53 protein-coding genes are annotated in these 44531 nt (G+C 63.7%); 28 read left to right on the top strand and 25 right to left on the bottom strand.

All coding sequences use genetic code 11. From position 1 onward, the window contains the following. Nucleotides 1–311 (bottom strand): flagellar biosynthetic protein FliO (locus tag Q0687_RS28165; RefSeq protein ID WP_298884411.1); only part of this gene is annotated, 311 nt, incomplete at its 3' end. A 348-nt stretch (nt 312–659) separates the two neighbouring features. On the opposite strand from Q0687_RS28165, the gene flgB reads away from it, so the two are divergent. From flgB to atzF, 9 genes are all read left to right on the top strand, one after another. Further along, the gene (gene flgB / locus Q0687_RS28170) at nt 660–1064 is read left to right on the top strand and encodes a flagellar basal body rod protein FlgB (RefSeq protein WP_237865615.1); all 405 of its coding nucleotides are present in this window, start codon (nt 660–662) and stop codon (nt 1062–1064) included. Between the two features lie 18 nt (nt 1065–1082). After that, nucleotides 1083–1508, top strand: a complete 426-nt coding sequence (gene flgC / locus Q0687_RS28175) for a flagellar basal body rod protein FlgC (protein WP_298884416.1) — start codon at nt 1083–1085, stop codon at nt 1506–1508. Between the two features lie 14 nt (nt 1509–1522). Beyond that, entirely contained in the window at nt 1523–1831 is a 309-nt protein-coding gene (fliE, locus tag Q0687_RS28180; protein WP_298884418.1) for a flagellar hook-basal body complex protein FliE, read from the top strand. A 161-nt stretch (nt 1832–1992) separates the two neighbouring features. After that, the gene (gene fliQ, locus Q0687_RS28185) at nt 1993–2256 is read left to right on the top strand and encodes a flagellar biosynthesis protein FliQ (RefSeq protein WP_027534765.1); all 264 of its coding nucleotides are present in this window, start codon (nt 1993–1995) and stop codon (nt 2254–2256) included. A gap of 17 nt (nt 2257–2273) precedes the next feature. Then, complete coding sequence (fliR, locus tag Q0687_RS28190) at nt 2274–3044, top strand: flagellar biosynthetic protein FliR (RefSeq protein ID WP_298884426.1); 771 nt, start codon at nt 2274–2276, stop codon at nt 3042–3044. Nucleotides 3045–3220: 176 nt separating this feature from the next. Beyond that, nucleotides 3221–4300 (top strand): flagellar biosynthesis protein FlhB, encoded by a 1080-nt coding sequence (gene flhB, locus Q0687_RS28195; protein ID WP_298884429.1) that lies wholly within the window; start codon nt 3221–3223, stop codon nt 4298–4300. A 154-nt stretch (nt 4301–4454) separates the two neighbouring features. Then, nucleotides 4455–7040 carry a cell cycle histidine kinase CckA gene (cckA, locus tag Q0687_RS28200; RefSeq protein WP_298884432.1) on the top strand — a complete coding sequence of 862 codons (2586 nt, stop codon included), beginning with the start codon at nt 4455–4457 and terminating at the stop codon, nt 7038–7040. 261 nt (nt 7041–7301) lie between these two features. Then, nucleotides 7302–8306, top strand: coding sequence for a Tim44 domain-containing protein (locus Q0687_RS28205; RefSeq protein WP_298884434.1), 1005 nt, complete (start codon nt 7302–7304; stop codon nt 8304–8306). Between the two features lie 170 nt (nt 8307–8476). After that, complete coding sequence (gene atzF, locus Q0687_RS28210) at nt 8477–9832, top strand: allophanate hydrolase (RefSeq protein ID WP_298884436.1); 1356 nt, start codon at nt 8477–8479, stop codon at nt 9830–9832. A 39-nt stretch (nt 9833–9871) separates the two neighbouring features. On the opposite strand, the gene Q0687_RS28215 is transcribed toward atzF, so the two are convergent. From Q0687_RS28215 to Q0687_RS28230, 4 genes are all read right to left on the bottom strand, one after another. After that, nucleotides 9872–10597 (bottom strand): Crp/Fnr family transcriptional regulator, encoded by a 726-nt coding sequence (locus Q0687_RS28215; RefSeq protein ID WP_298884438.1) that lies wholly within the window; start codon nt 10595–10597, stop codon nt 9872–9874. 90 nt (nt 10598–10687) lie between these two features. Then, entirely contained in the window at nt 10688–11527 is an 840-nt protein-coding gene (locus Q0687_RS28220; RefSeq protein WP_298884439.1) for an ABC transporter ATP-binding protein, read from the bottom strand. 20 nt (nt 11528–11547) lie between these two features. Beyond that, nucleotides 11548–12396 carry an ABC transporter permease gene (locus Q0687_RS28225; protein ID WP_298884441.1) on the bottom strand — a complete coding sequence of 283 codons (849 nt, stop codon included), beginning with the start codon at nt 12394–12396 and terminating at the stop codon, nt 11548–11550. After that, on the bottom strand, nt 12387–13388 hold the full coding sequence (locus tag Q0687_RS28230; RefSeq protein WP_298884443.1) for an NrtA/SsuA/CpmA family ABC transporter substrate-binding protein: 1002 nt from the start codon (nt 13386–13388) through the stop codon (nt 12387–12389). The genes Q0687_RS28225 and Q0687_RS28230 overlap by 10 nt, the downstream gene beginning before the upstream one ends. A gap of 287 nt (nt 13389–13675) precedes the next feature. Between Q0687_RS28230 and Q0687_RS28235 the strand changes: the two genes are divergently transcribed. After that, nucleotides 13676–14383, top strand: a complete 708-nt coding sequence (locus tag Q0687_RS28235) for a glutathione S-transferase (RefSeq protein ID WP_298884447.1) — start codon at nt 13676–13678, stop codon at nt 14381–14383. Between the two features lies 1 nt (nt 14384). On the opposite strand, the gene Q0687_RS28240 is transcribed toward Q0687_RS28235, so the two are convergent. The 3 genes from Q0687_RS28240 to Q0687_RS28250 all read right to left on the bottom strand — a co-directional run bounded on the left by Q0687_RS28240 (nt 14385) and on the right by Q0687_RS28250 (nt 15951). After that, entirely contained in the window at nt 14385–15059 is a 675-nt protein-coding gene (locus Q0687_RS28240; protein ID WP_298884450.1) for an isoprenylcysteine carboxylmethyltransferase family protein, read from the bottom strand. Between the two features lie 117 nt (nt 15060–15176). Beyond that, nucleotides 15177–15350: a hypothetical protein gene (locus Q0687_RS28245; RefSeq protein WP_237865641.1), complete on the bottom strand. Its 174-nt coding sequence runs from the start codon at nt 15348–15350 to the stop codon at nt 15177–15179. A gap of 121 nt (nt 15351–15471) precedes the next feature. Beyond that, a complete protein-coding gene (locus Q0687_RS28250) occupies nt 15472–15951 on the bottom strand; it encodes a hypothetical protein (protein ID WP_298884453.1) in 480 nt (159 codons plus the stop codon). Nucleotides 15952–16198: 247 nt separating this feature from the next. Here Q0687_RS28250 and Q0687_RS28255 point away from each other — a divergent pair, with 247 nt between their 5' ends. Continuing rightward, nucleotides 16199–17854 carry a fumarate hydratase gene (locus tag Q0687_RS28255; RefSeq protein WP_298884456.1) on the top strand — a complete coding sequence of 552 codons (1656 nt, stop codon included), beginning with the start codon at nt 16199–16201 and terminating at the stop codon, nt 17852–17854. A gap of 140 nt (nt 17855–17994) precedes the next feature. On the opposite strand, the gene Q0687_RS28260 is transcribed toward Q0687_RS28255, so the two are convergent. The 5 genes from Q0687_RS28260 to Q0687_RS28280 all read right to left on the bottom strand — a co-directional run bounded on the left by Q0687_RS28260 (nt 17995) and on the right by Q0687_RS28280 (nt 21551). Further along, nucleotides 17995–18291, bottom strand: coding sequence for a hypothetical protein (locus Q0687_RS28260; RefSeq protein ID WP_298884458.1), 297 nt, complete (start codon nt 18289–18291; stop codon nt 17995–17997). Nucleotides 18292–18398: 107 nt separating this feature from the next. Next, on the bottom strand, nt 18399–18953 hold the full coding sequence (locus Q0687_RS28265) for a septation protein IspZ (RefSeq protein WP_298884461.1): 555 nt from the start codon (nt 18951–18953) through the stop codon (nt 18399–18401). Nucleotides 18954–18966: 13 nt separating this feature from the next. Then, on the bottom strand, nt 18967–19539 hold the full coding sequence (locus Q0687_RS28270) for a hypothetical protein (protein ID WP_298884464.1): 573 nt from the start codon (nt 19537–19539) through the stop codon (nt 18967–18969). A gap of 65 nt (nt 19540–19604) precedes the next feature. After that, a complete protein-coding gene (locus tag Q0687_RS28275) occupies nt 19605–20087 on the bottom strand; it encodes an MAPEG family protein (RefSeq protein ID WP_298884466.1) in 483 nt (160 codons plus the stop codon). Nucleotides 20088–20153: 66 nt separating this feature from the next. After that, complete coding sequence (locus tag Q0687_RS28280; RefSeq protein WP_298884469.1) at nt 20154–21551, bottom strand: carotenoid oxygenase family protein; 1398 nt, start codon at nt 21549–21551, stop codon at nt 20154–20156. A 106-nt stretch (nt 21552–21657) separates the two neighbouring features. Here Q0687_RS28280 and Q0687_RS28285 point away from each other — a divergent pair, with 106 nt between their 5' ends. From Q0687_RS28285 to Q0687_RS28295, 3 genes are all read left to right on the top strand, one after another. Then, the gene (locus tag Q0687_RS28285; protein WP_298884472.1) at nt 21658–22398 is read left to right on the top strand and encodes a TetR/AcrR family transcriptional regulator; all 741 of its coding nucleotides are present in this window, start codon (nt 21658–21660) and stop codon (nt 22396–22398) included. Nucleotides 22399–22447: 49 nt separating this feature from the next. Beyond that, a complete protein-coding gene (locus Q0687_RS28290) occupies nt 22448–23062 on the top strand; it encodes a DUF6321 domain-containing protein (protein WP_298884475.1) in 615 nt (204 codons plus the stop codon). 159 nt (nt 23063–23221) lie between these two features. Next, nucleotides 23222–23788 (top strand): SET domain-containing protein, encoded by a 567-nt coding sequence (locus Q0687_RS28295; RefSeq protein WP_298884478.1) that lies wholly within the window; start codon nt 23222–23224, stop codon nt 23786–23788. 242 nt (nt 23789–24030) lie between these two features. On the opposite strand, the gene Q0687_RS28300 is transcribed toward Q0687_RS28295, so the two are convergent. Further along, nucleotides 24031–24429, bottom strand: a complete 399-nt coding sequence (locus Q0687_RS28300; protein ID WP_298884481.1) for a hypothetical protein — start codon at nt 24427–24429, stop codon at nt 24031–24033. 41 nt (nt 24430–24470) lie between these two features. Continuing rightward, nucleotides 24471–24692, bottom strand: coding sequence for a hypothetical protein (locus Q0687_RS28305; RefSeq protein ID WP_298884484.1), 222 nt, complete (start codon nt 24690–24692; stop codon nt 24471–24473). Between the two features lie 301 nt (nt 24693–24993). Between Q0687_RS28305 and Q0687_RS28310 the strand changes: the two genes are divergently transcribed. The 5 genes from Q0687_RS28310 (at nt 24994) to Q0687_RS28330 (ending at nt 28423) form a co-directional block, all read left to right on the top strand. Then, nucleotides 24994–25446: an Hsp20 family protein gene (locus Q0687_RS28310; protein ID WP_298884487.1), complete on the top strand. Its 453-nt coding sequence runs from the start codon at nt 24994–24996 to the stop codon at nt 25444–25446. A 100-nt stretch (nt 25447–25546) separates the two neighbouring features. Then, nucleotides 25547–25867, top strand: coding sequence for a hypothetical protein (locus Q0687_RS28315; RefSeq protein WP_298884490.1), 321 nt, complete (start codon nt 25547–25549; stop codon nt 25865–25867). 201 nt (nt 25868–26068) lie between these two features. Beyond that, nucleotides 26069–26617 (top strand): cell envelope biogenesis protein TolA, encoded by a 549-nt coding sequence (locus tag Q0687_RS28320; RefSeq protein WP_363324007.1) that lies wholly within the window; start codon nt 26069–26071, stop codon nt 26615–26617. Between the two features lie 239 nt (nt 26618–26856). Then, complete coding sequence (locus Q0687_RS28325) at nt 26857–27678, top strand: helix-turn-helix transcriptional regulator (protein ID WP_298884493.1); 822 nt, start codon at nt 26857–26859, stop codon at nt 27676–27678. A gap of 79 nt (nt 27679–27757) precedes the next feature. Continuing rightward, nucleotides 27758–28423 (top strand): DsbA family oxidoreductase, encoded by a 666-nt coding sequence (locus Q0687_RS28330; protein ID WP_298884495.1) that lies wholly within the window; start codon nt 27758–27760, stop codon nt 28421–28423. Here Q0687_RS28330 and Q0687_RS28335 read toward each other — a convergent pair. From Q0687_RS28335 to Q0687_RS28360, 6 genes are all read right to left on the bottom strand, one after another. Beyond that, on the bottom strand, nt 28401–29594 hold the full coding sequence (locus Q0687_RS28335) for a GNAT family N-acetyltransferase (RefSeq protein WP_298884497.1): 1194 nt from the start codon (nt 29592–29594) through the stop codon (nt 28401–28403). The two genes, Q0687_RS28330 and Q0687_RS28335, sit on opposite strands and share 23 nt — an antisense overlap. Nucleotides 29595–29701: 107 nt before the next feature. Then, nucleotides 29702–30271 (bottom strand): DUF6789 family protein, encoded by a 570-nt coding sequence (locus tag Q0687_RS28340; protein WP_363324009.1) that lies wholly within the window; start codon nt 30269–30271, stop codon nt 29702–29704. Beyond that, entirely contained in the window at nt 30213–31652 is a 1440-nt protein-coding gene (ccoG, locus tag Q0687_RS28345; protein ID WP_298884500.1) for a cytochrome c oxidase accessory protein CcoG, read from the bottom strand. Before ccoG ends, Q0687_RS28340 begins: the two co-directional genes overlap by 59 nt. 37 nt (nt 31653–31689) lie before the next feature. After that, complete coding sequence (locus tag Q0687_RS28350; protein ID WP_194467339.1) at nt 31690–31893, bottom strand: DUF2892 domain-containing protein; 204 nt, start codon at nt 31891–31893, stop codon at nt 31690–31692. 28 nt (nt 31894–31921) lie between these two features. Beyond that, nucleotides 31922–32365: a thioredoxin TrxC gene (gene trxC / locus Q0687_RS28355; RefSeq protein ID WP_298884508.1), complete on the bottom strand. Its 444-nt coding sequence runs from the start codon at nt 32363–32365 to the stop codon at nt 31922–31924. Then, on the bottom strand, nt 32362–33648 hold the full coding sequence (locus Q0687_RS28360; protein ID WP_298884511.1) for an FAD/NAD(P)-binding oxidoreductase: 1287 nt from the start codon (nt 33646–33648) through the stop codon (nt 32362–32364). Before Q0687_RS28360 ends, trxC begins: the two co-directional genes overlap by 4 nt. Nucleotides 33649–33763: 115 nt before the next feature. Here Q0687_RS28360 and Q0687_RS28365 point away from each other — a divergent pair, with 115 nt between their 5' ends. The 4 genes from Q0687_RS28365 (at nt 33764) to Q0687_RS28380 (ending at nt 38792) form a co-directional block, all read left to right on the top strand. Further along, nucleotides 33764–34063 carry a metalloregulator ArsR/SmtB family transcription factor gene (locus tag Q0687_RS28365; protein ID WP_298884552.1) on the top strand — a complete coding sequence of 100 codons (300 nt, stop codon included), beginning with the start codon at nt 33764–33766 and terminating at the stop codon, nt 34061–34063. Nucleotides 34064–34178: 115 nt separating this feature from the next. Further along, nucleotides 34179–35204, top strand: coding sequence for an efflux RND transporter periplasmic adaptor subunit (locus Q0687_RS28370; protein WP_298884514.1), 1026 nt, complete (start codon nt 34179–34181; stop codon nt 35202–35204). Beyond that, nucleotides 35201–38425: an efflux RND transporter permease subunit gene (locus tag Q0687_RS28375; RefSeq protein WP_298884517.1), complete on the top strand. Its 3225-nt coding sequence runs from the start codon at nt 35201–35203 to the stop codon at nt 38423–38425. Before Q0687_RS28370 ends, Q0687_RS28375 begins: the two co-directional genes overlap by 4 nt. Before the next feature lie 10 nt (nt 38426–38435). Then, complete coding sequence (locus tag Q0687_RS28380; protein ID WP_298884520.1) at nt 38436–38792, top strand: carboxymuconolactone decarboxylase family protein; 357 nt, start codon at nt 38436–38438, stop codon at nt 38790–38792. Nucleotides 38793–38865: 73 nt separating this feature from the next. On the opposite strand, the gene Q0687_RS28385 is transcribed toward Q0687_RS28380, so the two are convergent. After that, entirely contained in the window at nt 38866–39195 is a 330-nt protein-coding gene (locus Q0687_RS28385; RefSeq protein ID WP_298884522.1) for a hypothetical protein, read from the bottom strand. A 101-nt stretch (nt 39196–39296) separates the two neighbouring features. Next, a complete protein-coding gene (locus Q0687_RS28390; protein ID WP_298884525.1) occupies nt 39297–39701 on the bottom strand; it encodes a hypothetical protein in 405 nt (134 codons plus the stop codon). A 153-nt stretch (nt 39702–39854) separates the two neighbouring features. Between Q0687_RS28390 and Q0687_RS28395 the strand changes: the two genes are divergently transcribed. Both Q0687_RS28395 and Q0687_RS28400 read left to right on the top strand, forming a co-directional pair. Beyond that, nucleotides 39855–40088 carry a hypothetical protein gene (locus Q0687_RS28395; protein WP_298884528.1) on the top strand — a complete coding sequence of 78 codons (234 nt, stop codon included), beginning with the start codon at nt 39855–39857 and terminating at the stop codon, nt 40086–40088. An 11-nt stretch (nt 40089–40099) separates the two neighbouring features. Continuing rightward, complete coding sequence (locus Q0687_RS28400; protein WP_298884529.1) at nt 40100–42130, top strand: pyrroloquinoline quinone-dependent dehydrogenase; 2031 nt, start codon at nt 40100–40102, stop codon at nt 42128–42130. Nucleotides 42131–42174: 44 nt separating this feature from the next. Here Q0687_RS28400 and Q0687_RS28405 read toward each other — a convergent pair whose 3' ends face one another. Next, the gene (locus Q0687_RS28405) at nt 42175–42417 is read right to left on the bottom strand and encodes a PilZ domain-containing protein (RefSeq protein ID WP_298884531.1); all 243 of its coding nucleotides are present in this window, start codon (nt 42415–42417) and stop codon (nt 42175–42177) included. A 183-nt stretch (nt 42418–42600) separates the two neighbouring features. Between Q0687_RS28405 and Q0687_RS28410 the strand changes: the two genes are divergently transcribed. Next, on the top strand, nt 42601–42894 hold the full coding sequence (locus Q0687_RS28410) for an HdeA family protein (protein ID WP_220012795.1): 294 nt from the start codon (nt 42601–42603) through the stop codon (nt 42892–42894). Between the two features lie 124 nt (nt 42895–43018). On the opposite strand, the gene Q0687_RS28415 is transcribed toward Q0687_RS28410, so the two are convergent. Continuing rightward, the gene (locus Q0687_RS28415) at nt 43019–43483 is read right to left on the bottom strand and encodes a PaaI family thioesterase (protein WP_298884542.1); all 465 of its coding nucleotides are present in this window, start codon (nt 43481–43483) and stop codon (nt 43019–43021) included. A gap of 347 nt (nt 43484–43830) precedes the next feature. Between Q0687_RS28415 and Q0687_RS28420 the strand changes: the two genes are divergently transcribed. Together Q0687_RS28420 and Q0687_RS28425 are read left to right on the top strand one after the other, a co-directional pair. Then, a complete protein-coding gene (locus Q0687_RS28420) occupies nt 43831–44130 on the top strand; it encodes a hypothetical protein (RefSeq protein ID WP_298884545.1) in 300 nt (99 codons plus the stop codon). 98 nt (nt 44131–44228) lie between these two features. Beyond that, nucleotides 44229–44483: a hypothetical protein gene (locus Q0687_RS28425; RefSeq protein WP_298884548.1), complete on the top strand. Its 255-nt coding sequence runs from the start codon at nt 44229–44231 to the stop codon at nt 44481–44483. Nucleotides 44484–44531: the final 48 nt, after the last annotated feature.

Below are 44531 nucleotides of genomic sequence, written 5' to 3' on the forward strand. Positions count from 1 at the left end.
TCGGCGGCGCTGGGACGCTGCGGAATCTGGTCGCGGCCAGCGGCGGCGCGCACGATATTCGGTTCGACGACGATGTCGGTCGGGCCGCCGATCATCAGGAGATGTTCGACATTGTCACGGCGGACCAGTACCAGGCGACGGCGGCCATCGACCGCGGCCGCGTCGATCACGGCGAGTCGGGGCATCCTGCCGCGCTGGGTGTTGGCACCGAGCCGGGTGGTCGCGAATCGGCGGACCAGCCACGCCGCGACGCCGATCAACGCCAGAACGACGATGAACGCGACGATGAAGGTGATAGGGCTACCGTTCATACCTGTCCCCGGTAAATGGCGCTTCTGTCGTGCCTATGATCGATGCCGACCACAGGCGTGCGATGCCCCAAAACTGCGATGTCTTAACGTCCCGCGGCAAGTTTTGCCGTCCCCAACTCTTAATAACCTATGAATCGCCCGATCCAAAACGACTTCTTGGCCTGTGCATGCGCCGCCAAGCGGTTGGGTTAATACGGCTTTTGGAATGCGGCGAATCACGGGGGAGGATTGCATGTCTCAATCGGAAACACGCATTCGCCGCGTCTTAACCACCTGTTAACCATACACGCGGCAAATTCTGCCTAGCTTCGGACCCAAGGTCCGGACGAGGCGGAAGGAGCCGCAACGATGTCCATCAACGATCTTCCGGTGCTGTCGGCGCTTCGCACCAAGATGCAGTGGCACCAGGAACGCCAGCGCGTCCTGTCCGAGAACGTCTCCAATTCCGACACCCCCAATTTCCGGCCACGCGACCTGGTCGAGCCGAAGTTCGACAAGACCGGAGCCACCACTGGCTCGATGGGGACCTTGGCCATGACCGTCACCAGCGCCTCCCACATGACGCCATCGGGCGCGGCCTCCAGCTTCGACCAGAACAAGAATGCGGGTTTCGAGACCCGCCCCGCGGGCAATGCCGTCAATCTGGAAGAGGAGATGATGAAGTCCGCCAACAACCAGATGGATTACGCGGCCGTGACCTCGCTCTACTCGAAGAGCCTGCATCTTCTGAAGACCGCGATCGGTAAAGGCTAGAGCTAACGGAGCCGAATGATGGCGAATGACAGCAGCGACTTTGCCCGCTCAATGGCGATCGCGACCTCGGGCCTGCGGGCCCAGGCCGGGCGTATGCGGGTAATCTCCGAGAACATCGCGAATGCGGACTCGACCTCGGCGACTGCAGGGGGCGATCCCTATCGGCGCAAGGTGCCGACATTCTCCTCCGCGCTCGACCGCACGCTCGACGCGCAGGTCGTCACGCTCGGCAGGGTAAAGCCCGATCAGTCCGACTTTCGCGTCAAATACGAGCCGAGCAATCCGGCGGCGGACGCCAGCGGCAACGTCAAATATCCCAACGTGAATTCGGTGGTCGAGATGACCGACATGCGCGATGCGCAGCGGTCCTACGAGGCCAACGTCAACATCATCAGTGCAACGCGCCGGATGATCCAGCGCACGCTCGACATCCTCAAGGCCTGAACAGGAATTAAGCCATGGCAACACCGACAATCGCGGCCAATGCCTACGCAAATCTTGCGCGCGTGCTGGAAAACACCGGCGCGGGCAAGGGCAGCGAGCCGAACGGACAGTCCTTTGCGTCGCTTCTGAAAGACGCCGTCGGCAGCGTCATGGAGTCCGGCCGCAAGTCGGACGCGCAGACCGTGGCGATGGCCAACGGCAAGGCCAACGTCATGGACGTGGTGACGGCAGTCGCTGATACCGATGTCGCGGTGTCGACGCTGGTGTCCGTCCGCGACCGCGTGATCGCGGCGTATGAAGACATCATGAAGATGCCGATCTGAGTTTGTCTCCTTCGTCATTGCGAGCGAAGCGAAGCAATCCAGAATTTTTCCGCAGGCACCAGCCTGGATTGCTTCGCTTCGCTCGCAATGACGAGGGGATAGGTCTTCGCATCGCCCGGAATGGCGGTGGGGAGGCGGGAAATGAACAAAGGAATTCTAAAATGACCGGACCCGAGACCCTCGACGTCGCCCGCGATGCGATCTGGACCATCGTGATCGTGTCCTCGCCACTGATGGTGGTCGGGCTCGTGGTCGGTGTGATCGTGTCGCTGTTCCAGGCGCTGACGCAGATCCAGGAGCAGACGCTGGTCTATGTGCCGAAGATCCTCGCCATCTTTGCCACAATGCTGCTGGCGCTGCCGTTCATGGCCGACGCCCTCCATTCCCACATGCTGCGGATCTCGTCGCGAATCATCGGCGGCTGAGGCACAATGCGCGGACCATGCGCATCGACGTCTCGCTGCTGCCGGCACTTGCGGCGGCTTTCATGCTCGCCTTCGCCCGGGTCGGCGCGATGGTGATGCTGCTGCCGGGGCTCGGCGAGACCAACATCCCGACGCGGGTGAAGCTGTCGATTGCGCTTCTGCTCACGCTGATCATCCTGCCACTGCATCGCAACGCCTATCACGTCGATATGGGCTCGCTCGCGCCGATGCTGGTGCTGATGCTGCACGAGATCGTGATCGGCATCGTGCTCGGTGCCACCGCGCGCGTGACGCTCGCGGCCCTGCAGGTCGCAGGCGCCGTCATCGCGCAGCAGATGGGACTCGGCTTCGTCACCTCGGTCGATCCGACCCAGGGGCAGCAAGGCGTCCTCGTCGGCAACTTCCTGACCATGCTGGGCGTGACGCTGCTGTTCGCCACCGACAGCCATCACCTGGTGATCGCTGCGCTGAACGACAGCTATGCGATCTTTGCCCCGGGCGAGACCGTCTCGAGCGGCGACGTTGCCGCGCTGGCGACGCGCGCCTTCTCCGCCGCATTCCTGCTCGGCCTGCAGCTGTCGGGGCCGTTCCTGGTGTTCGGCCTCGTCTTCAACATCGGCCTCGGAGTGCTGGCGCGCCTGATGCCGCAGATGCAGGTCTATTTCGTCGGCGTGCCGCTGTCGATCTTCGCGGGCTTCATGGTGCTGGCCGTGGTGCTCACGGCGATGATGGGCACCTATCTCGACTACTTCATCGGCGTCATGCACCAGATGTTGCCGCTCAGATAAGAGGGAGGCTAGTGCCGCCGATTTGAAGTTCCTGCAGCGCGAGCCGCGAGTCCAGCCAGGAACTTCAAATCGATCAGCGGCACTAGCAAAATTTAGAGTCTTGTAGCGCCCTTGTGCTTTCCGAAGTTCGTGCACAGGGGCCGCGAAGGTGACGAACTTCGGAAAGCGGGCGCTACGTGGCGGAAGACAACGATCCAGAGAGTCAAACAGAAGATCCGACACAAAAGCGCCTCGACCAGGCGCTCGAACGCGGCGACGTCGCCAAGAGCCAGGAGATCAACACCTGGTTCATGATCGCGGGTGGCACGCTGGTGGTCTCGACCTTCTCCGGCTCCGTGGGCAGCGGACTGCTGACGCCGATGCGCAATCTGCTCGCCAATTCCTGGATGATCAAAACCGATCCCGGCAATCTGCTCGTGCTGATGCGGCAGATCGAAGCGGCGGTGCTGGCTGCGGTCGGCGTGCCGCTCTTGATGCTGGTGATCGCGGCCATTGCGGGCAACATGCTCCAGCACCGGCTGGTGTGGTCGACCGAATCGCTCACCCCCAAATTCAGCAAGCTCTCACCGGCCGCCGGCTTCAAGCGCATCTTCGGCAAGCAGGCAGGGGTGAATTTCCTCAAGGGCATCGGCAAGCTCGTCGTGCTCGGTGTGGTCATGACCACGATCCTGTGGCCGGAGCGGCACCGCATGGAGGGGATGGTCAAGCTCGATCCGATGGCCATGTTGGGCGCTTCTACCGGCATGACCGTCCATCTGCTCGGCGCCGTGGTCGCAGCCCTCGCGATCATCGCCATCGGGGATTATTTCTTCCAGTATCGCAGCTGGTTCCAGCGGCAGAAGATGTCGCTGCAGGAGATCAAGGAAGAGTTCAAGCAGTCGGAAGGCGACCCACATATCAAGGGAAAGCTCCGGCAGTTGCGGCAGCAGCGCTCCAAGAAGCGCATGATGGCGGCGGTTCCCAAGGCGTCGGTGATCATCACCAACCCGACCCACTATTCGGTGGCGCTGTCCTACGAACGCGGCATGTCGGCGCCGATCTGCGTCGCCAAGGGTGTCGACAACCTGGCTTTCAAGATCCGGGAGATCGCGCGCGAGCACGACATCCCGATCGTCGAGAACGTGCCGCTGGCCCGCGCGCTCTACGCGTCCGCCGAAATCGACAAGGAAATCCCGGTCGAGCACTACCATGCGGTCGCCGAAGTCATCGGCTACGTCATCCGGCTGAAGCGCGGTTTCAGTGCTGCGCGGCAATAAAACCCCCGAAAAGTACCGGAAATGGCCGTAAACTGGGAATCAGCGTACCTTTCGCCCCTGTCGCCCTTGCGTCTGCGGGTCCGATTCAGGCAGGGAGGACCCCACGTGCCTCATGGCGCGTTGATTCTCTGCCGACAGGCCAAACCTGCGTGAAATGACAGCCGAGACCGACCACGACCTGTCACGCGAGCCCGTTGCGGCGCATGAGCCGTCGCCGCGCTCGGGCAGCATTGCGCTGGTGCTGCTGGTGGCCACCGGCCTTGTCGCGGTCGCCATCGGGCTGATGACGCTCGGCCGCGCGCAGGCGCAGCCCTATATCCTCGGCATCCTCGCCGTGCTGGCGATGATCGGCCTGTTCAATCTGTTCGCATTCGCCGCCGGCATCATCCGCTTCGTCGATCGCAATCTCGATGATCCCGTTATGGGCCGCATCGCCGATCACGCCTTCGACGGTCTCGCGGTGACCGATTCGCGTGGCCATGTGGTCTATTCCAATGCGGCCTATCTGACCCTGACCGGCGCCGCCGGCCCGCAGGACGTGCGCCCCGTGGAACGCGTCTTCATCGGCAACCCGGACGTTTCGGAAGCCGTGTTCCGCCTGCTGAAAGCCGCGCGCGAGGGCAAGCGGCAGCAGGAAGAGGTGCGCATTTCCGGCAAGGACGGCAGCCACGGGCGATGGCTGCGCATGCGCGTTCGTCCGCTCGGCACCGGCAAGCGCGAGGCCAAATATGCGGTGTGGTCGATTGCCGACATCACCCGCGACCGCGAGCGCCAGGAAGACGTATTCCAGGAGCTCCAGCACGCCATCGAATATCTCGACCACGCGCCGTGCGGCTTCTTCTCGGTCAATCCCGTCGGTGAGCTCGCTTATGTCAACGCGACGCTGGCGAACTGGCTCGACTACGACCTCGCCGAGATCGGCTCGGGCGGTTTGAAGCTCGCCGACATCGTCTCGGGCGATGGCGCTTCGCTGCTCTCTTCGATCGTGGCGGTGCCGGGCGAGGTGAAGACCGAGGTCTTCGACATCGACCTGCGCATGCGCACCGGCAAGACCATGCCTGTCCGGCTCTATCACAAGCTCGCATTCGGCGCCGACGGCGCGCCGGGGCCGTCGCGCACGCTGGTCATCAGCCGCGCCCGCGACGAGCGCAGCGATCCCGATCGCGCGGCGGAAGTGCGCTTCATGCGCTTCTTCGACCACACGCCGATGGCGATCGCCACCGTCGATCGCGGCGGCAACGTGGTGCGGGCGAATGCGCGCTACGCCAAGCTCGCGCAGGGCCTCGGGCTTGACAGCGCCTCCAAGTCGATCTTCCGCGCGGTGAACGCGCGCGATCGCCATTTACTGATCGCAGCCATCAATCAAGCCGCGGAAAACCAGGCCGACATCGCGCCGGTTGAAGTCGCGCTGGAAGGCACCAAGGAGCGCTGGGGCCAGTTCTTCGTCACGCCGGTCGATGCGGCCGAGAACGATGCGGAAGCCGCCATCGTGCACATGCTCGAGACCACCGAGCGGCGCGCGCTGGAGAACCAGATCAACCAGTCGCAGAAGATGGAAACGGTCGGCCAGCTCGCCGGCGGCATCGCTCACGACTTCAACAACGTGCTGTCCGCCATCATGATGGCGAACGACTTCCTGCTGAACGCGCACAAGCCGACTGATCCGTCGTTCCAAGACATCATGCAGATCAAGCAGAACGCCACGCGTGCCGCGACGCTGGTGCGGCAGCTGCTGGCCTTCTCGCGGCGGCAGACGCTGCGGCCGCAGGTGCTCGATCTCGGCGATGCGCTTTCCGATCTCACCATGCTGCTGCGCCGGCTGATCGGCGAGAAGGTCAAGCTCGACCTGATCCACGGCCGCGACCTCTGGCCGGTCAAGGTCGACGTCTCCCAGTTCGAGCAGGTCATCGTCAATCTCGCGGTGAATGCGCGCGACGCCATGCCCGACGGTGGCAAGCTGATCATCCGCACCGCCAATGTTGCGACCGACGAGGCGGGCAAGCTCGCCTACAAGGGCATGCCGGCGGCGGATTATGTGCGGATCGAGGTCGCCGACACCGGCACCGGCATTCCCGCCGATATCAGGGACAAGATCTTCGAGCCGTTCTTCTCGACCAAGGAAGTCGGCAAGGGCACAGGCCTTGGCCTTTCGACCGTCTACGGCATCGTCAAGCAGACCGGCGGCTTCATCTACGTTGATTCCGAGCGAGGACAAGGTACCTCATTCCACATCTTCCTGCCGCGTCACCATGCCGAGCCGGAGGTGCAGGTCGAGCAGCCTGCGGCCGTGGCCGCCGCGACGAACGGCGCCGCCAAGGACGCTGTGCCCGCCGCGGTGGAGGCCAAGCCTCGCACCGATCTCACCGGGCAGGGCACCATCCTGCTGGTCGAGGACGAAGAAGGCCTGCGTGCGCTGAACGCCCGGGGCCTGCGTTCGCGCGGTTATACCGTCGTTGAGGCCGAGAACGGCGTCGAGGCGATGGAAGTGCTGGACGAGCAGAGCGGCGCGATCGATCTCGTCGTTTCCGACGTGGTGATGCCTGAAATGGACGGTCCGACGCTGCTCAAGGCGATGCGGGAGAAGAACCCCGATATCCGCTTCATCTTCGTCTCCGGCTACGCCGAAGACGCCTTCGAGAAGAGCTTGCCCGAGGGCCAGCAGTTCGACTTCCTGCCAAAGCCGTTCACGCTCAGCCAACTCGTGGCGGCGGTGAAGGAGACGATGACGAAACAGGGGTGAGTCGGGGGTGGCTGGCCTCATCCACCGGTGTCGTCCTGGCTTTCGCCAGGACGACGGTTGGGCTCAATGACAACGACAAGCGTCGTTCATCGTGAATCGAGATTTGCCGGTAACCTGCGACCGCAATTCTCGTCGGTAATCCAGCCAACCCCCCGGCAAATATGGGTTTTTGCCATATCCCCGCGACTGAGGGCCGCAGTCGCGGGTTCCGAAACCGGCTTCCATTTTGGTGAAGGCTGCCCATCTTACTGGCACGTCCCCATGCCGGGGATTTGGGAAACGAACATGAATTTCTCGCAATGGTCCCGCAGTCTCGTGAAGACGATTGCCGTCGTCCTGGCGCTCGCGCTGCCGACGGCGCTTGCGATCTCGTCTGCTGACGCCCGCGTCGGCGGCGGCTTCTCGTCGGGTTCGCGCGGTTCGCGGACCTTCTCGGCCCCGCCGTCGACCACGACTGCGCCGGGCTCGGCCTCGCAATTCAACCGCACCTACAGCCAGCCTGGCGCCGGCATGAACAATGCTGCGCCTTCGCGCGGCGGCTTTTTCAATCGCGGTGGTGGCTTCCTGGGCGGTCTTGCCGCCGGCTTCCTCGGTGCGGGCCTGCTCGGCATGCTGTTCGGTGGCGGCCTGTTTGGTGGTCTCGGCGGCCTGTCGTCGATCCTGGGCCTGATCATCCAGATCGTGCTCGTCGTGTTCGTGGTGCGGCTGGCAATGTCCTGGTGGCAGCGCCGCAATTCGCCGCAGGCGGCTTATGCCGGCGCTGATGCACCTTCGGGACCGCAGACGAACTACCGCAGCGGCCTTGGCGGTGGTCTCGGCTCGGGCCTGGGTGGCGGCTTCGGCTTCGGCGCCAACAACGCGCCGCTCGAGATCAAACCTGTCGACTACGAGGCGTTCGAGCGCTTGCTCGGCGACATCCAGTCGGCTTGGTCGAACGAGGACGTCGCAAAACTGCACACGCTCGCGACGCCGGAAATGGTCTCCTATTTCGAGCAGGACCTTGCCCAGAACCGCGCGCGTAATGCGGTCAACAAGGTGACGAACGTCAAGCTGCTGCAGGGTGATCTCGCGGAAGCCTGGCGTGAAGGCGAGACTGATTACGCGACGGTGGCGATGCGCTTCGCGCTCACCGACAAGACAGTCGACCGCAACACCGGCGCGATCGTTGCCGGCAGCGAGCAGCCAGGCGAGGTCACCGAAGTCTGGACCTTCGCCCGTCGCCAGGGCAGCCCCTGGGAATTGTCGGCGATCCAGCAGACCAACTGATCGCACGCAAAACAACAAGCGAGGGCGTCGTGCTCAGGCACGGCGCCTTTTTTCTTTGAGCCGCTCAGATCCTGATACGGCCGACCGTTTTGCGGGAAGCACTTAATTGCTTGTTGCCCGCACCGAGCTCCCGCAATTTCGCGCCACCCGGCTGAAGAAGGAGATATTCGGTGAGCCAGTCTGTCGCGCGCTGCAGAATAAGTCACGACACCACCGCGAGGGATTCGTCCCAGCCGCTTAAGGCGATCGAAGCCGCGTATGACCGGATCGAGGCCGAGCGCGACCGCAATTGCTGGATCTATGTCCGCCCGCGGGAGGAGGCGCTGGAAATCTGTCGCAAGCTCGTGGCCCGCGCACGGACCGGCGAAAATCTTCCGCTGCTCGGCGTTCCCTTTGGTGTGAAGGACAATATTGACGTCGAGGGAATGCCGACCACCGCCGCATGCCCGGCGTTCAGCTACACGCCCTGGCATTCCGCGCACAGCGTCGAACGTCTCACCGCGGCGGGCGCAATTTGCCTCGGCAAGACCAATCTCGATCAGTTCGCCACAGGCCTGTCCGGCGCGCGCTCGCCCTATGGCCCTTGCGCGTCGGTTGCCGATGCGCGCTATGTTTCGGGCGGCTCGAGTTCAGGATCTGCAGTCGCCGTGGCGGCAGGGCACGTGGCGTTCGCGCTCGGCACCGACACCGGCGGGTCCGGCCGCATACCTGCCGGCTTCAACAACATCGTCGGAATCAAGCCGACCGTTGGGCTGGTGTCGTCACGTGGGCTGGTGCCGAATTGCCCGACGATCGATTGTGTGTCGGTGTTCTGCAAGACCGTCAGCGATGGCGAGGCGATCCTCGATATCATTGAAGGCTTCGACTTCGAAGATCCCTATAGCCGCCAGCCCAGAGCGTTTTCTTTCGCCGACGGAGCGGCGGCGTCGTTCCGCTTCGGCCGCATCGCGTCAGCCGATCTCGAATGCTTCGGCATGCCGGAATGCGGCGATCTCTACGAGCGCGCCTGCGAGCGTTTCACTGACATCGGCGGAACGGCAATTGAGGTGGACTTTGCCCCGTTTCGCCAAGCCGGAGAGTTGATGTTCAGCGGACCCTGGGTGGCGGAGCGGCACTCGGCCATCGCTTCGCTCCTGGACATCGAGTCCGGCTCCCTGCTTGATGTCACCAGGACCGTTCTGGGCTCAGCCGCTGGCTATTCGGCGACCGACACGTTTGGCGCCATTCACCGGCTGCACCGGCTTCGTCGCGACGCCGAGGCGATCTTTGCTGACATCGATGCGTTGGTGGTCCCGACCGCACCGCGGCCGTTTACGCTGGAGGAGATGTTTCGCGATCCGATCACCCTGAACAATCGCCTCGGCTACTACTCGTACTTTGCCAATCTGCTCGATCTCTGCGGCGTGGCGATCCCAAACGCGACGTTGCCGAACGGAATGCCGATGGGCGTGACTCTGCTGGCGCCGGCCTGGCACGATCGCGCGCTAATCGAACTGGCGCGGCGGTTCGAGGCCGATGCAGACTAGCGGCAATCGAATTGAAGCCCGGCGTCTGAAAGGCTCAGACTATTCCATCTCCTGCCCGAGCATCGAAAGATCCAGGATCGAGATCACGGATCTGTCGTACCGGATCACGCCTTCCTCCTGGAGCCGCGCGAGTTGCACGGTGACCCATTGGCGGGTCGACCCGATGAGATTGGCAAGATCGCCGTGGGTAAAGGGCATGCCGACGATGATCTCGTTGTCGCGCCTCACGCCGTAGACGTGCGACAGGAAGATCAGCAGGCTATGCAGCCGTTCTGTCACCGAGCGCGTTCCGAGCATCTGAGCCATCGCCGAATAACATCGCGCCTTGAACGCCAGGGCATCCAGCAAGGCGACGGCGATCGCCGGCGATTCCAGCGCAAGCCGCCGCAAGGCTGGTCCGGGCATGAACGTCAGCTGGCTGCGTTCGGCTGCAACCGATGTCCACATGTGCGGGCCCGTTCCGAATATGTCGGGGCCGCCGACGAAGTTGCCGGGAAACCAATAGGCGAGGGTGACTTCGCGCCCCGACGGCGCCGCATAATAGCTGCGGATGCGTCCCTCGCTGATCAGGTAGATCCCGGCCTGTGCGTCGCCCTGAGACCAAACCAGTTGGCCGGCTTCCAGCGCTTTCTCGCGTCCGATCGCACGCAAGCGATTGAGATCGGCCCGGTTCAGGCCGTCGAGCAGGCCAGGCAACGGCCTGACGAGGTCGTCCGACTCGGCCAGCATCACACCTGCCGCTATTGCGCTGTTCGCCCTGTGCATCGCCGGCTCCGCTGTGAGACCCGGCATCGATGATTCAAGAACCATGCCAGCGCGCTGCGATCTCTCTCTCGATTTGCGAGATTGAGGCGATCAGCTCGCGTCCGACTGATTGAACGCCCGTAACCCTTCGGCGCGGATGACGTCGAGACAATCCTTCTTGAGGGACAGATAGGGTGGCTCGACCATGATGGAGCTCGACCGCGGGCGCGGCAGCTTGACCGCGACTTCGCGCAGGATGCGGCCGGGTCCCGCGCTCATGATGAGAACGCGGTCGGCCAGCACGATGGCTTCATCGATGTCATGCGTGACGAACACGATTGTCGTGTTGATCCGGTCGCGCAGCTCCAGCAGATTGTCCTGCATCACCGCCCGGGTCTGCGCGTCGAGAGCTCCGAAGGGCTCGTCCATCAGCAGCACGCGGGGCTGATTGGCGAGCGCCCGCGCGATCGCCACGCGCTGTTGCATGCCGCCAGACAGGGTGTTCGGATAGGCGTCGGCGAAACGTTTGAGGCCGATCATCGCGATCAGATCGTCGGCAACGGCGTTCGCGTCCGTCTTGGACTTCCCATGCATCCTGGGGCCGTGAGCGATGTTCCTGCGGACGGACTTCCAGGGGAAAAGATGCGGCTGCTGGAACACCATGCCGACATCGGGCCGTGGGCCGTGGACAGGCGAGCCCTCCACCAGGATGTCGCCTTCAAACGGCACTTCCAGTCCGGCGATCGTATTGAGCACCGTCGACTTGCCGCAGCCGGAGGGCCCGACGATGCAGACGAACTCGCCAGGCGCGACATCGAAGGAAACGCGATCCACCGCGATGGTCTGCCCGCGCCTGCTTTCAAACACGATGCTCAGGTTTGAGACTTGAATGGCCGGTTGCTTCCGCGCCGAATCCACGGAGGTCGGCGAGCTCGCCAGGGCCAATTTCACGATCGATCGAGATCCAGACATCAACGCCACCAGACAGTACGTTCGGCAAGAGCGGCAAACAGCCGGTCGGCGATGAACGATATCAACCCGAGCGCGGCGAGCCCGCCCATGACCTGGCCCGTTTGCATATTCTGCTGCGCGATCTCGATCCTGTAGACAATGCCGGCGAAAGTGCCTGCAAGTTCGGCCGCAACAAGCGTGTAAAAGGAGATGCTGACGGCGGTACGCAATCCGACCACGATGTAGGGCAGCGCGCCCAGCAGCACGATCTCCTGGAGCATCTGCCGCCGCGGCGTGCCGAGCATCAACGCCGCCCGGATCAGGCCGCGGTCGACCTTCTGCACCCCGATATGGGTCGACAGCCAAACCGTGAAGAATACGCCCCATACGACGAGGAACAGTTTTCCCGCTTCCGACAGGCCGAACCAGAGAATGACGATCGGCACGAAAGCAATCGGCGGGATCGGCCGCAGGATATGGAATAGTGGTGACAGCAGGCTTGAAATGACAGGGAATTGGCCGGTGAGGATGCCGAGCAGGATGCCGAGCGCGCCGCCGACGATGAACCCCGTTGTGACACGAAACAGGCTGGCCAGCAGATCGCCGAGGAATTGTCCGCTTCGTATCCACTCGAGAACGGCCGCAGCAACCACCGTCGGCGGCGGAAACAGCACCATGTTGACGGCCCCGGAGCGGGATGCCAGTTCCCAGAGGCCGACGAACAGGGGCAGCGACAGCACCCCGACCAGAATATTGAGGCGGCGAAGACGGGCTGAATCCGGCCGCCGCTTGCGACCGTCAACGCGCAGAGCGATCTCTTGTGGTGCTGACGTGCGGTCCTGCATGGCGGTGCGGGTGCCTATTTCCACGACAGGGTGACACGTTCGGGGGCGATCTTCTTCAGCGGCTCGCTGACAACGACCTTGCTGAAGTCGGGCATTGCCGCTCCCGGAGGATGGTTGCCGCTCTCGAGACGCCATGCGGAGTGGGTCTTGAGAATCTCGATCAGCCGGTCGTCGAGACGCACGCGGTAGACATAGTCTGTCCAGATGGGGGCGAGTTCGTCCCGCTTCATGCCGACGGCGTCCGCCACGACCGTGATCGCGTCATCCCGGTGGTCCGTCACCCAGGCCTCGGCGTCGATCAGCGCGGCGATGAACGCCTCGACCAGCGCGGGGTTGGCATCCAGATAGGACTTCGTGACGACGATGTTGAACGTCTCGGAGTAGGTGCCCTTCGTATCGAGCTCGGCGACCGCTTCGCCCAAGGCCTTCTTCGCGTTGGAGATGTGGGGCTCCCAGGTGTCGAACGCGTCGATGCTTCCGGATGCAAGCGCCGGCAGCATCTCCTGCGGCCGCAGGTTGACGAGGGTGACATCCTTGGGCGTCAGTCCCGCCGACTTCAGCAAGGTCGCGGTGTAAACCTCGCTACCGGTGCCAGCGGTGAATCCGATTCGCTTGCCACGAAGATCTGCCTTGGTCTTGACGCCGGCCTTGGCCGCGACAACCGTCTTGAGGTCGGAATATTCCATGCCGGCGACGAAGGCGATGGGTTGGTTTGCCATCGCCGAAGCGGTGACTGGCGCCTCCGCCGTCGTCGCGATGTCGGCACCGCCGCCGATCACGGTGTCCAGGCACTGTTTGCCGGACGTGAAGTTCGAGACCGTGATGTCCAGCCCGTGCTTTTCGAACATCCCTTTCGATTTTGCGACGATCGTAAGGCCGGAGATCGGTCCGAGATTTTGCGCCAGCCGGGCCTTGAGCAGTTCCGCGGCCGAGGCGCGGTCCGGACCGATGGCCAGGAAGCAGAGCGAGGCATAACCGACAATGGCCACGAGTGGACGGACGGTGTTCCAGTGCATGACGATCTCCCCTCGCGCCGCGCGCGGCGGCAGCCCTGATGTGATCGCGGAGACCGCCCTGAACGGTTCCGCCTCAGACTCCCGCGTCCTCCCCTGGCCGATCGCTCGAGGGTCGGCCTGCGTTGGCATGCTCGCCCGGCGCCACGATCTCGGGAAGCAATTAATCGACACGGCTTCGGGCGGGCGGTGAGATGGAGTGTTGGCAAGGCGGCTCCGTCTCGTCCTGACGGAACCTTCGAGCGCATGCTACATTGGGTTCGTCGCTCCCACGCTCACGGACCCCTCCCATGAAATACGAGCTCTACTACTGGCCCGAGATCCAGGGCCGCGGTGAATATGTGCGGCTCGCGCTGGAGGAGGCGGGTGCGGCTTACGTCGACGTCGCACGCGGCCCACGCGGCTCAGGCGCCATGATGAAGATGATGGAGGTCCACAAGGGCACGCCGCCCTTTGCGCCGCCGTTCCTGAAAGCGGGCAAGCGCGTCATCGGCCAGACCGCCAACATCCTGCTCTATCTCGGCGCGCGACACGGGCTCGCGCCGAAGACCGAAGCGGGCAAATTGTGGGTGCATCAGCTTCAATTGACGATCACCGACCTCGTGGTCGAAATCCACGACACCCATCATCCGCTCGGGCCTTCGATGTACTACGAAGACCAGAAGCCGCCGGCGAAGAAGCGCTCCGCCGATTTCTGGGAGGAGCGCGTGCCGAAATATCTCGGTTATTTCGAAGGGCTGCTCGCCGCCAATGGCGGCGCGTATGTGACCGGTCGTCGTCTCACTTACGTCGATCTTTCGCTGTTCCAGATCGTCGCCGGACTGCGCTACGCCTTTCCCAAGCGCATGACAGCGTTCGAGAAGAAGATCCCTGACCTGATTAGCCTGCACGACCGCGTCGCGTTGCGGCCGAACATCAAGGCCTATCTCGCAAGCGAGCGCCGCATTGCCTTCAACGAGCAGGGCATCTTTCGATGCTATCGCGAGCTGGACGCCTGAATCACCACACGCCCGGCAGCAGGCGATAGCGCACCCGCGCCGCATAGTCTGCATAACCTGATAGCCCCGCCATCAGCGTGCGCTCCTCGATGCGGATGCGTACCGCGAGCAGCAGGACGAAGATTGGCGCGATCGCAAGGCCCCACCACGAGCCGAGGGTCAGCGGCAGACCTACGAAGAACATGATCATGCCGCTGTACATGGGATGGCGGACATGGGCGTAGGGTCCGGTCGAGATCACATGCTGGGCGCGCTCGGCCTGCAGCTTCACCACGGGGGCGGCGAACGAGTTCTCGCGGAACACCCACATCGTGAATAGTGTGCAGGCGAGGTACAGCACGAAGCCAACGGCCTGCAATGCCAGCGGCACGTTGGAGGCAGCAGAGCGCCGGTCGAGACCGATGGCAATCAGCCAAGCCAGGATCGCCACCATGAAGGCGATGATGAAGCCCTTGTCGGCGCCCGGCTGCTCCTTCTGGATCACGGGACGGAGCCGCTCCGCCAGCAGTCCCGGATCGATCCGGTAGAGCCACCAGCCGCAGAGCGGGCCGAGCACGGCGGAGGTGACGAGGAACATCCAGGCCGGCGGCCAATGCAGCGTGCCCGCGGAGCCGAACAACAACGCGCCCATCGCGATGACGAAGATCGTGTTCTGCAGCAACAGGCGTGCGATCATGCGCGATTTCCGCGACCAGTCTCGCACGATTATGGCCCCGCTCTCAGGCAAAGTTGCGGCCGGACACGCGAAAGGCCCGGTCGACAGGACCGGGCGCTCCATCGCAGAAAAGTCCGATCAGGCGAGCTGATCGATCCGCGTGCCCTGACCCGGCGGCAGCGGCGCAGGCGGCGTCGGCTGATAGGTCGGGTCGTTGTCCTTGGTCTTGGTCTGGTCGTCCGGCTGCTTGGTCGTGTCGTAGCTCGGGACCACGATCGTGACAGGCGGCGGCGCAACGCTTGAAACGCTCATCCACAAATCCTCACAGATTGAACCTGATGAGCCTGCCCCATGAGGGACGAAAGGTCCGTCAAGCCAATCGTTAAAATGCGAGGGATCTGGCGCGGTGCGGGAGGGTTTTCGCGCTCGCGGCCTATTCGTCCTTTGGCCGCGTGATCGCGATCGCCGCTTCCGTCTTGGTCCGCGTGCATTCCATGTTGAGGCGCTTGTAGCGCATCGTGATCTTGTCACCGCGGAGCAGGCCCATGCGCTTCAGGCAGCGCGTCGCACCGGTCGTGGTGTCGTCCTTGGTCACCGTGAAGATGATCGCGGCTGCGGAGGCGACCAGATCATAGAACTGCGGCGTCGGCTTGCGATCGCCCTTGGCGTAGAGCTCGTTGGAATAGGCCTGTCCCTGGGCGCGGCAGCCGAGCGACAGCTCCTTCGCCGCGGGGTGGGTGAGGTAGATGATGTTGGCGGCCTTGAAGTTGACCTTCAGCCCGTCGATGCCGCCGGCGAGTTGCTTGGCGATGTCGTCGCACTGGTCTGCACGCGCCGGCGCGGCGAGGGTCACAAGGCCGATGATTGCGGCGGCGACAGCAATCGCGCCGCGAAAGTCCATTCTCAATGTCATGATGAAAAGCCCCTTAGGCCGCGCATTCAACCGTCGCCGCACGCGAAGCGCAAGGGGTGCAACCAGGTTCGACCGGGCACAACTCCAGCCATTGAAGGCTGGCAGCAAGAATGGTCGCCAAGGCACCAAATATGGCACCGAATCGGGATGCCGGCCGCGCCGGAACGCCTTCCCTTTGCGGCAAAAAAGCTTAGAACGCTTCTATGCTTAGAGGCCCGCAAGGGCTCCAAAACCCCGGATTCGCCCCATGAACGCTCCCACCGCCTTCCCCGACCCCGCAAAACCCGTTCCGCCCTACAAGCACACGCCGTTATTCCCGCTGGGCAAGGACGAGGCGCCCTACAAGAAGATTTCGTCCGAGGGTGTCAGGGTCGAGAAGGTCCTTGGCAAGAACATGCTGGTGGTATCGCGCGAGGCGCTGCGGGCGCTGTCGGAAGCGGCTTTCGGCGACATCAACCACTATCTGCGCCCCGGCCATCTGAAGCAGCTCCGCGCGATCCTGGAGGACGGCGAGGCCAGCCCGAACGACAAGTTCGTTGCGCTGGACTTTCTGAAGAACGCCAACATCGCCGCCGGCGGCGTGCTGCCGATGTGTCAGGACACCGGCACCGCGATCATCATGGGCAAGAAGGGCTGCAACGTCATCACCGATGGCGAGGACGAGGCGGCGCTGTCGGAAGGTGCGCGAGACGCTTACCTGCGCCGCAATCTACGCTACTCGCAGGTCGCGCCGCTGTCGATGTACGAGGAGAAGAACACCGCCAACAACATGCCGGCGCAGTGCGAGATCTATGCCGAGGGCGACGACGCCTACAAGTTCATGTTCATGGCCAAAGGTGGCGGCTCCGCCAACAAGAGTTTTCTGTTCCAGGCGACGCCTTCCGTCCTGACCAAGGACCGGCTGCTCGCCTTCCTGAAGGAAAAGATCCTCACGCTCGGCACCGCGGCGTGCCCGCCCTATCACCTTGCGATCGTGATCGGCGGCACCTCGGCCGAGCTCTGCATGAAGACGGTGAAGCTGGCCTCGGCGCGCTATCTCGATGCGCTGCCGACCCACGGCTCGCCCGACGGCAACGCCTTCCGCGACGTCGAGATGGAGAAGGAAATCCACAAGATGACGCAAAGCCTGGGAGTGGGCGCGCAGTTCGGCGGCAAGTATTTCTGCCACGACGTCCGCGTGATCCGCATGCCGCGTCATGGCGCATCGCTCCCCATCGGGCTCGGCGTGTCCTGCTCGGCCGACCGCCAGGTGCTCGGCAAGATCACCAAGGACGGCGTCTATCTGGAAGAGCTCGAGCACAACCCGGCGCAATATCTGCCGCAGGTCGAGCAGTCGCTCGGCGGCGAGGTCGTCAAGATCGACCTCAACCAGCCGATGAAGGACATCCTGGCGACGTTCTCGAAATATCCGACCAAGACGCGCGTTTCGATGACCGGCACCATGATCGTCGCGCGCGACAGCGCGCACGCCAAGCTGCGCGAGCGGCTGGAGAAGGGCGAGCCGTTGCCCGACTACTTCAAGAACCACCCGGTCTACTACGCCGGTCCCGCCAAGACGCCCGAGGGCTATGCCTCCGGCGCGTTCGGTCCGACCACTGCTGGCCGCATGGATTCTTTCGTCGATCAGTTCCAGGCCGCCGGCGGCTCGATGGTGATGGTCGCCAAGGGCAACCGTGCCCCGGCCGTGCGCGAGGCCTGCAAGAAATATGGCGGCTTCTATCTCGGCTCGATCGGCGGCGCGGCGGCGAACCTCGCCGAGCACTGCATCAAGAAGGTCGAGGTGCTCGAATATCCCGAGCTCGGCATGGAAGCGATCTGGCGCATCGAAGTCGTCGACTTCCCGGCGTTCATCATCATCGACGACAAGGGCAACGACTTCTTCAAGGAGTTGAATCTGGGCTGAGGTCCGCTCCGACGCCGGTCATTCCGGGGCGCGCCGCTTGGCGCGAACCCGGAATCCATCGGGCCCCAGTCTCTGCGGAGAAATGGATTCCGGGTCTGCGTGCTTTGCACGCATCCCGGAATGACGCTGAGGCGGAGCGCTTAAGCCCGCGCGCCGGTGAACGGGAAGCTGCCCATCGGCCCGATACCCATCTCGCCGTTGATGTTGTTGCCGGACACCGTGCCGGTGAATTCGAGCGTCAGCGGCATCGGATTGGTGATCGAGACCTTCCAGGACACGCTGTTGCCGTTGACGGTGCCGTCAAAAATCTCGGCGGTATTGCCGTCCGCACCCTGCGTGCCCGTGAGCGTGCCGCCCGTTTCCTTCAGGCTCAGCGTCGCCTGGCGCTCGCCCATCGGCGTCGTCATGGTCAGATTCCAGTTGCCGTCCACGGCCATTCGCGTCTCCCGAACATGTCCCGGCGGGCTGCGACGATCCGCAGCCAGTCCAAGCCTGAGCCTATAGCGCAACTCGGTGCGCGCGCCTAACCCGACGTGAGCGGCAATCAAGCGCGGGCGGCGGCGCGGCGGCGGCTGGTGACGACGAGCCGAAACACCACGTACTGCACGGCGAAGGCCAAAACCTTGGCGCCGCCTGCGATCACCGAAATATAGAATGCCCACAGTTTCAGATCGCCGGTCGAGGCGATGATGATCGTGCCGGCGCCGAGGGCGAACATCAGCGCGGCCCAGGCATAGCCCGCAGCGGTGACATATTCAGGTGCCGTCTCGGCCACGATCGGCGGCATGTAACGCAGCATCCAGCCGCGCTTGAGCATGATCGCGCCGATCGCGAAATGCGCGACCGCAGGCTTGGCCAGCATGAACCGGGGATCGTTGGTGAGCAGCGTCACCGTCCCGAGCACGATGACGAGCGCGAGGCTGGCATAGGTCATGTAGCCGAGCGCGCGCCCCTTGACGCGGGCATAGATCACCTGCGCGACCGCACCTGCTATCGCCACCGATGTCGCGAGGATGACGTTGTCGGTGATCAGGTAGATCACCAGGAAGATGACGGCCGACAGGAAGTCGGAGGCGAGGCGGGCGAATACGTCCTTCATTGTCGGTCCTGTCTCACGGCGCTTCCGGCAGCCCGCCGGCGGGCGCACCATACTTGATCTGGCGATATTCGGGATACCATTTGGTGAAGTAGATCGCGCTGTTGCGGGCGGCGAAGGCGACCGCGAGGCCCGACCAGACCGGCAGGCCGGGGAAGTAGAGCAGCACGATGTTGGCAGCCATCATCAGCAGGGCGGCGACGGTCCATGCAGCGGTGATGATGTAGTTGGCGGTGAGGAAGCCGGGCATTGCCGCGGTCTCGGCCGGAACGGATTCGATCGCGTATTGCAGCGTGAAGGGCCGGCGCGCCAGCATCGAGCCGAGCGAGATGACGAAGATTCCGATATCGACCGAGAGCTTGACGCCGAGCACACTGAGCGCGGGGTGCAGCACGAGGAAGAGGCCGATGCCTGCGAACAGGATCGCCGAGCCAGCGGCCAGGATCTTCACCGAGCGGCCGCGCACGAGGTCGATCGCGATCGTGGCGAGACAGATCGCGGAGCCCGCGAACACGGCTGTCGTCGCCGAGGTCATGAACATCAGGGCGGTGTAGACGCCGTAGGGGGCAAGGATCAGGAAGATCGTCATGGCGCACCAATCTTTACGATGTCAAGATTGATAGTTCAGCGCCGGCACCTGGTCAAGCAAAATCTTTACAGTGTCAAAATGACGTGAATGATCTGTAAAAATTCAATTGTTGCAATGGCTTGATCCGATGCTTCGTCGGCCATGGCGGCCCAGGGCAGGCGCGACAGGATGGTCAGCGCGCAGGCGATCAGAAGGCCGATGGTCAGGAAGATGCTGCCGGCCCGGCAAATCGTGAATTTGAGCGAGCCCGGCGTTGCGTACATGCCGAGCGGATGCAGCAGTCGCGAGAGCAGAAGCGTGCCCATCAACAGGTGAACGCGCAAGGGCGATGCGCCGGACATTTCGAGCACCGCGACCATCAGCGTGATGATGGGGACGTATTCCATGAAATTGCCATGGGCCCGGATCGCGCTGCGCAGGCTTTCGCTGCCGCCGTCGTTGAAAGGCGCCTTGCTGCTCCGTCGCAGCCGGATGACCTGCAATGCGAGTGCGGCGTAGATCAGCGCAAGGATGGCGAGGTAGTTCGCGGTGATCGCGGGGACGTGCATGCGTGGCCCTCCATGCGCTGTCATTCCGGGCTCGCGTCATCTGGCGCGCTCCGGAATGACCAAGAACTACGCCGCTCCCACCCAATTGCCGTGGAAGCCGTCGGGGACGCGATGGCCGAGCTGCACCAGCGCGGCGGGGCCGGCTTCGATGTCGGTGGCGTTGAACACGGCGAGGTCGCTGCGGTTCTCCCGCGCGCGCCAGACCACCGCCAGCAGCCAGCCGTCGCCTTCCGCCGCATCCTTCGATCGCTCGACGAACACAGGCTCGGAGATGGTGTCGCCCGCCGGAAGCAGATACTGGCCGAGCCGCTGTCCCGTGCCGTCGACATGAACGATGCCGGACAAAGCGCCGAACATCGGCAGCCGCGGATTGGCGCAGGCGTACCAGCCGTGGCGGCTCTTCAGGCCGGCGCGGCGATCATCAATGCGCGGGAATTCGCCGGTGAGATCGTCCAGATAAGTCTGCTGGAAGCGGTCGGTATTGCCGGAGAGGTCGAAGGTCCAGCGGCAGTGGCGGGCGCGCGATTTCTCCGGATCCGTCGGCCGTCCGTCGGGATGCGGAAACAGCGGGGCCTGCTCGAACTGCATGACGTCGGCGACGATGCGGTCGCCGTCCTCCCACGCATTCATGACATGGAAGACGTAACAGGCCTCGGCGCGGAACCAGACGATGTCCTTTGCCGTGCCGCTGCGCTTCATCACGCCGACATAAGCACCTTTCTCAGGCTCCCACGCATAAGGCGGCTTGCCGTTCATCGCGCGCTCCATGCTGCCGGTGAGAGGCAGGATGGGAAACAGCACGTGATTCTCGGTGACGATGAAGTCGTGCACCATGCTGGCATAGGGCGTCTCGAAGCGCTCGAAGCGCGTCACCTTGCCGCCGGCATCGATCGATCCGTAGGAGAGGGCAGGCGTCAGCGGGCCCGCCGCGTTGTAGCCGAAGAACACGAGCTCGCCCGTCACGGGATCGATCTTCGGATGCGCGGTGAATGGGCCGGCGACGCGGCCCTGATAATTGTTGTAGCCGCGCGTTACCAGCGTGCCGGGCTCGATCTCGGTCGGCAGATGCCCTTCTTCAAGCGCGAGGAGCTTGCCGGCATGGAAGATGATGTTGGTGTTGGCGACGCCGCCGTCGGTGAGATCAGTGGGCGCATCCGGCAGCTTGCGTCCGAAGCCGCCGAACAGCGCGCGGCCGGCATCGTGCTCGGCAAGCCATTTCGGAGTGCGTACCCATCGATTGCGGTAAGAGGCGCGTCCTTCCTCGAGATGAAAGGCGTGCAGCATGCCGTCGCCGACGAACCAGTGTGCGCCGGGAGAGTCGAACTGCGGATTGGGACCATTGCGATAGAGCGTGCCGTTCAGCTCGCGCGGCAATTCGCCGACGATCTTGAGGAAAGGCGCGTCCGCCTCGAACGGGATCGGTGCGATATTGTTGCGGCGCTCGGCCAAGGCGTCCTGCTGCACGGCGTATCCCTCCCCATCTTTACATCGTAAAGATGCCTTAGGGCCAGATGCGACTTCCGTCAAGTGAAATCTTTACACTGTCAATATTGCGTCATATAGCTTGCAAATGGCCAAGAGTATCACCAAGAGCAACACCAAGGGCGAAACGGCGCATAGACCGCGCGGCCCCAAAAAGACCTCACCGGCGTCCCGTCCCGCCCGCCGCGCGGCGAGCGCAAAGACCGAGACGCCCTATCATCACGGCGCCCTGCGCGAGGCGCTGCTCCAGGCGGCCGAACGGGTGCTGGAGCGCGACGGGCTCCCCGGCCTGACGCTGCGCGCCGTGGCGCGCGAGGCCGGCGTCTCGCATGCGGCGCCGACCCATCATTTCGGCGACCTCACCGGTCTCGTAAGCGAGCTCGCGGCGATCGGCTTCCGCCAGTTCAATGCGGCGATGGCCGCGTCCTGCGATGCGGCCACCTCGCCGCTCGAGCGGGCACTGGCGCGGCCCAAGGCCTATGTCGCCTATGCCCAGGCGCATCCCGGCATGTATGGCCTGATGTTCCGCACCGAGCGGCTCGACTATTCCAGGCCGTCGTTGCACGAGGCCGCGGAATCCTCCTTTGCCGGGCTTGCCAATGCCATCAGCGTGATGCGGCAGGAGCCGATCAGCGGCAATGCGCTGACCATCGAGCAGGGGGCCGCGATCGCGCGTGCCTGGTCGATGGTGCATGGCTTCACCATGCTGCTGCTGGACGGACGGCTCGAGGACATCCTGGAGCGGCTGCCTGCGGGCACGACGGCGGAGCAGCTTCTGGAAGCGATCCTGAAGTCGACGGTGGCGGGACGGTTGCCGACCAACACCTGATCGAAAGAAGCGTCCGCTGTTCGTTGTGAACCCTTGCCATGCTCGGGCGTTGAGGCCCCATGGCAAGATCACCGCGCGCGCCCTGGAAGCGTTCAAATCCGCGCAAACAGGCGGGCAAGACATCCAAACATCTCACCTCCGCGCAAAAATCGGCCGCCAAGGCGCGCGCCCGCCGCGCCGGCCGCCGCTATCCCAACCTCGTGGACAACATGCGCATGGCAGCGAAGAAAAGCACCAAGGGGAAAGCCTCAAAGTCCACTCGGAAGACAGCGAAGAAGACGCGCAAGACCGCTGCGCGCAAAACCACCGCGCGGAAAACTGCAAAGGGCCGCCGGAAAAAGATCCGCGCGGTGGCCTGACCGCGGCAGGCCGCAAAGCCTTTGCACGCAAGCAGGGTGCGCATTTGCGGCCCGGCGTGACCAAGCGGGACTCCGAGATGACGCCGCAGGAGATGCGGCGCAAGGGCAGCTGGGCGGTGCGCTTCTACGGTCGCGCGAAGCTGCCAGCTCTGGTCGATGCCAGGGGGCGGCCAAGGCGGCACGCGCTGTCCGCTCATGCCTGGGGCGAGCCGGTGCCGAAGACCGTGGCTGCCGCGCGGCGCATCGCGGCCAGGGGTGAGCGTCTGCTGGCGCGGTATCGGCGTATCAAGGACAGAGCCGAGTGACATGCGGGATGCCGCGGAACTCGCGGCCCTGCACATTCTTCACTGTGGGCAAGCACCAGGCGTGACGGGGATGGGCCTGACAGCGGCGCGGAATCGTTCTAGAAGAGCGGCTTCGTTCGGGCTCAAGCAGCCCGGTCCGCGTCCTCTTTACACTTGATCATGCCAGCCATCGCTCCCCGCAAAGCCTATCGCGTCGGCCGTTCCAAGACCGGACTTGGCCTCTTCGCCACCATGCCGATCAAGAAGGGCACAAGGATCATCCGTTATTTCGGTCCGATCCTGGACTGCCGAATTCCCGGGCAGGACGAGATCGAGAACAAATATCTGTTCGAGCTCAACGGCCGCTGGACCATCGACGGCTCGGTGCGCAAGAACCTCGCCCGCTACATCAACCATTCCTGCCGGCCGAACGCGGAATCTGATGTCCGTCCACGCGAGCGTAAGGTGTTCATCCGCGCCATCAAGAACATCGAGCCGGGCGACGAGATCAACTACGACTACGGAACGGACTATTTCAAAGCCTATCTGAAGCCGATCGGCTGCAAGTGCCCCTCCTGCGAAGCCAAGCGCAAGAAGCAGCGCGCGGAGGCCCGCGCCGAACGCGCCAAGGTGAAAGCCCGCGCGGAGCGCAAGGCGCAGAAGGCCGGCGCGAAAACCACCGCCGCGAAAAAGAAGAAGCTGAACGGCAAGCATTTTGCCGGCAAGGTCGGCCGGGCGAAGGCGTAGTCCCGGCGCGACAGCCGCCGGCTTCCACGACAGTCCCTGATTGCTCATCAAGACTGCCGCTGCTCCTTCCGCCGCGGCGCGGACGCCTCGTGTGAGCTGCCCGGAGCGCGTGTCAGCGCCCGGGCTATCAGCTCGAAGCGAGCAGCGTTGCAACATATTCGTCATTGCGAGCGCAGCGAAGCAATCCAGAGACTCTCTGCGGGGAGATTCTGAACTGCTTCCCCGCCGCAATGACGAGAGCATCACGCCGCCAGCGCGCTCCCGCTCTTGCGGAGGCCCAGATACTGCAGCTCGGCGAATACGCCGGTCGCGATCGCCTGCGCCACCACCATGAGCTCGCCGGCGAGGTTCGGCGACACCGCGCCCGAGAACAACAGTGCGATGCTGCCGACCGTCCAGGCGGCGTTGCCGACCACAACCAGCAGCACCAGCGGCTTCGGCACCATCGTGCGCGAAGCAAGCCAGCCGACCAGCGCGGTGTAGGCGATCAGGAACAGGCCGGTTTCACGCAGCAGCGCCTCGGGCAGATTGAACAGGGTGGCGAATGCACCGGTACCAAAAGTGAAGCCGAGCGCGGCGATGCCGCTGAAGACAGCGTCGGCGAGCAGGGCGCGGCGCAGGAAGGTGGATGCGTCGATCATCAGGGGTCTCCTTGGTTGGGGGCTTGGGAAACTCGATGCCTTCAGCGCCACCAGGCGCGGAGCAGGCGGGCAAGGCGGGAAGGGCAGAGGCTCTTGCCGACGCTGTGCTCGAAGGCCGTGACGTGTGCGACGACATAGTCGCCGGTCGAATGCACCAGCGGTTCCGGCATGTTGAGGCTGCGCGCAAGCATCCGGGTCGCGAACGCCATCGCCCAGGGAAGAAGGTGGTCTGCAAGGGTGCGGTAGAGCAGCAGCGCGATCATGGTCATCTCCTGTGCTCAGGAAGATGCGCCGGTCGCGGGCCCAAATCGATTACCTCGCGGGTAATGGCGAGCGCGAGGCGGAGGGCCCGTCACAGTGGGCGGCTGGCACCCACTTTTAACCAATCGGGTTGCCGGAAAAAAAAATTTGAGGCCGGGCCTTGAAACTTTTCTCCCGCTCCTAAATTTTTTGCTCGTCGCCATCGTGGCGGCCGGGATGCCTTCAGGGTCCCGCGAATTGAGACGGGCGCCGGCGGTGTCCGGAGCCTGCTCGTACCCATCTTGCTCTTTGGAGGACTTGGATATGAGGTATGATTGGACTCCCCTCTGGAGGTCGACCATCGGATTCGACCGCCTTTTTGACGCTCTCGACGAGGTCCAGCGGACCGCCGAAGAGAGCTATCCTCCCTACAATATCGAACGTCTCGACGAAAACCGCTTCCAGATCACGGTGGCGCTCGCCGGCTTCACGTCGGAAGAGGTTTCGTTGACCAGCGAACAGAACGTCCTGACGCTCGAAGGCCGCAAGGCGGACAAGGAAGGCAAGACCTTCCTGCACCGTGGCATCTCGACCCGCAATTTCAAGCGCCAGTTCACCCTGGCCGACCATGTCGAGGTCAAGGGCGCCCGCTTCGAGAACGGTCTGCTTTTTGTCGACCTGCAGCGAGAGATCCCCGAAGCGATGAAGCCGCGCCGCATCGCCATCAACGGCACCTCGCCGAGCAATTTGACCCAGATCGAAGCCAAAGCTGCCTGAACTTCAAGGCCGCTTGAACGCATCGGGCATTTCGTGAAGACCAAAGCCGCGCGGGCGTCCGCGCGGCCATCCTCAACTCGTCCCGATCTTGGAGGCTCCCATGCGGCTGACGACCGCTCCCGACGACAAGGTCGTCGATCTCAACGCCATTCTTCACCCCGGCACCGTTTTTGAACACCCGCGCGACGTCCTATCCGACCCAGATCTCAGCGTGGCCGAGAAGCGCGCGATCCTGGCGTCGTGGGCATCCGACGCTTCCGCGATCGCATCCTGTCCCTCGCTGCGGTCGCCCGAAGGACTGAAGGCGCCTGTGACCATCGACGAGATTCTGGACGCGCTTTGCGCCCTGGATGACGGGCCCCGCAACCCACCGGGCGGCAAGCTGATGCGCCTGCGATCGATCGAGCGGGCAGCCGCATGACGACTCACGGCGCGCCGAGGACCATTTGACGGAAAAAGCCCCGCGCGAGCGGGGCTTTGAGTTGATTGGAACAGGACGTCTTCGCAACGAGACGGGATGGCCGACGGCGAAGATCGGCGCTATCCAGAAGGGATGGCGCGCAAGCTCAAGACATATCAGACCTCGCTCGGCTTCTACGATCTAGCGATCGCGGCGCCATCAATGAAGGCCGCGCTCGAGGCATGGGGCGCCGGAAGCAACCTGTTTCACCAGGGATTAGCCACGGAAACCGATGATCCCGAGGTCGTCACTGCGACCATGGCAAAGCCCGGCGTGGTTCTCAGACGGGCAGTTGGATCGAGCGGACGATTTTCCGAGCGCGCGAACATACCCTCGCAAGCGGCGGCGGATCGCGCGCAAGAGCGTCCCCAGATGCGGCAATCCAAGCCGAACAGGCGACAGCCGTCCCAGGTCAGCAGCAAGGCCGCGCGACAAGCGGCTGCGAACTATGAGAGAGAGCAGCGGCGGCGCGAGGCGCAAAGCCGGCGCGAAGAGGCCGCCCAAACCAAGGTGAGGGAGCGCCAGGAGCGGGCGATCGCAAAGGCGCAGGCGGCATTCGAAAAGGCCGAACGGGAGCATGGAGCCAGGCTTGATGCGATCGAAGCCGAGCGGGCTGCAGTGAATGTGCGCGCAGCGGCGGAAGATGAGCGATGGGCTGGGCAAAAAGCCAAGCTGACGGCGGCGCTGCGCCGGGCGCGGAACAGTGAGTGACCGGCTCGGGCGCCCCTGCTTTTGATCGACAGTGCGATTGCGGTGTGTGTCTCCGGTCGCGTCGTCACCTTCGCTCATTTTGGTGAGCGGAATGCGTTTTGACCGACCCGGCCGTCCTCAGAGCAAGTCTGTCGGCTGGGCTATGCACCACGCAGGAGCAGTTTCAGGACCCTGCATGCCAGTTTCCATTACCTTGCGGGTAATGGAAGGGGTGAAAGACGCATGATAGATTCTGGACCATGAACGCACATGCAGCCACGGCACGCGCCGAACCCAGCCAGCCGATCCATATCGGCGATCATTTGCGCGAATGGCGGCAGCGCCGCCGCATGAGCCAGCTCGATCTCGCCGGCGAGGCGGAGATTTCGGCGCGGCATTTGAGCTTCGTCGAGACTGGCCGCGCCGCACCCTCGCGCGACATGGTGCTGCGGCTCGCCGAGCGCCTCGATGTGCCTTTGCGTGAACGCAATGTGTTGCTGGTTGCCGCTGGCTTTGCGCCGGCCTTTCCGCAGCGCCCGCTGGAGGATCCCGCCTTGAAGTCAGCCCGTCAGGCGATTGACCTCGTCCTTAGGGCGCACGAGCCCAATCCGGCGCTGGCCTATGACCGGCACTGGAACCTGGTCTCCGCCAACCGCATGGTGGCGCCGCTGCTCGCTGGCGTTCCCGAGCGGCTGCTTGGCCAGCCCCTCAACGTGCTCCGGCTCGCCTTTCATCCCGAGGGACTGGCGCCACGCACGGTCAATCTCGCGGAATGGTGCGCACATCTGCTCGAGCGTTTGCACCGGCAATGCGAGGCGACGGCCGATCCTGAACTGATCAAGCTCTATCACGACCTCAAGACCTATCCCATTCCGGCGCGCTCGGGGCCACTGTCAGGCGACAATGTCGCCATCCCCTTCAAGCTGCGCCAGGACGGGGAGATACTAAGTTTCTTCTCCACCACCATGGTGTTCGGCACGCCCGTCGATATCACCCTGTCGGAGCTGGCGCTGGAAACGTTCTTTCCGGCGGACGAGCGCACGGCTGAGCGGCTCAGACAGATGGCCGCGGCTCTGGCCTAGCGTCCTCATCTGTTACCCTTGCCTCGGAGCGGGTTCGGCTTATCTTGGAGCAAATCCGCACCCTCAGAAGGAGGCGCTCATGAGCACCCTCAAACCGCTCCAGATCGACGTCGTCTCCGACGTGGTGTGCCCCTGGTGCTATATCGGCAAGCACCGGATCGAGAGCGCGCTCGCGCTTGTGCCCGACGTTCCGGTCAAGCTGAACTTCCGTCCGTTCTTCCTCAATCCCTGGGTGCCGCGCGAGGGCATCAGCCGCGAGGATTACCTCACCACCAAATTCGGCTCGGTCGAGGCCTATAAGGGCATTGCCGGCCGCGTCGTCGCGGCGGCAAGCGAAGAGGGGCTCGTCTACAAGCCCGAGCTGGTCGCGCGCCAACCCAACACGACCGACTGCCATCGCCTGATCCTGTGGGCCGAGGCGATCGGCAAGGCGCCCGAGATGAAGCAGCGCCTGATGGAGCTGTATTTCCGCGACGGTGGCGATCTCACCGATGTGAACGTCCTGGTCCAGGCGGCCGCCGATGTCGGGCTCGATGCCGACGACGTGCGCAAGCGCCTCACCACCGATGAGGACGTCGCGCGCGTATCGGCGGATGCGCAGGAGGCTGCCGACAAGGGCATCTCCGGCGTGCCGACCTATGTCTTCGCCCAGAAATATGCCGTTTCCGGCGCGCAGGATCCGAACCTGCTCGCCCGCGCCATTCGCCAGGTGTCGCAGGAGATCAACGCGCAGGCGGCGGAGTAGCGTCGCTTTGCCTGCGCAGCAGATGGACGATGCGGCGCGCGGTCTCGCGTGCGTAGCCACGCGCGACGAGTGCCGCGTGAATGACCCCTACCATCGGATCATGTCGTCGTAGCGGGACCAGCACGTCACCGATCGCAAGGCGGCCCCGCCAGATCGGGTCGATCATGGGATGGTCGGCACTCGCGGTGGAATCCGCACTCGCGATGGTGGGATCGGCGCAGAGATGGCGGGTTAGATCGAGCGTGAGCTGCACGCCTGGTGAATATTTTGCGAAGCGCTCGTCGATGCCGAGCTTGAAAAAGAAGGCGCGATCCTGGTGACGCAGCACGATGCCGGCCGCCACCGGCGTTGTCCCGGCGCGCAAGCTGACGATCTCGCATTGCGCGGTCTCGGCAAGAGCAGGGACGGCGCGGCGGATGAAGGTCGCATCGCCCGCGTCCTGAAGCAGCGCGGTGCCGCGCTTGCCCTTCCAGCCGCTGGCCTCGAGCTGCAGGAAAGTTTCGAGCGCGGGCTTGACCTCGTCCGGCTTGCGCGCAATCCCGAAAGTGATCGCGCCATGATCGGCCAGGCGACGACGCTGCCGGCGCAGCTCCTTGAGCTTCTTGGCACCGAGCGCCTCGCGCAGCAGCCCGTCGCCATCCTGTGTCGCATCGAGGCTGGCGCGGACATAGGAGCCGAGCACGCGCGGCTTCAGGCCGGAGCGGCCGAGCGATTCTCTGATCGAGCCCATTGCGGCGCCATCAAGTGCAACGTCGCGCAGGACCAGCGCATGCGCACCAGCCTCGCGCGCCCGCTGCAACAGGCGCATCGCGGCCTCGGCCGACACGTCGCGGTCGATCAGCGGGTTGCACAGCGTGCCATAAGGATGCGCGCTCACCAGTGCGGGCAGGGGGATCTTCCAGGCTTGCCAGAGCGAGATCGCCGGCATCAGCCCGATCAGTCGCGTCGAGGAGCCAGCGCGCACCGACAAAGCCGACGCACCGATACGGCCGCGCGCAGTTGCGCTGGCGGCGAGCTCCCAGGCGGGCAAATAATAGCCGTTCGGCTCGATCGCGCGCTGCGCCAGCGCGCGCCATTGGCCGGGCTCGATCGACGTGAGCGGGACGAGCGCGGGCGTTGCATCCTTGGCCGATGCCGGATTGATCGCAGCCTGGTGCGCGATGTCGACCACGTCCCGTCGTCCCCATTCACGCCGACATCAGTTGGCGTTACGCCGTCATGCTTAGCGCAAAGATTGGAAAATACAGTTGGGATGTCGCTTCATTTCGAGCGGTATTGTTAACTGCTCGTTGACCACAGATGGCCCGGCTCGGAGTGCAGCACGGAAAAGGCGATGCCCATGAACAGGCTGTAGGCGAGCACCATCGCGAGGGAGAACGCGGCGGGCAGCATGCCCAGTTGCAGGTTGGAGGCGAACGGTCCTCTTCCGAGTATCGGAAAGTAGAGCAATCCCATCGCGATCCAACCCGCGATCCCGAAGACCAATCCTTTCACGATCGCGTTACGACCCGGCAGCAGATGGTAGGTGGACCGGAACAGGATGCCCAGCACGAAAGTGCCGTTAACGAAAGACATCGCCCAAGGAACGGTCGGATGGACCGCGCCGCCGCCCAGCAGATCGCTGAGGCCGTGCTGGAGATCCCGGTAGGGATGGAAAGTCGGAAGCCAGCCCATCCAACGCTTCAGGAACATGACACTGCTGTGCGCGGCGTTGCCACACAGGCCGGCTGCGACAGATCTCCAGACCCTATGAGCTGCTATCTGATGCATCGCCCTTTCGCTGAGTCCATCATCGGTCGGCCGGCACGAAATGGTCGCGAGCGGTCGCCGTCTGTCCGCTCGCGACATCGGTCGTTGCGATCTCGACGTTCACGGCCGACTGCGGCAATTGCGCCGGATCGACCTGCACCGACATCCTGATCTCGCGGGTCTGGTCCTGCCCCACCTCGACGATCAGCCTGCCGTTGGGCTGGCGCTCGATGCCGGCGACGCGAACGGTCGCGCCCGGCAGGCCGGAGACGTCGAGCGCGAATGATCGCGCTGCGCCCTTGTTGAGGATGCGCACGGTATAGTCGTTGCGGACGCCGCCGTCCGAGAGCTGAACGAACAGCGGATTGCGCTCGTGCAGCACATTGACGTCCATCGTTGCGCGCGTGGCGAGCGCATAGAGCATGATGCTCCCGACAATGCCGATGGCCGCGGCATAAATCAGCGTGCGCGCGCGGATCAAGCGGTAGACCGGCGCCTTGCCGTCACGGCGGCGCTGCATGTTGATGTCGGTGTCGTAGCCGATCAGGCCTGCAGGCCGGCCGATTTCGCGCATGACATTGTCGCAGGCGTCGATGCACAGGCCGCACTGGATGCAGCCGAGCTGGATGCCGTGGCGGATATCGACGCCGGTCGGACAGACATTGATGCATTGGTGGCAATCGACGCAGTCGCCGGCGAGATCGCCATGGGCACGGGCGACTTCGGCCTTTTTCACCGACATGCGCGGTTCGCCGCGGTCGCGACGATAGGTGACGTTGAGCGCCCACTCGTCGGTCAGCGCCGCCTGGATGCGCGGCCAGGGGCACATGTAGATGCAGACCTGCTCGCGGGCGTGGCCGGCGAAGAGGTAGGTCGTTGCGGTCAGGATGCCGATCCAGAGATAGGCGACGACGGGAGCCTGGAAGGTGGCGAGATCCTTCACCAGCGTCGGCGCATCGTCGAAATACAGCACCCAGGCGCCGCCGGTCCACCAGGCGATCATGATCCAGAGAAAGTGCTTCAGCGCGACCTTCCGGATGTGCTCGAACGTCCAGTAGCGCTTGTCGCCCTGCATGCGTTCGCGCCGGTCACCCTCGACCCAGCGCTCGACGGCGTAGAACAGGTCGGTCCACACCGTCTGCGGACACATGTAGCCGCACCACAGCCGGCCGGCGACGGCATTCATCAGGAACAGCGTCATGGCCGCGATGATGAGCAGGCCAGTGAAATAATAGACCTCCTGCGGCCACAGCTCGATGAAGAAGAAATAGAAGCGGCGATGCGGCAGGTCGATCAGCACGGCCTGGTCGGGCAGCCCGGGTCCGCGATTCCAGCGCACGAACGGCAGCAAGTAGTAGGTTCCGAGCGTGACGCAGAGGATCGCCCATTTGATGCGGCGGAACGGGCCGCGCACCGACTGCGGATACACCTTCTTGCGCTTCTCGTAGAGAGGCCCCTCGATGAAGGTGTCGTCGGTCATGGCAAATTCCCCCGTATCACAATCGGTATCCGCGCGTTCAGGAGAACGCGCAGCCGCTGTTCAACCCCAGCTTCTTGAACACGATCGCTGCGGGGCAGAACCCGGTGAACGAGGCCTGCAGCATGTTCAGGCCTGCAAAGGCCGTCAGCAGGTACCAATACGCATTGACGTAGGTGCCGAGGGCAAGTCCGAGCAGGACGACAAATCCTGCGAAGGCGAGAACGGCTCGATCGACATTCATGGCATGCTCCTTTTCAAGTAAGGTCTCGTTACGAACGGGTCAGACTGGATTCGGTCCAGGCGACGATGCTTCGCGCATCCATCGCTCCGGCCTGTCGGGCGATCTCGCGGCCTCCGCGCATCAGCAGCAGGGTCGGGATGCCGCTGATGTTGAGGCGTGACGACAGCGCAGGCGCGTTGTCTGAATTGAGCTTTAATAGCCTGACTTTCGGCTCCAGCTGCTGTGCGGCGCGTTCGAACATGGGTGCCATGGCGCGGCACGGGCCGCACCAGGGCGCCCATACATCGACGAGCACGGGAATGTCGTTGTTGGCGACATGGCGGCCGAAGGCTTCTTCGTTCACCTCGATCGGATGACCGGTGAACATCGGCTGATGGCAGGCGCCGCAACGCGCACCGTCAGGCGCGCGCTCGGCAGGCAGGCGGTTGATGCGTCCGCAACTGCCACAGACGATCTGGCGTGTCGCGCTCATGTGCCCGTTCGGACCTCCTTGATCTTTGAGATGTTGAGCTTGTCGAGGACGAAGCGCTCGTAGAACGGTTCGCTCTCGCCACGCCGCATCTTGCGGAGGAAGTATTTCTCGAAGGCGACCTTGGCGTAATGCACCCATTCGCCTTTGGACGACCAGTTGACATTGCGCGGGGGAATCTGAGGCTGGGCCAGGAAGGCAACGCCGGAATCGCCGAAGTCGGCGAGGCAGATTGCGTTCCAGGTCGGTACCGAGGTCGGCTCCTTGCCACGCAGCAGGGCACCGATGTTCATCGCCGTGGCCGTCACCATGGATTCGATCATGAAGCCGGTCTTGGGTACGCCGACCGGTACCGGGGTCGCACCGACCGGTGCGATCGCCACGCAGACACCGACAGCGAAGATGTTGGCGAAGGTCGGATTGCGCTGATGCTTGTCGACGACGACGAAGCCGCGAGGGTTGGTCAGCTTTTCAATGCCGCGCACCGCTTCAACGCCACGAAAGGCTGGCAGCATCATCGAATAGGCAAAAGGCAGTTCGTGTGCCTTGCGGGAGGTGCCGTCGTCGGCAAACTCCTCCACCGACATGACGCCCTCGTCGATGCGATCGACGCGGGCATTCGTGATCCACTTGATATGCTTCTCACGCAATTCACTCTCGAGAAGGCCCTTGGTGTCGCCAACGCCGTCGAGACCAAGGTGACCGATATAGGGTTCCGAGGTGACGAAAGTCATCGGCACCCTGTCGCGCAGTTTCCGTCTGCGCAGTTCGGTTTCCAGAATGAAGAGAAATTCGTAGGCCGGCCCGAAGCAGGACGCACCCTGAACCGCGCCGATCACTACGGGCCCAGGGTTCGCGGCAAGCTTCTCAAAGGCTTCGCGGGCGCGGGCGGCATGGTCGACGTGGCAGATCGACTGGGTATGGCCCTGAGGCCCGAGACCCGGAATCTCGTCGAACGCAAGCTCAGGCCCGGTCGCGACCACCAGATAGTCGTAGTTGATCGACGTGCCGTCGCCGAGCTCGACGCGGTTTTCAGTGGGGTGGACGCGCTTTGCGCCCTGCGTCAGAAGCCGCACGCCCTTGCGTTTCATGACATCGGCAAGATCGATCTCGATCTCCTCGCGCTTGCGCCAGCCGACCGCGACCCACGGATTGGATGGGACGAAGTGATAGACTGCACCTTGTGCGATGACGCTGAGACGATCGTCCTGTCTCAGCTGCGGTAGCAGTTCATAGGCCATGAGCGTTCCGCTCAGGCCGGCTCCGATTACGACAATTTCCGCCATGGCTACCTCCGTTGGATCAGGCTGCCCCGCCGGTTCAGTTCCGGCCGTCATGCAGCTCTTGACGATATATTCGTAGTTTCGTATATACGCAAGTATGAAAGTTGATGCCGAAATGATGGAACGTGCCGCCGATCAGGCGAGCGAATTGTTGAAGGCGCTCGCCAACCGGCATCGCCTGCTGATCATCTGCCAGTTGATCGACGGCGAGCGGTCGGTCGGCGAGCTCGCCGAATTCCTGAACCTGCGAGATTCTACCGTCTCCCAGCATCTTGCACTCCTTCGCAAGGATGGCCTGGTGTCTGCCAGACGTGAGGCGCAGACGATCTTCTATTCGATCGCAAGTGAGCCGGCGCGCCAGGTACTCAAGACCCTCTACGCAGCGTTCTGTGCGCCGAAATCGGCAAGGACCAAGTAGAGCCTAGGAACGATTTGATAGGAGCGCCTTGAGCGAGATCAACGCGTCGGGGCCCGACGCGGATGAATAGTTGCTCCAGCGTGGCGATGCTTTGATGATGACACGGAACTATCCCATGCGATGTCTAGCGAGAAACCTGAGCTTGTTGGCCGCCTTCGCGGCGGTCGGCGTGTGTGCGGTCGGCTTGTCTGCAGGACCAGTCACAGCGGCTGAAACGGAAACCTTCGTCGTCGCGCGGCAATCCATCGCCGATGAAAAGGCCGTGTTCGCCACTGTTGAAAGCATCAGCGTGGTGCCGGCGCGCGGACGAATCGGCGGCACGGTGGTTCAGCTCAAGGTCAGGGAAGGCGATCGCGTTGCTGCCGGTCAGGCGATCGCGACCATCGGCGACGAGAAACTGGTCCTCCAGATGAAGTCTCTCGATGCGCAGATCGAAGCCCTTCAGGCGCAGGCAAACCAGGCGCAGCTCGACTTCACCCGGACCGAGGGACTGGTTGAGCGCGGCATTCTGCCCCGGGTCAAGCTCGACGAGCAGCGCACCGCGTTGAACGTTGCCGACAACGGCCTGCGCGCAAAGACCGCCGAGCGTGCGGTGATCAACGAGCAGCTCAACCAGGGTCAGGTGCTCGCACCCGCGGACGGACGAGTGCTGAAGCGGCTGATCACCGTAGGGTCAGTCGTGCTCGCAGGCGATCCCATCGTCACGGTCGCCCAACAGGATTTCAAGCTGCGGCTTCGCGTGCCGGAAAGGCACGCACGTTTCCTTAAGGCGGGCGACAAGATTCGCATCGATGGAGCGGAATTCGTCGGTGAAGCTGCCAAGTCGGGCGTCATCGACCTCGTCTATCCCCAGATCGAGGAGGGGCGCGTGATTGCGGACGCCACCGTCGAAGGTCTCGGAGAATATTTCGTCGGTGACAGGCTGCGGGTGTGGATTTCGGGCGGCGCGAGATCGGCTCTCGTCGTTCCCGCAAGCTACGTGACCACCCGGTTCGGTATCGATTATGTTCGGCTCCAGAAAAACAGCCGAACCATCGACGTGCCGGTGCAGCGTGGCCGCGAATTGCCGACGCCGGCTCTCGCGGACGGACTCGAGATCCTGTCCGGCGTTTCAGCCGGCGACCAGTTGGTGCGGCCGTGAATCTCGGGCTGTCGGGGCGGCTCACCAAGGCGACGATCGCATCGCCGCTCACGCCCCTTTTTCTGCTTGCGGCGCTCGTCGTTGGCCTGATCGCGGTCGTCATGATTCCGCGCGAGGAGGAGCCGCAGATCAGCGTTCCCATGGTCGACATCCGGGTCAATGCAGACGGGCTGCGCGGACCGGATGCGGTCGAGCTCGTCACCAAGCCGCTGGAGTCGATCGTCAAGGGTATCGACGGGGTCGAGCACGTCTATAGCCAGACCGAGGACGACCGCGTGATGGTTACGGCGCGGTTTCTGGTCGGCACCAAGTTCGAGGACGCGATCCTGCGCGTGCACGAGAAGATCCGCGCCAATCTCGATCGGATCCCCATTGGTATTCCCGAGCCGCTGATCGTCGGCCGAGGAATCAACGACGTCGCGGTGACGGTGCTGACGCTATCGCCGAAGCCGGAGGCCGCTACGCGCTGGACCGACAGGGACCTTCACGAGCTGGCGGAAAAGCTGCGCGCGGAGCTGATGAAGGTCGACAATGTCGGACTGACCTACATTTCCGGAGGCGCCCCGCAGCAGGTTCGGGTCGAGCCTGATCCGGAGAAACTGTCGCTGTTCGGAATCACGCTGCAGCAGCTTGTCGCCAAGGTGAAGGATGCCAATCGTTCCTTCCTGGCCGGGCAGGTCCGCGATGCCGGCACCGTACGTAACGTCGTAGCGGGCCAGACGCTGTCGGGCATTCCAGACATCGGACTGCTGCTCATCACGACCCGCGACGGCCGGCCGGTCTACGTCAAGGACGTCGCCGCCGTGATCGTTGGCCCCGGCACCGTCGAGCACCGGGTCTGGAGCGATGCGCGTGACGCGAAAGGAGAGTGGGCGCGCACGCCCGCCGTCAGCGTCGCGCTTGCGAAGCGGGCCGGCGCGAACGCCGTGGTGGTGTCGGAGGATATTGCCAGGCATCTGAATGGCCTGAAATCACGTCTGATTCCCGACGATGTCCAGGTGACGGTGACGCGCGACTATGGCGAAACCGCCAACGAGAAGGCCAACGAGCTGCTGTTCCATCTCGGGCTTGCGACGGTCTCAATCGTCGTGCTGATCGCGATCGCGATCGGCTGGCGCGAGGCGCTGGTGACCTTCGTCGTCATCCCCACGACGATCCTGCTGACGATGTTTGCTGCCAATCTCATGGGCTATACCATCAACCGCGTCAGCCTGTTCGCGTTGATCTTCTCGATCGGCATCCTGGTCGATGATGCCATCGTCGTCGTGGAGAACATTGCGCGGCATTGGGGCATGCGCGATGGTCGGTCGCGGCTGCAAGCCACCATCGAGGCGGTCGCGGAGGTCGGCAATCCCACTATCGTTGCGACGCTGACCGTGGTTGCGGCGCTGTTGCCGATGCTGTTCGTATCGGGCCTGATGGGCCCCTACATGGCACCGATTCCGGCCAACGCCTCGGCTGCAATGCTGTTCTCGTTCTTCGTCGCCATGGTGGTCGCACCATGGTTGATGTTGAAGCTGGCGCCGAAGGGCGAGATGTCGCCTGCGCATGCCGCGCATGACGAGGGCCGGCTGGGGCGACTCTACCGGCGCTTTGCCACTCCGATCGTCGGCAGCAAGCGCTCGGCCTGGATTTTCCTGGTTGGCGTCGGCGTCGCGACGCTGTTGTCGATGACGTTGTTTGCGACCAAGTCGGTGACGGTCAAGCTGCTGCCGTTCGACAACAAGTCCGAGATCGCTGTTGTCGTCGATCTACCGGAAGGGGCGAGTCTGGAGGCGACCGAGCGCACGCTGTTCGGCGTCGCCGAGACCGCGCGCCAATTGCCCGAGGTCACCTCGCTGCAATCCTACGCCGGCACACCAGCGCCGTTCAATTTCAACGGCCTTGTACGGCACTATTATTTGCGGGAAAGACCTGAACTCGGCGAGGTCCAGGTCAATCTGGCGTCACGCGGCGAGCGCAAGCGCGCCAGCCACGAGATCGCGCTGCAGCTGCGCGAGAAGCTGAAGGCGCTCGATCCGCCGAAGGGAACCAGCATCAAGGTGGTCGAGGTGCCGCCCGGGCCGCCGGTGCTTTCGACGCTGCTGGCCGAGGTTTACGGACCCGATGCGGCGACGCGCCGGGCCGTCACGGCCGAGCTCAAGACCATCTTCGCCGAAGTGCCCTTCATCGTCGACGTCGACGACTCCATCGGCGAGAAGCGGCCACGGCTGCGATTGTCGATCGATCAGGACCGCCTTGAATTCTTCGGCGTCGAGCAGCGCGACGTCTATGACACCATCCAGACCTTATTCGGCGGCACCTCGATCGGCTACTCGCATCGCGGTGAAGATCGTAATCCGATCGAGATTGCAGTGCATCTCGGCAAGCGCGATCTGGTCTGGGACGAGGCGCTCGCCTCCACCCCCGTGCCGGCCAATACGCTACCCGGCAGCAAGACCGTGGTTGAGCTCGGTCAGGTCGTGAAGGCGACCATGGAGGAGGGGTCACCAACGATTTTCCGCCGCGATGGGCGTTTCGCCGACATGGTGATGGCGGAGCTCGCCGGCCGCTTCGAGGCGCCGCTCTACGGCATGCTGGCGGTCGCGGACCGGGTCGATGCCCATGATTGGGGCAAGCTGCCGAAGCCGGTGATCAGCCTGCATGGCCAGCCGGCGGATGAATCGCATCCCACGCTATTGTGGGACGGCGAATGGGAGATCACTTGGGTGACCTTCCGCGACATGGGGGCTGCGTTCGGCGCTGCCATCCTCGGCATCTACGTGCTGGTCGTCGCCCAGTTCGGAAGCTTCCGACTGCCGCTCGTGATCCTGACGCCGATTCCGTTGACGCTGATCGGCATTCTCGTCGGGCATTGGTTGCTTGGTGCCCCGTTCACGGCAACCTCGATGATCGGCTTCATCGCGCTGGCCGGCATCATCGTTCGTAACTCGATCCTGCTCGTCGATTTCATCCGCCACAGCGGCGCCGAGGGCAAGTCGTTGCGCGATGTCGTGCTTGAGGCCGGCGCCGTTCGCTTCAAGCCGATCCTGCTGACCGCGCTTGCCGCCATGATCGGCGCCGCGACCATTCTGCTTGATCCGATCTTCCAGGGGCTGGCGATCTCGCTCCTGTTCGGCCTCGCATCCTCGACATTGCTCACGGTGCTCGTGATTCCCGCGATCTACATCGCCTTGCGCACGCCGCGCGAGGTGGCCTCCACCCCGATGAAGCCCAGTTAGCGAGGGTCCGATGGACAAGAACTACATCGATATCACCAGGAACATCTCGGCCAACCTGAAGAAACTGCGCAACGACATTCCCGATACGATGAAGGGGTTTGCCGTGCTCGCCCAGGCGGCCACGCGCGACGGAGCGCTGGACAAGAAGACCAAGGAACTGATTGCGCTCGCGCTCGGCGTTGCCGCGCATTGCGACGGCTGCATCGGCTTTCATGCCGAAGCGCTGGTCAAGCTGGCTGCAACACGCGAAGAGGTCGAGGAAGCGCTTGGCATGGCCGTCTATATGGGTGGCGGGCCATCGCTGATGTATGCCGCGGATGCGATCGCGGCCTATGAACAGTTCCAGCAGCAGATGGTCGCTGCCTGATCCGATCTGCCGTCAAGTCGAGCGAACAGGACCGGACGACGTCTCGCCCGGTCCTGTTCGCCTATTGTGCTGCTTACCAGCGGTCGTCGCCGACTCCGACGCCCACGCTGACACCGGGCGCGCGAATGCCGACGCCGGCGTGCGGGCCGTCATCCCAATCGCGATAGGTGCGGCGCTCGTAATAGCGTTCACGCGGCATGCGGGCGTAGGAATCACGCACGATCACGCGCGCGCCGCCGTGGGTCCGGTAGCAATTGCCGGCGTCATCGCAGACCAGCCGGACTTCCTGAATGAGGTCCGGGCTGGTGTATTCGCTGGTCGTGTAGAAATCCGCAGCCTTCGCGGCGCTCCCCGCGGCCAGAGCGCCGACACCGGCCAGCAGTGCAATCGTGAACGTCCTCATCCTGTCCTCCTCCGAAACTGCCCTCGGCGGTAACAAGAATGAGAGGCATCGATCGTTCCGGCCGGATTACAGGTTTTTCCCGGATGCGGTACGGTCCGTTGCTAGATCGGCTGGTAGGCTTCCGAGCCGCAGATGTCATCTGCTTCCGCGCGCCGCCGGTCGATGATCTTTCCGCCTGATATCGTCACGATGTAGGTCTGGGTGCCCAGTGCCGAACCAGTGGCGGAGGTGAGTTGTGCGCGGACGCAGGCGGTCCAGCCGGATCCGCGGACCTCGTGATGAGGCAGGCCGACCTGTATCTCGCGCGGATAGGATGTGTTGAGGAACACCACATCGATCTGCTCGCGGACCACGCGTTTGACATCCGGCGGCGGTTCGGGCGGCGGCTGTTCGGCCTCCTTGATGCGCATGAACTCGGGCACCGGCGCGCGGCTGTCGGCAAAGCCGCACGCACCGAGCGCAAGTGCGCAGGCAAGCAGCGCCACATGAGCAACAATCCGCAACATTCGTGAAGGGTCCCCCGCGGGCCAACAGATAGGCGCGAATTCGTGGGGACGAAGTCCTGCCCGATCAACATTTGCTGAAGGGCTGGTGCTCGCCGTCTTTGCTATGACCGGACCGCAGGCTAGTTTGTACCCCGGATCAGGGGGATCGCGCCAATGAGGATCTTGATCATTGCGACCATGGTGCTGGGGCTGACTGCGGTTTCGGCGCAGGCGCAGATGGGAGGCGGCCGGCGTCACGGCAATGAAAACGGCCAGAAGGCGGACAACACGCCCAAGGTTGACGAAAAGGCCTACAAGGCCGCGCTCGAGCGCATTCCGGAGCCCAAGGACAAATATGACCCTTGGAGCGGGGCACGTTCGAACGAGCCTGCCAAGAAGTCGAAATAGTGAGGCGGGTGGTGGCGGGGCGGCTTCGATATTGGCTCGGCCTCGTTCTGTTGCTTGCGGTGCGGCCATGCCTTGCCTGGGAGAGCTGGGGTGGCGATCCCGGCGGTTCGCGCTTTTCGCCGTTGCGTCAGATCACCTCCGACAATGTCGGCCAACTCGTCCGCGCTTTCGAATTCCACACCGGCGATATTGCTGTGCGTCCGCCAGACGTGATGCGGCGAACCAAGTTCGAGGCGACGCCCCTGTTCGTCGAGGACAGCCTGATCTTCTGCTCGCCCTTCAACGAGGTGATCGCCATTGATCCCGGCACAGGTGTGCAAAAGTGGCGCTATGATCCGAAGATCGCCATCAACCAGCGTCCGGCCAATCGCTATGTCTGTCGCGGTGTCACCCATTGGGTCGACGATTCTGCGCCGGAGGGAGCCGCCTGCCGCTCGCGCATCTTCATGGGGACCAACGATGTCCGTCTGATCGCTCTTGACGCGAAGACGGGCCTTCCATGCGCCGGCTTCGGCAAGGGCGGTGAGATCAAGCTCGATATCGGCATGCCGCTGGAATGGCCGGGCGAATTCCAGATCACTTCGCCACCGGCGGTGGGCCGCGGTGTCGTTGTTGTTGGTTCCTCGATCGGCGACAGCCGTCGCGTCGACGCACCGAGCGGCGTGGTGCGCGCGTTCGACGCGCGCAGTGGCGAGCCGCGCTGGACTTTCGAGCCGCTCAAGCACGACGGTATCGAAGCAGGACACGCCAATGTCTGGGCGCCGATGTCGGTCGACGAGCCGCGCGGCCTGGTGTTCCTGCCGACGACCTCGCCGTCGCCGGACTTTTGGGGCGGCAAGCGCCCGGGCAATAACGAGCACGCGAATTCCGTCGTTGCATTGCGCATCGAGACCGGCGAGCTCGTCTGGGCGTTCCAGACCGTGCATCACGACGTCTGGGATTACGATCTGCCGGCACAGCCGACGCTTGCGCGTATCGACACGGGCGAGGGCCACCGCGACGTCGTGATCCAGCCGACCAAGCATGGTTTTGTCTTCGTGCTCGATCGCGAGACCGGAAAGCCGGTGTGGCCGGTCGAGGAGCGCAGCGTTCCGCAAGGCGGCGCCGAGGGTGAAGCACTGTCGCCGACGCAGCCGTTTCCAACGCATGTACCGGCGCTGACGTCGCAAAAGATCTCGACCGACGATGCGTTCTCGCTGTTGCCGGGCTTGCGCCGCTCGTCGTGTGAACGGCAGTTCGCGGAAGCGCGCAATGAAGGGCTGTTCACGCCGCCATCGACGCAGGGCACGCTGGTGTTTCCGTTCACTGGCGGCGGTGTGAACTGGGGCAGCGCCGCGTTCGATCCGGTCAACCAGATCCTCTACGCCAACACGAGCCGTGCCGTTCATCTCGTCAAGCTGATCCCGCGCGCGGAAGCCGCCGGATTCAATCCGCCGCCCGGTCAAGATTTCGGGCAGCAGAAAGGCGCACCGTTTGCGATGTCGCGCGCGGTGGTGATGTCGCCGTTCGGGCTGCTCTGCAACAAGCCGCCATGGGGAGAGATGGTCGCGGTCGACCTGAAGGCTGGCAAGATTGTCTGGCGTTCGACCGTCGGCACAACCGAGGATTTGGCGCCGCTCGGCATGCCGTTGCCGTTCGGCGCGCCGCTGGTCAACGGGCTCGCGGTGACCGCAGGCGGTGTTGTTTTCACCGGCGCGATGGACGCCTATCTGCGTGCTTTCGATGCCCGCGACGGACGCGAGCTGTGGCAGGGACGGCTGCCGGTGCCCGGCGTTGCCAATCCCATGACCTATGTCTGGAAGGGCGAGCAATATGTCGCAATCGGCGCGGGCGGCCATTCCGAAGCCGGCACCTCGATCGGCGACAGCCTCGTGGCGTTTCGCCTGGCGCGTCCGGGTGAGGCGCCGTCATTGTGGTCGCGCACGATCGATCGCCCCGGCGGACGATTTTTTGCGGGGCTGTCGGCGACCGTGCTGACGATCGTCGCGCTGGTGATCGTGGCTTTGCGCCGGCGTCGACGGCGCCGTGCCCGGTCAACGTGATGCTTGCGTGCGTGTTGTGCGAACGGTCATTCACATCGCGCGTGCTATTGCACGAAGGCGAGGCCGACGCGCCTGTCGTTTCGCCACACCGCGCGGCAATCGCGCACGAGATTGTCGCATGAAATCGACAGCGTGAACGAATGCGGCAATAAACCAGGGTTTTCAAGGTCGATCGCGGCGCCGCTGTCCGAGATATTGCGCACTGTGCAAGCCACCCCGTTGCCTTCAAAGGTGACCGTGCCACCCTTGAAAACCCGATGACGTTGCGTTGCACGCTTCTCGATCATTCGCGTCAGTCCATAGCGATTATTGTGAAATAGCGCATAGAAATTGCGTTGATCTAAACTCAATACTGGCGCTACTTGCACAGCGCTTAAGATTTCGTTTACGACGTTGAGGCGGCGAGTTACTCCGCCGCGTTTACCCCGCAAGCCTTTCTTTTAAGGCGTTAGGCGCCAATGGAGATTCCGATGAAGACCACGCTTTCGCTTTTGTTCGCCGCAGCGCTCTCGCTGACGTCGATGCCCGCCCACGCCGTCAAGTGGGATCTGTCGACCATGACCTGCAAGCAGTTCCTCGAGAGCGGCGAGGACAACATCGCGGTCGTGCTGACCTGGATGGACGGCTGGTACAAGGGCGACGAGGACAACGCGATCATCGACACCGAGGTGTTCATCGAGAACGCCAAGAAGTTCGGTGCCTATTGCGGAAAGAATCCGACCGTCAGCGTCGTTACCGCGGCCGACGAAATCCTCGGCAAGTAGTTCTCGAAGCGAATCGACCGAGGCGTGATTGCGATCACGCCTCGGTCTCTCGCTTCCACATTATTGTCATCGAGAGCCGCGCTGCGCTTGGCGCTCACGCGGCTCTCTTCGTTTCGGATGATGCTCAGCCCGGCAGCATCGCGAACGCGCTCGACACCATCGCGACCTGCTTGTTGTCGGTGGCGGAGAGCAGGGTGACGCGGCCGAAGCTCATGGTGCGTCCGAGCCGCACTACGCGCGCATCTGCCAGCACGTCCGACGAGACGACCGCGCGCATGAAATGCGTGGTCTGGTCCACCGTCGTCATCGGACGATAGCCCCTGTTAGCGGCGAGATTCGCGATCACCATCGCGGTGTCGGCCAGCGCCATCAAGGCCTGGCCGCAGACGACGCCGCCGTTGCGGCACAGCCTCTCCGAGAACGGCATGCGGAGCAGCGCGCCGGGCTGCCAGTCCGGCGCATCGGCTGGCGGCGTGAATTCGATGCGCTCGACGGAGAGGTTGAGATCCTGGACCCAGGGCGCAAAGACCTCGCCGAGGATGCGCCTGGCTTCAGTGATGCCGAACTCGGCTTCTGGCTGTGATGGCATTGCGGTCGTTCCCTCCTGTGTTGCCGGATGTTTCGCCCACTCTGCCCGCTTGGGTGCGGTAAAGTCACTGCGGCGCTCGGCTTGAAAATGCCTGACTTCGCCCGATATGATGCCATGCTTGGGAGCGGGTGGACGATGTTGCGTCGATGTGTCCTGATATTCTGCCTGACCGCGCTCGGTCTGGCGCTGAACGGCTGCACCAAGTGCGGTCCGATTTGGGACGACTGGCTCCATGGGCCGAAATCGTGCAGATCGGATCGGCTCTAGCGGGTTGAAGCGGCGCTTGGCGCTGCCAGGACGGCAGGGTGTGGTATCCGCCCCCTCCATCCATGATCAAGGAGTGAGTGATGAAGCTTTTCCGTATGGCGGCGGTGCTGGCGCTGGTGGCTGGACCGGCCTTCGCACAGGAGTCGCCCCATATCAACCTGATGGCCGATGGCCCCTCCAAGACAGACGACGAGAAGGCTGCGGATGCCGCGCGCGACAAGGCCTACAAGGAAACGTTGAAGAAGATTCCGGATGCCAAGGCGGCCAACGATCCCTGGGGCGGAATGCGCGCCGACCCGCCGAAGCAGCCGGCACCGAAGAAGACCTCGGCCGCGACCAGCACGCCGAAGAAGCCCAAGGCGGGTACGGCCGCCAATTGACCGCGGCGCCGGCGGCGAGCTGATGCGTCCGGCGGGACTCCCATTCGCCGGAGCCGGATCCTACATTCCTTTGCAGTGTTGCGTTGAGGAGGCAGGATATGGCGGATCGCCCGCGGGACCTCGCCGAGCGGATGGCGCGGCGGCGCAAACCCGCCGCTGGATCGGGCGGCCCGGCCGGTGACGGCTATCTGCGCGAGAGCTTCACCCTGCCGCGCGCCGCGGCACGGGCAAGGGCGCAGGCCTTTTTCACGCGCTATCCGAAGGCTGGCTACATGAGCGAAGTCGAGACCTGGCGCGAATTGCCCGGCGGCGACATCGAATTCACCATGCGGCGGTTGCCCAGCGCGGACTAGTCGGGCGTTTCCTTAGTTCGAATCATATCAGGCAGCCTCGGCGAGCTT

The organism is uncultured Bradyrhizobium sp. (assembly GCF_936928535.1).
GTDB lineage: Bacteria > Pseudomonadota > Alphaproteobacteria > Rhizobiales > Xanthobacteraceae > Bradyrhizobium.

Bases quoted from the DNA above. Each gene is read 5' to 3' on its own strand.
- flgB (WP_237865615.1), top strand. From the start codon at position 660: ATGTCCATCAACGATCTTCCGGTGCTGTCGGCGCTTCGCACCAAGATG.
- flgC (WP_298884416.1), top strand. From the start codon at position 1,083: ATGGCGAATGACAGCAGCGACTTTGCCCGCTCAATGGCGATCGCGACC.
- fliE (WP_298884418.1), top strand. From the start codon at position 1,523: ATGGCAACACCGACAATCGCGGCCAATGCCTACGCAAATCTTGCGCGC.
- fliQ (WP_027534765.1), top strand. From the start codon at position 1,993: ATGACCGGACCCGAGACCCTCGACGTCGCCCGCGATGCGATCTGGACC.
- fliR (WP_298884426.1), top strand. From the start codon at position 2,274: ATGCGCATCGACGTCTCGCTGCTGCCGGCACTTGCGGCGGCTTTCATG.
- cckA (WP_298884432.1), top strand. From the start codon at position 4,455: ATGACAGCCGAGACCGACCACGACCTGTCACGCGAGCCCGTTGCGGCG.
- Q0687_RS28205 (WP_298884434.1), top strand. From the start codon at position 7,302: ATGCCGGGGATTTGGGAAACGAACATGAATTTCTCGCAATGGTCCCGC.
- Q0687_RS28215 (WP_298884438.1), bottom strand. From the start codon at position 10,597: ATGCACAGGGCGAACAGCGCAATAGCGGCAGGTGTGATGCTGGCCGAG.
- Q0687_RS28230 (WP_298884443.1), bottom strand. From the start codon at position 13,388: ATGCACTGGAACACCGTCCGTCCACTCGTGGCCATTGTCGGTTATGCC.
- Q0687_RS28235 (WP_298884447.1), top strand. From the start codon at position 13,676: ATGAAATACGAGCTCTACTACTGGCCCGAGATCCAGGGCCGCGGTGAA.
- Q0687_RS28240 (WP_298884450.1), bottom strand. From the start codon at position 15,059: ATGATCGCACGCCTGTTGCTGCAGAACACGATCTTCGTCATCGCGATG.
- Q0687_RS28245 (WP_237865641.1), bottom strand. From the start codon at position 15,350: ATGAGCGTTTCAAGCGTTGCGCCGCCGCCTGTCACGATCGTGGTCCCG.
- Q0687_RS28250 (WP_298884453.1), bottom strand. From the start codon at position 15,951: ATGACATTGAGAATGGACTTTCGCGGCGCGATTGCTGTCGCCGCCGCA.
- Q0687_RS28255 (WP_298884456.1), top strand. From the start codon at position 16,199: ATGAACGCTCCCACCGCCTTCCCCGACCCCGCAAAACCCGTTCCGCCC.
- Q0687_RS28260 (WP_298884458.1), bottom strand. From the start codon at position 18,291: ATGGCCGTGGACGGCAACTGGAATCTGACCATGACGACGCCGATGGGC.
- Q0687_RS28265 (WP_298884461.1), bottom strand. From the start codon at position 18,953: ATGAAGGACGTATTCGCCCGCCTCGCCTCCGACTTCCTGTCGGCCGTC.
- Q0687_RS28270 (WP_298884464.1), bottom strand. From the start codon at position 19,539: ATGACGATCTTCCTGATCCTTGCCCCCTACGGCGTCTACACCGCCCTG.
- Q0687_RS28275 (WP_298884466.1), bottom strand. From the start codon at position 20,087: ATGCACGTCCCCGCGATCACCGCGAACTACCTCGCCATCCTTGCGCTG.
- Q0687_RS28285 (WP_298884472.1), top strand. From the start codon at position 21,658: ATGGCCAAGAGTATCACCAAGAGCAACACCAAGGGCGAAACGGCGCAT.
- Q0687_RS28295 (WP_298884478.1), top strand. From the start codon at position 23,222: ATGCCAGCCATCGCTCCCCGCAAAGCCTATCGCGTCGGCCGTTCCAAG.
- Q0687_RS28300 (WP_298884481.1), bottom strand. From the start codon at position 24,429: ATGATCGACGCATCCACCTTCCTGCGCCGCGCCCTGCTCGCCGACGCT.
- Q0687_RS28305 (WP_298884484.1), bottom strand. From the start codon at position 24,692: ATGATCGCGCTGCTGCTCTACCGCACCCTTGCAGACCACCTTCTTCCC.
- Q0687_RS28310 (WP_298884487.1), top strand. From the start codon at position 24,994: ATGAGGTATGATTGGACTCCCCTCTGGAGGTCGACCATCGGATTCGAC.
- Q0687_RS28315 (WP_298884490.1), top strand. From the start codon at position 25,547: ATGCGGCTGACGACCGCTCCCGACGACAAGGTCGTCGATCTCAACGCC.
- Q0687_RS28320 (WP_363324007.1), top strand. From the start codon at position 26,069: ATGAAGGCCGCGCTCGAGGCATGGGGCGCCGGAAGCAACCTGTTTCAC.
- Q0687_RS28325 (WP_298884493.1), top strand. From the start codon at position 26,857: ATGAACGCACATGCAGCCACGGCACGCGCCGAACCCAGCCAGCCGATC.
- Q0687_RS28330 (WP_298884495.1), top strand. From the start codon at position 27,758: ATGAGCACCCTCAAACCGCTCCAGATCGACGTCGTCTCCGACGTGGTG.
- Q0687_RS28340 (WP_363324009.1), bottom strand. From the start codon at position 30,271: ATGTCGCGAGCGGACAGACGGCGACCGCTCGCGACCATTTCGTGCCGG.
- ccoG (WP_298884500.1), bottom strand. From the start codon at position 31,652: ATGACCGACGACACCTTCATCGAGGGGCCTCTCTACGAGAAGCGCAAG.
- Q0687_RS28350 (WP_194467339.1), bottom strand. From the start codon at position 31,893: ATGAATGTCGATCGAGCCGTTCTCGCCTTCGCAGGATTTGTCGTCCTG.
- trxC (WP_298884508.1), bottom strand. From the start codon at position 32,365: ATGAGCGCGACACGCCAGATCGTCTGTGGCAGTTGCGGACGCATCAAC.
- Q0687_RS28360 (WP_298884511.1), bottom strand. From the start codon at position 33,648: ATGGCGGAAATTGTCGTAATCGGAGCCGGCCTGAGCGGAACGCTCATG.
- Q0687_RS28365 (WP_298884552.1), top strand. From the start codon at position 33,764: ATGGAACGTGCCGCCGATCAGGCGAGCGAATTGTTGAAGGCGCTCGCC.
- Q0687_RS28370 (WP_298884514.1), top strand. From the start codon at position 34,179: ATGCGATGTCTAGCGAGAAACCTGAGCTTGTTGGCCGCCTTCGCGGCG.
- Q0687_RS28380 (WP_298884520.1), top strand. From the start codon at position 38,436: ATGGACAAGAACTACATCGATATCACCAGGAACATCTCGGCCAACCTG.
- Q0687_RS28385 (WP_298884522.1), bottom strand. From the start codon at position 39,195: ATGAGGACGTTCACGATTGCACTGCTGGCCGGTGTCGGCGCTCTGGCC.
- Q0687_RS28390 (WP_298884525.1), bottom strand. From the start codon at position 39,701: ATGTTGCGGATTGTTGCTCATGTGGCGCTGCTTGCCTGCGCACTTGCG.
- Q0687_RS28395 (WP_298884528.1), top strand. From the start codon at position 39,855: ATGAGGATCTTGATCATTGCGACCATGGTGCTGGGGCTGACTGCGGTT.
- Q0687_RS28405 (WP_298884531.1), bottom strand. From the start codon at position 42,417: ATGATCGAGAAGCGTGCAACGCAACGTCATCGGGTTTTCAAGGGTGGC.
- Q0687_RS28410 (WP_220012795.1), top strand. From the start codon at position 42,601: ATGAAGACCACGCTTTCGCTTTTGTTCGCCGCAGCGCTCTCGCTGACG.
- Q0687_RS28415 (WP_298884542.1), bottom strand. From the start codon at position 43,483: ATGCCATCACAGCCAGAAGCCGAGTTCGGCATCACTGAAGCCAGGCGC.
- Q0687_RS28420 (WP_298884545.1), top strand. From the start codon at position 43,831: ATGAAGCTTTTCCGTATGGCGGCGGTGCTGGCGCTGGTGGCTGGACCG.
- Q0687_RS28425 (WP_298884548.1), top strand. From the start codon at position 44,229: ATGGCGGATCGCCCGCGGGACCTCGCCGAGCGGATGGCGCGGCGGCGC.